Here is a 57,045-nt window from a genome sequence, read left to right as displayed (position 1 = left end):
AATGGTTTCGATCATTTCCGTTTCGACAGCATCTTCCTTGACCAGCTTCGGCGTATGCCCCATCTCTTCGACGACGACTGCGGCCGTCTCCTGATCGATGGTCTGGTTGATCGTTACCGCAGCCCCCATGGTGAACATGGTCTTGATGACTTCGTTGGCCTTGATGGCCATCTTGTCAGCAAGCTCGGCGACGCTGATCGACTCAGGGATCGCAACTTCACGCACGATGGTCTGAGTCGGCCGCTGGAAACCGTGTTGGTTATCACCGCCACGGCGAGAGCCACGACGCTCGGCGCGCTTGACCTTCTTGCCACCACGACGGCGCTCCTGACGGTCACCCTTGTCGTCGTCTTCCTTGTCGGGTCGACCACGACGGCCGCTGCTTTTACGCGCAGCATTGTCCGGACGCTTGCGACGGTCGGTGCGGCCTTCCTTCGGCGGTGCGTCTGAGCCACTGTTGGCGTCAGGCGCCTCATCGCTTGCCTCACTACCGCTAAGTGCGGCTTCGACATCGATGTTAGCCGCGTCATCGGCTGCCGCTTTGCCTACTTCAGGCTCGGACGGCGCTGCAGAAGCTTCACCGGTTTTCGGCTCTGAAGACGCATTTTCCTGCGGCGTCGACTCGGACACGGCTGCTGCGGCCTGAACCGAGGTCTCAGGCGTTTGCGCCTGGGCACCCTGGGTCTCGTCCGCGGGCTGTTCTTCCTCGCCGTCGCGCTTCACATAAGTACGTTTTTTGCGTACCTGGACTTCGATGGTCTTGTTACGACCATCGCCGGTGCGAATCTTGCTCTTGGTTTTTCGAGTCAAAGTAATACGATTCTTGCCGCGACCCGGGCTACCGCCGTGATTTTGAGTCAGATGATCCAGCAGGCGCTGCTTGTCCGTTTCGGAGACCACATCACTTTCAGACTTGTGAGGAAGCCCGGCTTCACTCATCTGTTCCAGCAGACGGCTGACTTCTCGGCCAACCTTGCCTGCAAATTCCTTAACTGTTGTTTCTGCCATTGCGACCCTCCTGAGCCCGTGACCTGATTACTCTTCACCTGCGAACCAGGGCGCGCGGGCCGTCATGATCAATGCTGCTGCGCGCTCTTCATCGACACCTTCGATGTCTTTCAAATCATCGATGGACTGTTCTGCCAGATCTTCCATGCACACGATGCCAATGCTTGCCAGCTTGAACGCGAGATGACGGTCCATACCGTCCATGTTCAAGAGGTCTTCAGCAGGCTCGGTGCCGTCCAACGCTTCTTCAGAGGCGATGGCGAGGTTAAGCAGTTCGTCCTTGGCGCGAGCACGCAGTTCCTCGACCAGTTCCTGATCGAAGTCTTCTATTTCAAGCATTTCGTCCAGCGGCACGTACGCAACTTCTTCAAGCGACGTGAAGCCTTCATCTACCAGTACGCGTGCCATTTCTTCATCCACACCCAGGTGTGAGATGAAGTATTCAACGTAGCTATCGACCTCCTGGTCACGCTTGCCTTGCGCTTCTTCTTCGGTCATCACGTTAAGCGACCAGCCGGTAAGCTCTGAGGCCAGTCGTACGTTCTGACCGCTACGACCAATCGCCTGAGCCAGGTTGTCTTCGCTGACCGCGACATCCATGGCGTGCGAGTCTTCATCAACGACAATAGAGGCGACATCCGCCGGCGCCATGGCATTGATGACAAGCTGAGCGGGGTTATCGTCCCAAAGCACGATGTCGACCCGCTCGTTACGCAGCTCGTTCGAAACCGCCTGAACGCGAGACCCACGCATGCCGACGCAAGCGCCAACCGGATCGATGCGGCGGTCGTTGGTCTTGACGGCAATCTTCGCGCGCGAACCGGGATCCCGAGCCGCGCCCTTGATCTCGATCAACTGCTCGGCGATTTCCGGCACCTCGATCTTGAAAAGCTCGGTCAGGAACTCAGGACGCGTGCGCGATAGGATCAGCTGGGCACCGCGCGCTTCCGGGTCGACTCGCCACAAAAGCGAGCGAACACGCTCGTTCATGCGATAGCGCTCGCCAGGGATCATCTCGTTACGCGGGAGAAATGCTTCCGCATTCTCGCCCAGGTCGATGATCAAGCCATCGCGTGTCGTTTTCTTTACCGTACCGCTCAGCAATTCGCCTTCGCGCTCGGCGTAGTGCCCAACAATTTCAGCACGCTCGGCTTCACGCACTTTCTGTACGATGACCTGCTTGGCCGTTTGGGCAGCAATACGACCGAAGGCGACGGATTCGATTTCGGCTTCGACGTATTCGTTTAGATCCAGCGGCGGCTCGCGCTCCTGGCCGGCAGACCATGGGATTTGGCGCGCCGACGTTACGTAGTCTTCGTCAGGAACGACCGTCCAGCGCTGAAAGGTTTCATAATCCCCGCTTTGGCGATCGATTCGAACACGGATATCGACATCCTGTCCTTCGAAACGCTTACGAGTAGCGCTGGCCAGTGCGGCTTCTACCGCTTCGAAAATGACGCTACGAGCCACCCCTTTTTCATTGGAGATCGCATCGACGACCAGCAAAATCTCTTTGCTCATAAATATGCCTCGCCAGAAAAGCGGTTCTTAGTTATCAAACTGTGGTACGACCTGGGCGCGCTCGATTGTCTCGATCGGGAAGCCATACTCTTCCCCTTCAAACTGAAGCAGAACCTCATCACCATCGATACCCGCCAGAACGCCCTTGAATTTCCGACGGCCTTCAAAAGGCGCACGCAGCCTGAGAGAGACAATGTTCCCTGTATAGGCTTCGAAATGGGCGGGGGTAAATAGGGGACGATCCATGCCGGGCGAGGAAACTTCCAGCGTGTAATGACCCGAGATGGGATCTTCGACGTCCAGGATCGCACTGACTTGTCGACTGACATCAGCGCAATGTTCCACGGTCACGCCATTGGCTTGATCAATATAGATCACGAGCCTTGAGTGCTTGCCCTGAGCCATATAGTCGATGCCCCAAAGCTCGAACCCCATGTCGGTAATGGTGGGCTCGATCAAGGAATGGAGCGTAGATTCTTTTGTCGCCAAGGTATTACTCCTACGCAGCAGTTGCTTAAGCAGGCACCTGACCAGGAGACGTATGAGCAAAAGGTGAGGTGACTGATTGGCACTGGTGCTAACAAAAAGCCCCTTCATTTGAAGGGGCCTTTCAAAAAACTTTCCACGATTTAATCGTGGTAGCGGGGGCCGGATTTGAACCGACGACCTTCGGGTTATGAGCCCGACGAGCTACCAGGCTGCTCCACCCCGCAACATTGCGCGACGAGTATAGATGTTCGATATATAAAAATCAAATGAACATCTTCGCGCTTGCCAATCACATCCAGATGGTGCCGAAGGCGGGACTTGAACCCGCACGACCATAAGGTCACTACCCCCTCAAGATAGCGTGTCTACCAATTCCACCACTTCGGCATCAGGGGGCTGGGCAATCAATTACTTACCCAGTTACTGCTTTACTGACCGGAAGACCCTGTTTCTTTGTCTCCCGATGCTGGCGCTGAATTATCCAGACTTGAGCCACCCTCGTCAAGGGCTGGCGCCGAATTATTTTGATCCGACGCCGACGGGGCCGTAAGACCGCTGCCTTCAGACGCATCACCACGCTCTTGAGCACGCTTAGAGCCCGCCGCGGAGTCACCGTCATCAAGGGTCGGTGAAAGCGATTTCTGCTGTTCGATCACGGCTGCATCCGGAATACCACTTTCATCACTGGAATCGTGACTTACGAACCAAGCCAGGGCCAGCGACGTTACAAAGAACAATGCAGCGAGGAGCCCTGTAAATTTCGCAAGAAAGCTGGTGCTGCCCTGGGACCCGAACACCGTCTGAGACGCACCGCCGCCAAAGGCAGCGCCGGCCTCAGCACCTTTTCCTTGCTGAATGAGAACCAGCGCAATCAATGCGATGGCCAGTACTACATGTACCAATAAAATGGCGACTTGCATGAGTTCAACCTGCAGCGTGACAAATGGCTATGAAATCATCCGGCTTCAATGACGCACCGCCAATCAAACCACCATCGATGTCGGCCTGGGACAGAAGCTCCTGCGCATTCGCAGGTTTCATACTACCTCCATAAAGAAGGCGCATGTTGTCGGCCAGATTCTCATCGTAGTGGCGAAGGCGCGCGCGTAAGGATGCATGTACTTCCTGAGCCTGTTCAGGCGTGGCCGTACGACCGGTACCGATCGCCCAGACAGGCTCGTACGCGACGACCAATTGACGACGCTGCTCTTCGCTCAAGCCGTTCATGACGGCATCTAATTGACCGAGAACCACGTCATCGAAGCGATTTTCATCGCGTTCTTCCAGAGTTTCGCCGACGCAGAGAATCGGAACGATCCCCTCATCGATGGCCGCTCTTGCCTGAGCAAGAATGGCAGCGTCATCTTCCTTAAACAGAGTTCGGCGCTCAGAGTGCCCGACCAATACATAATGCACGCCAAACTCCTTCAGCATGCTGGCCGAAACCGCCCCCGTGAATGCACCGGAGGCCTCTCCATAAAGCGTTTGAGCGCCAATCTGAACAGGGGTCCCCTCGAACGCTTCATCGGCGTTTGCCAGATAGGGAAACGGCGGAATAACGGCTATATCGATCGCGCTGGACAAAAACGACGTTCTTGAAAACGCGTTCCCGAAATCTTCGATCAATGCCAGAGATCCGTTCATTTTCCAATTGCCCGCTATTAGCGGAATACGCATGGCGCCCCCCTCAGGTGGTGATGGATGGTAATAGAGCGATTATCGGAATACAACTCGCAACTACACGGCCAGCGCCTCTTCCAGCGCATCAGCAATGCGTTGAGCCAGCTTATTGACGTCAAAATGCGGACGACCTTCGACCATAACACGGATCAACGGCTCGGTCCCCGAGGGACGTAACAATACCCGACCTTGCTCGCCAAGCTCTTGCTCGACGCTTTCGACGGCCTGAGCCACCGTGTCGTTTCGCATCAACGCGTCCTTATCGGACCCAGGCGTTAGCCGAACGTTGATCAGAGCCTGAGGTGCCTTTTCAAGCCCCATCAGAAGTGACTGAAGCGTCTTGCCGGTACGCTGCATGACAGCTAGCACCTGCAACGCGGAAACAATCCCGTCACCTGTGGTCTGAACGTGACCGCAGACAAGGTGCCCGGATGATTCGCCTCCGAGCTTCCAGCCCTTCTCTTCCATGCGCTCGAGCACATAGCGGTCGCCGACCTTGGCGCGCTCAAACGGCACACCCAGCTTCTGAAATGCGGCCGCGAGCCCAAAGTTCGACATCAGTGTACCGACGACACCGCCGCCAAGAACTTCACGGTCAAACCGGTCACGCGCAATGATATAGAGGATGTCATCGCCATCAACCAACTGACCTCGCTCATCAACCATGATTACACGGTCGCCGTCCCCATCGAAGGCCACCCCAAGATCAGCACCGGTCTCCAGTACCTTGGCCTGCAGTGAGCGCGGGTGAGTGGAACCTACATCCTTATTGATGTTGACTCCATCAGGGGATGCGCCGATGACTGTGACATTCGCACCCAGCTCACGAAGAACGTTCGGCGCAATGTGGTAGGTGGCGCCATGAGCACAGTCGACCACGATATTCATGCCGTGAAGGCCTGCTCGGCTTGGCATACTGGATTTACAAAATTCGATATAGCGACCGGCAGCATCATTGATACGCGCGACCTTGCCGAGACGGTCGGGGCCGACCGTCTCGATTGGAAGCTCGAGCGCGGCCTCGATGTCGGCCTCCAGAGCATCAGGAAGCTTAGTGCCTTCACTTGAGAAGAACTTGATGCCGTTGTCTTGAAACGAATTGTGAGACGCACTGATTACAACGCCCGCCTCAGCATGAAACGTGCGGGTCAGGTACGCGATGCCAGGTGTGGGCATTGGCCCCAGTAGAGACACATCGACCCCTGCCGCCGAGAAACCAGCTTCAAGCGCGGACTCAAACATGTACCCGGAGATGCGGGTATCCTTGCCAATAATGACCCGAGAGCGCCCTTTTTTTGCAAATACGCGACCTGCCGCCCATCCAAGCTTAAGCATGAAATCTGGCGTGATCGGCGACTCACCGACGGTACCGCGAATACCATCCGTTCCAAAATACTGTCTTGCCATTAGTTAGTGCCTTCCTTTAGCACGGCCCAAGCCATGTTGACGGCATCAACGGTCGGGCCAACATCATGTGTTCGTAAGATGGCGGCTCCCTGCTGCACAGCCAGTGCAGCCAGCGCCAACCCGCCCGGCAAACGATCCTCGACCTCGCGGCCAAGTGCCTTGCCAATCATGCTTTTACGAGAAACGCCTACTAAAAGCGGGCGCTCAAGCGATTGAAGCGAGTGTAAACGATTCATTAACCGCAGATTATGCTCAATCGTCTTGGCAAAACCAAATCCGGGATCAACGATCATCCTATCCTTTGAAATTCCGGCAGCCTGACAGACCCGGACGCGATCCTCCAGAAACCGAAATACCTCTTCTTCGATCGGCGCACCGTAGTCCACTTGCTGCTGCATGGTGGCGGGCTCTCCACGCATGTGCATCACGCATACGGCTAACTCGCTCGCCGCCGCCGCCTCAAGCGCGCCCTCGCGCGTCAGAGAGCGGACATCATTGATAATTCCGGCCCCGGCTTTCGCGCCCTCGCGCATGACCTCAGGACAACTGGTATCCAGCGAAACAAGGCATCCGAATTCCTCGACCAATCGCGCCACCACCGGCACAACCCGCTCAAGCTCTTCTTCGGAAGACACTACCTCAGCACCCGGTCGCGTGGACTCGCCGCCGATATCGATGATCCGAGCTCCATCACGCAACATGTTTTCAGCCTGACGAACGGCCGCGTCCATCGTTGTGTAGTGACCACCGTCAGAAAAGGAATCAGGGGTTACATTCAATACCCCCATCACCACAGGCCGAGAAAGATCGAGTGTATGCGTGCCGCAGGCCAGCGTGCTCGGTAATGCCATTACGTACCCTTAATTGATTAAGCGAGATGCATATAAAAAAGGCCGCTCGAAGCGGCCTTTTCGTCAGTGCCCTGCAGGCCCACCAAGGGGATCTGAAGGCCTGCGTTTTACATCGTCATCATCTTGCGAAGATTCATCCGGCTCGGATTCATCAGATGCCGCAGGTGTGCCGCCGGTCGGACCGTTATCGTTCCAGTCTTTGGGTGGCTGCGGGTAGCGGCCTTCCATAATGTCCTTGATCTGGTCCGTATCGATCGTTTCGTACTGAACCAACGCCTCAGCCATCATATCGAGTTTATCTCGATTATCTTCAAGCAACTGGGCTGCCTGCTTGTAGCACTCATCGATGATTCGACGCACTTCCTTATCGAGACGCGACGTGGTTTCAGGCGAGTTGAACTTGCCGCCCCCGCTGCCCGGACCACCAAGGAACTGATGAGACTCATCCTCGTCGTACATCAGCGGGCCCATTTCGGAAGAAAGTCCCCATTTTGCAACCATGCTGTGAGCAAGTTCGGTCGCGCGCTTGATGTCGTTCGAGGCGCCGGTAGTAACCCCGTTAGGGCCAAGCGTCATCTCCTCAGCGATGCGCCCACCGAACAGGGAACAGATCTGACTGAGAATCTGCTGCCGGCTGAAGCTGTAACGGTCTTCGCTGGGCAGGAACATGGTTACACCCAAGGCCCGACCACGCGGAATAATGGTCACCTTGTAGACTGGATCATGCTCGGGCATCAATAGACCGATGATCGCGTGCCCAGCCTCGTGATAGGCAGTATTTCGCTTCTCTTTCTCGGACATCACCATGGAACGACGTTCAGCGCCCATCATGATCTTGTCCTTGGCAGATTCAAGCTCTTCCATTGACACCAAACGGCGATTGCGACGCGCAGCAAAAAGCGCAGCCTCATTGACGACATTGGAAAGATCGGCCCCTGAAAAGCCGGGTGTACCGCGCGCAATAAGCTCGGGCTTGACGTCGTCGGCAAGCGGCACCTTGCGAAGGTGTACGTTCAGGATATGTTCACGGCCACGAATGTCAGGCAGCCCGACCGTAACCTGGCGGTCAAAACGACCTGGACGCAAAAGCGCGGGGTCGAGCACGTCAGGCCGGTTGGTCGCAGCAATCACGATAACGCCATCGTTCGGATCGAAACCGTCCATCTCGACCAGAAGCTGGTTCAACGTCTGCTCACGCTCGTCGTGGCCACCGCCCATACCGGAGCCACGCGAACGACCCACGGCATCGATCTCATCGATAAAGATAATGCAGGGCGACTGCTTCTTGGCCTGCTCGAACATGTCACGAACACGCGATGCACCGACACCTACGAACATCTCAACGAAATCGGAACCGGAGATCGTAAAGAACGGCACCTTTGCTTCGCCCGCGATCGCCTTGGCAAGAAGCGTCTTACCTGTACCCGGCGGCCCCGCCATCAGGACACCGCGCGGTATCTGACCACCGAGCCGCTGAAACTTGGAAGGGTCTTTCAGATAGTCGACCAGCTCTTCGACTTCTTCCTTGGCTTCATCGCAGCCCGCCACATCCTTGAACGTGGTTTTGATCTGGTCCTGAGACAGGAGCTTGGCCTTGGATTTACCAAAGCTCATGGGCCCGCCCTTACCGGCGCCCCCACCCTGCATCTGACGCATGAAGAACAAAAAGATCGCCAGGATAATAAGTATCGGGAAACTTGCGATCAAAAGCCTGGACCAGATGCTCTGCTCTTCAGGTTTCTTGCCCTGAATGACCACGCTATGGCTAAGCAGATCATCGATCAGCTTGGGATCCTGAACCGCAGGTCGGATGGTCTGGAAGGACGAGCCATCCTGACGATCACCACTGATGGTATACCCGTCGATTGTTACCTGGCGGATCTGATCATTTTGGACCTGCTCCACGAACTGTGAGTAATTCATCGCCTGCGGTGAATTATCCACATTAAAATTATTGAACACCGTCAGCAAAACTGCTGCGATGATCAACCATAAAATCAGATTCTTAGCCATATCGTTCAAGGGATCACCCTCATTACGTCATTCCAGCGGCTCGACCCACTCAAGCACCTTTATCCTAGAGAAAGTGAGGGCTTTGAGGCGGTCTTGCAAGCCTAGGTACGAAATTCTCTTCCAAGCAAGTAGACCTCACGCGAGCGAGCGCGGGATGCCTTGGGCTTGCGCGTCATAACCTTCTTGAAATGCGACCGCATCTGTTGAAGGTAGTCATCGAACCCTTCTCCCTGAAACACCTTGACCAGAAAATTGCCTCCGGGAGAGAGCACTTGTGTTGCCATATCGAGCGCAAGCTCGACCAGATACATGGCTTGAGGCTGGTCGATGGCCGCCTGGCCGCTCATGTTCGGCGCCATATCCGAAAGCACCAGATTCACGGGACGCCCATCTATCTCTGTCATGATAGCATCCAGGACATCGTTTTCCGTGAAATCCCCCTTAATGAAACTCACATCGGCCAGCGCGTCCATTTCTAGAATATCGGTCGCGATGACCACACCGGACGTTCCGACGCGCTCGGCCGCGATCTGGCTCCAGCCACCAGGCGCAGCGCCAAGATCGACCACCGTCATTCCGGCACCCAATAACTGGTCCTTTTCATCGATCTCGAGCAGCTTATAACTCGCACGACTTCGATAACCATCATCACGGGAGCGCTGAACGTAGGCGTCGTCGAAGTGCTCCTTCAACCAATTGGCACTTGATTTGGATCGTTTCACGAGGACATTTCCTGATCACACCCTTTATTATACCGCGTAAGGCATGCAGGGTTGGCGATGGCTTGGGTGACTAGCGTAGAATGGACGCCAGCACACGAATTACCGACGTTTATACGAGCAAAGAAGATACCATGAGCCTTACAGCGGCACAAAAGAAAAGCTTTCGCAGCATCGGGCATCACCTGAACCCGGTCGTTCTGGTTTCCGAAAACGGCCTGTCCGATGGCGCCATGGCTGAAATCGATCGAGCGCTGTTCGATCATGAATTGATCAAGGTCAAGATTGCCATACCCGATCGCGATGCGCGCAAGGCCTTGCTGTCCGAGATCAGTATGGGGACACGTTCAGAGGTTGTGCAAACTATCGGCAAGATGGTTTTGCTTTATCGAAAGAACCCCAAGGCGAAACCGAAGCTGTCCAACGTGGCACGTCACACCTCCTGAAGGTTCCGCTTTGGCCCTTGTGAAAACACCAACGCCCGCATTTGCGGGCGTTGGTGTTTCAGTCAGGCTCGAGCACTCAGCGGTGCTCGACCTCACTGATTTCGTACTCGACTTCGCCACCGGGCGTCTTGACGTTGACCACGTCGCCCTCTTCCTTGCCGATCAGCGCACGCGCGATCGGAGAAGTGACTGAAATCTTGCCCTGCTTGATGTCGGCCTCATCTTCACCAACGATGCGATAGCAGACTTCTTCATCGGTATCGAGGTTGGTCAGACTGACCGTCACACCGAAGATCACCTTGCCATTGGCCGGCATCTTGGTGACATCGATTACCTGGCACGCCGATAGCTTGGATTCGATCTCCTGAATACGCCCCTCGATGAACCCCTGCTGCTCCCGCGCAGCGTGATACTCGGCGTTTTCCTTCAGGTCGCCATGCTCACGGGCTTCCGAGATTGCGGCAATCACGGTAGGGCGCTCGACACCCTTTAAATGCTCCAACTCTTCCCGAAGGGCACGCTCGCCCTCCACGGTCATGGGAAATTTATTCATAAACTACTCCTGCGTGCAGCTCCTGCAGCCGACGCACTTTAATATCGTTGCCATATTCAAGCGCCATACAGACCGCCTTAGCGCCTGCGATCGTGGTCGCATAAGGCACTTTATGAGCAAGTGCAGTACGGCGGATGACGGAGGAATCGCTGATCGCCTGACGGCCTTCGGTGGTATTTACGATGTAGGCCACTTCGTCGTTTTTGAGCATATCGACAATATGCGGACGGCCTTCGTACACCTTATTGACCACGCTGACCTCGATGCCCGCCTCGGTAAGCGCCTCGGCCGTGCCTCGAGTTGCGATCAAGGAAAAGCCCAATGTTAGCAGAGAGCGTGCCACATCGATAACCTCGGCCTTATCCGGATCCCGAACCGACAGAAACGCCGTGCGGTCGCCGGTTAACGGCGGCATCGCCTCACTCGCGCCGATCTGGGCTTTATAGAAGGCCTCGGCGAAGGTCTCGCCACTGCCCATCACCTCACCGGTGGATTTCATTTCCGGCGTCAGGATTGGGTCAACGCCTGGGAACTTGTTGAACGGGAACACCGCTTCCTTGACGCTATAAAAACTCGGGATGCGCTCAAGGGTGAAATTCTGCTCGGCAAGCGTCTGACCGGCCATGCAGCGCGCCGCTACCTGGGCAAGCGAACGCCCGATGCACTTGGACACGAACGGCACGGTGCGTGACGCTCTCGGGTTGACCTCGATCACATAGATCTCGCCATCCTGCCACGCCAGCTGCACGTTCATTAAGCCCACCACATTCAGCTCCAGCGCCATACGCTTGACCTGATCGCGCATCTCGTCCTGAACATCGGCGGGCAGCGAATACGGCGGCAGCGAGCAGGCGGAATCGCCGGAGTGCACGCCGGCCTGTTCGATGTGCTGCATGATGCCGCCAATCACGACCTGCTTACCGTCGCTGACAGCGTCGATGTCGACTTCCACCGCGTGATTCAGGAAGTGATCGAGCAGCACCGGTGAGTCGTTGGAGACCTTGACCGCATACGTCATATAACGCTCGAGTTCGTCGGCGGTGTAAACGATCTCCATCGCCCGGCCACCCAGCACGTAACTCGGGCGCACCACCAGCGGATAACCGATGGTTTCGGCCTTGGTGAACGCCTCCTCGAAACTCCGCGCCGTCGCGTTGGGCGGCTGCTTCAGGCCAAGCTTTTCGATCATGTGCTGGAATCGCTCACGGTCTTCGGCCCGGTCGATCGCATCAGGCGTGGTACCGATGATCGGCACGCCCGCCGCCTCGAGATCACGCGCAAGCTTCAACGGTGTCTGGCCACCGAACTGCACGATCACACCGACCGGCTTTTCCTTGGCGACGATCTCGAGCACATCCTCAAGCGTTACCGGCTCGAAATAGAGGCGGTCACTGGTGTCATAATCGGTCGAAACGGTTTCAGGGTTGCAGTTGACCATGATGGTTTCATAGCCGTCCTCGCGCATGGCGAGTGCGGCGTGAACGCAGCAGTAGTCGAACTCGATGCCCTGACCGATCCGGTTCGGACCGCCACCGAGCACCATGATTTTTTTACGGTCGCTTGGCTCGGCTTCGCACTCTTCCTCGTAGGTCGAGTACATGTACGCCGTGGACGTGGCAAACTCGGCCGCGCAGGTATCGACGCGCTTGTAGGCCGGGTGCAGGCCGAGCGTGTGACGAAACGCCCGGAACTCATTTTCGGACACGCCCATCAGGTGTGCGATGCGCTCATCGCTGAAGCCCTTGCGCTTCCAGCCAAAGACCTCGCGGTAATCGAGGTCGGCAAAGCCCTTCGTGCCGATGACCGCCTCAAGCTCGATCAGCTCCTGAATCTGAACCAGGAACCAGCGATCGATCTTGGTGTAATTGAACACCTGATCAAGCGAGAGACCGGCTCTGAAGGCGTCCGCAACATAGAACATGCGGTCGGCGCCTGGACGCTGAAGCTCGCCCTGAAGCAGGGTCATCGATTCATCGTCGAAGCGGGTCAGTTTCGGTGCGAACCCGTCCACACCGATCTCGAGGCCGCGCAGCGCTTTCTGCATCGACTCCTGATAGGTACGACCGATCGCCATGACCTCGCCCACTGATTTCATCTGGGTGGTCAGACGGTCGTTGGCCTGCGGGAATTTTTCAAACGTGAACCGGGGAATCTTGGTCACGACGTAGTCGATCGCCGGCTCGAACGACGCAGGCGTCGCCCCACCGGTGATGTCGTTTTGAAGCTCGTCGAGGGTGTAACCTATCGCAAGCTTTGCCGCGATCTTGGCAATCGGGAAGCCAGTGGCTTTCGAGGCCAGCGCCGAAGAGCGCGACACGCGCGGATTCATCTCGATGACGACCATCCGACCGGTGTTCGGATCCACGCCGAACTGCACGTTGGACCCGCCGGTCTCGACACCGATCTCGCGCAGCACCGCAAGGGATGCGTTACGCATCAACTGATATTCCTTGTCGGTCAGCGTCTGCGCTGGCGCAACCGTAATGGAGTCGCCGGTGTGCACGCCCATCGGGTCAAAGTTCTCGATCGCACATACGATGATGCAGTTGTCGTTCTTGTCCCGAACGACCTCCATCTCGTACTCCTTCCAGCCCAAAAGCGATTCGTCGATCAAAAGCTCATGGTTGGAGGACAGCTCGAATCCGCGGTGGCAGATCTCTTCGAACTCTTCCTTGTTGTACGCCACGCCGCCGCCGGAGCCACCCATGGTGTAGGACGGACGAATGATGCAGGGGAAGCCGAGTTCGCTCTGAATCTCCCACGCCTCATCCATCTCATGCGCGATCTTGGCTTTCGGGCACTCGAGGCCGATGTTCTTCATCGCCTGGTCGAACAGGTCGCGGTCTTCGGCTTTCTCGATGGTCTGAGCGTTGGCGCCGACCATCTCGACCCCGAACTTCTCCAGCACGCCCTGGCGCTCGAGTTCGAGCGCACAGTTGAGCGCCGTCTGGCCGCCCATGGTCGGCAGCAGCACATCGGGGCGCTCTTTTTCGATGATGCGCGCGACCGTTTCCCACGTGATGGGCTCGATGTAGGTCGCGTCCGCCATGACCGGGTCGGTCATGATGGTGGCCGGGTTGGAGTTGACCAGAATGACCCGGTACCCCTCTTCACGCAGCGCCTTGCACGCCTGAGCGCCGGAATAGTCGAACTCGCAGGCCTGGCCGATAACGATCGGGCCAGCGCCAATGATCAGAATGCTTTGGATGTCGGTACGTTTGGGCATGACAGTGTCCGCGTAAACCTGGTGATGTAATACAAAAAGCGTGTTCGGCGACTTAACTGCGGCGCTCGGCCATCATCGCGACAAACCGGTCGAACAGCGGCGCCACATCGTGCGGCCCCGGGCTCGCTTCCGGATGACCCTGAAAGCTGAAGGCCGGGCAATCGGTGCGCTCGATGCCTTGAAGCGTCTGGTCGAACAGCGAGCGATGCGTCGCTTTGAGGTTGGCCGGAAGCGTCGTTTCATCAACCGCGAACCCGTGGTTCTGGCTGGTGATCATGACCACGCCGGACTCAAGGTCCTGCACCGGATGGTTCGCACCATGGTGGCCATGCCCCATCTTGACGGTCTTGGCGCCACTGGCCAGCGCCAGAAGCTGATGCCCGAGGCATATCCCGAAGACCGGCACGCCACGCTCGAGAATGCCCGAAATTGCGGTAATGGCGTAATCGCACGGCTCGGGATCACCCGGGCCATTGGAAAGGAAAACGCCATCCGGGTTCATGGCCAGCACGTCCTCGGCCGGCGTTTGCGCCGGAACCACTGTCACTCGACAGCCACGGCTTGTCAGCATGCGGAAGATGTTGTACTTGGTGCCATAATCAAAGGCCACGACGTGGTACGGACGGCTCTGACCGGCCGCGTCCAGATACCCCTTGCCCAGCACCCACTCGCCTTCGTGCCACTCGAACGTTTTCTCGACGCTCGATTCCTTCGCCAGATCCATCCCCTTGAGCCCCGGAAACCCGCGCGCCGCCTCGAGCGCCCGCTCGGCGGCGTCATCGCCTTCGGCAGCACTGCCTGCAAGGATCGCGCCGTTCTGAGCACCCTTGTCCCGCAAGATGCGCGTCAGCTTGCGGGTATCGATGTCTGCAATGCCCTGAATGTTCTGGGCAGCCAGATACTCATCGAGGCCGCGAACGCTTCGAAAGTTACTGACCAGACGGGGCAGATCACGAATGATCAGGCCAGCGGCGCAGATGCGCTGTGACTCGATGTCTTCTTCGTTGATGCCGGTACTGCCGATGTGGGGGTATGTGAGGGTAACGATCTGGCGGGAGTAGGAGGGGTCGGTCAGTATTTCCTGATAGCCGGTCATCGCCGTATTGAAGACGACTTCGCCGCTGCTTTCGCCTTCTGCACCAATGGAAATACCGTGAAATACAGTGCCATCTTCCAATGCAAGTATTGCCGGTTTCAACGCAACATCCTCCCAAGACTATCGATCTCTCGGGCCTGACGTTTCCTTGTTGCCGTGATGATACCGGCTCAGGGGCAGTCAGGGCCGAGCCTGCAGGTCGCAAAAAAGCGGGACGAAAGCCTTGTGAGGTTCCATCCCGCTTTTTGTGTACGGTGGCTTCGACGCGCCCTCTGTCGGCGGCCAAATTGGATCGATGATACCCGATTCAGCCTGCCGACACCAGCGACTTACTTGATTCCGAGCACATCCTGCATGTCGAACCGGCCAGCGGGCTGTGTTGCGACCCACGCAGCCGCCCGCACCGCGCCCTTGCCGAACGTCATCCGGCTCGAGGCCTTGTGGGTAAGCTCAATGCGCTCGCCTTCGGTCGCGAACAGCACCGTGTGCTCGCCGACGATGTCGCCGGCCCGGACCGTCGCAAAGCCGATCTCATCATCACGCCGTGGGCCGCACTGGCCTTCACGGGCAAACACGCCATGCTCCTTGAGAGTACGCCCGAGCGGCTCGGCCACCGCGTCACCGAGCATCAATGCCGTGCCGGAGGGCGCATCGACCTTGTGGCGATGGTGCGCCTCGATCACCTCGATGTCATAGCCGGCCTCGCCGAGCGCCTTCGACGCCGTCTTCAAAAGGTTTACCAACAGATTAACCCCGGTGCTCATGTTGGCGGCAAAGACCATCGGTACGCGGGCCTTGTAGCTGTCGAGCGTTTCGAGTTCCCCATCGGTAAAGCCGGTGGTGCCAATCACGATCGCCTTACCGTGCTCGGCACAAAAGGCCAGATTCTCAAGCGTCAGCTGCGGGGTAGTGAAATCGATCAACACATCAATATCGTCGGCCACGGCGCGCACATCACCCGTTGTGGCGACATCAATCCGGCCAAGCCCGGCAAGCTCACCAGCATCGACGCCAACCAGCGAGCTGCCCGGTCGAATCACGGCAGCGCCGAGCGTTGCGTTATCGGCCTGATGCGCCGCGGTTAGAAGTACACGGCCCATGCGTCCGGCGGCCCCCATAATGGCAATACGTGTCATGTAGTCCCTCTTGATGGCTTGTAGTACGCTTTTGCGCACTATAACGCAATCGAGTCGCCAACCGGATGCCCAAGCACCCCCGAATTCTTCTAGCCACATATGCTCTTGGCCTGGCCCTGAGTGGCTGTTCGATGGCAGGCCCTGTCAGCATGGGCCAGGCAGGCGAAGGCCCATCGGAGAACGTTCACTGGTGCGGAACCCTGAACCTGCCCGGCGAAACCCCACAAGGCGACACGCTTGGCGGCATCTCGGATCTGGCCTTCGATGCGCAGACGAAAACGCTCTATCTGCTCTCTGATCGCGCCCGCCTCTACTGGGGCACGCTCACCTTTGAAGGCGATACCCTGCGCGACCTGACGATCCAGGGCAGCACCCGGCTGACCGACCCCAGAGGCCGGATTCTCAAAAGCAGCGCCGGCGACTCCGAAGGCATGACGCTCACCCACGACACACAGGGGCGCAAGCGTCTGTTGATCGGGCTGGAACTCGACGACCGCTTGCAATACTTCACGCTGACCGGCCGCGCCGTCGGCGCCCCGCTTCGGCCCGAGGCGCTTGAAGGCGTTCGCTACAACGGTGGGCTCGAGGCGGTCGGCACCCTCGAGGACGGCACCATTATTGCCGGGCTCGAACGACCGCCCAGGGGCGCACCGGCCAAGACAACGCGGCTTTTTGATTTACACGGCCATACGTGGCACTACGAACTGGCCGAGCCGTCTCAAAGCAGCCTGACCGCGCTTGCGCCTCTCGGTGAAGGCATTTTGACGCTCGAGCGCGCCTTCGACCCGCCAAGACCGCTTGCCATTTCACTTCGCTACGCAAGGCTCGGCTCATCGAATCACGCAGACGTCTCGACACTTGCCACCCTGTACTCGAGCGACGGCTGGCTTTTGGATAACTTCGAGGGCCTGACGCGCTTAAGGCCCGGCCGCTACCTCATGGTCAGCGACGACAATTTCAATCTGATTCAACACACTCTATTGAGCTGCATGGACATCACGCTTCCCCATAAAAAAACGCCGCAGTAAGCGGCGTTTTCCAAAGGCATCGAGCGCACGATCAGGTCGGCATTTGAATCCCGGCCATCTGCACCAGATCGATCAACGGCTGCGGATAGACACCGATCAGGAACACCAGCGCGGCCAAAAGCAGCACCATCAGGCCACCAACCTGCTGCGCCCAGTCGTTCGGCGCGTCGCGCTCGGGCTCATCGGCGGATTTCAGGTACAGCGTAACCATGACCCTCAGGTAATAATAAAGCCCCAGAGCGCTTCCAAGTACCACACCCCCGACCAGCCACCAGAGTTCGGATTCGACCCCGACGGTGAAGATGTAGAACTTGCCGATGAAGCCAGCGGTCATTGGAATGCCGGCAAGGGACAGCATCATCACGGTCAGCACCGCCGTCAGGTACGGCCGGCGCCAGAACAGACCGCGGTAATGGTACAAAAGCCCTGCATCCGAGCCCTTGTAGGGGCTCGAGACCAGCGTAATCACGCCGAACGCGCCGAGCGTCGTGGCCACATACGTTGCCAGATAAATCGCCGCCGCCTCGAGCGCCAGACCGTCGCTCGCCACCAGCGCCGTCAATAGATACCCCAGATGCGCGATCGACGAATACCCGATGATGCGTTTCAGGTTTTTCTGCATCAGTGCCAACAGATTACCCACCACCATCGACAACAGCGCCATCAACGCGATCACGGTATGAAGCCAGCCGTCCCCCGTCGCCGGTGCCAGGCTGAACAACCGCATCAGCACCGCAAACACCGCAATCTTGCTGACGGTGGCCAGAAACGCAGATACCGGTGCCGGCGCCCCTTCGTAGACGTCCGGCGTCCACAGATGAAATGGCGCGACGGAGACCTTGAACCCGAGCCCGACGACCATCAGGCCAACGCCTGCCACGACCCAGTTGCTGTGAAGCGCGTCATTGGCAAGACTCGCCCCGAGGCCAGTGAACGAGAGCGTGCCGCTTTCGGCGTACAATAGCGCCATTCCGAACAACAGGAACGCGCTCGCCATGGCCGAGAGCACCATGTACTTGATGCCCGCCTCAAGCGACAGCCGCTCCTTGAAGGCGTAGGCCGCCATGCCATAGAGCGGCAGCGACATCAGCTCGAGCCCGATGAACAACGACGTCAGATGCTGGCTCGACACCAGCAAAAGCCCGCCGGCCACCGAGCAGCCGAGCAGCATATAGAACTCATCGCGCTGATCCGGCAGCGTTTCCAGATAGGCGTAGGCAAGCGTTGAACACGCAAGCGCCGCGATCAGGATCATCGCCATGTACAGGATGCTGTAGTGGTCGATCATCACCAGCGGCGTGACCTGAATCGGGGCGACCTGCCCGACCAGAATCAGGGAGGCAAGCGCAGCGTTAAGGCCGATGACCGTAAGCGTTGCGCTCACGAAATGGCTGCGCCGCCACGCCACCGTCAGCATGACGATCACCACGGTCACACAGACCAGCATCAGCGGCAAAAGCGCAATTAGATGTGAAAATGTCAGATTCATGGCGGCCCTACAGTGTCGAAGAGTTCGTGGCGGCGGAGACCCAGGTAACCACCTCGGTCATGGCATGCTCGGAAACATCCAGCACCAGCTGCGGGAAGAACCCGAGCGCGATGGTGAGCACGAACAGCGTCAAAAGCATCAGGAATTCACGGGTATCGAGGCCTGAGTAGGCACGATCGATCTTGGCCGGACCAAAATAGATCCGCTGCATCAGGATCAGGGAATAGACCGCGGCCAGTACCAACCCGATGCTTGCGACCACCACCACCCAGGGCACCACTTCAAACGCCCCGAAGAGAATCAGGAATTCCCCGATGAAATTGGCGGTCCCCGGCATGCCGAGCGAGGCCATCACGAACACCATCGCAAAGCCCGGAAGCGCTCCGACCTTGCCAAAAAGCCCGCCCATCTCACGCATGTCTCGCGTGCCGAGCCGCTCATAGAGCTGGCCACTCACGATAAAGAGCCCTGCCGAGGAAAACGCGTGCGCAACCATCAACGCGACCACGCCCTGCAGCGAGATCAACGTATTGGAGAAAATGCCGATCAGTACGAAGCCCATGTGGGAAATGCTCGAGCAGGCAATCAAGCGTTTGACGTCGGTCTGGGAAAACGCCATGACGGCGCCGTAGAAAATCCCGATCAATCCAAGCGCCATCGCAACCGGCGCGAACTGCATTGCCGCCTCGGGGAACATCGGCATCATGAAGCGGAGCATGCCGTAGGCGGCGGTTTTCAGAAGAATCCCGGCCAGATCGACACTGCCTGCCGTTGGCGCCTGAGCGTGGGCATCCGGCAGCCAGCCATGCAGCGGCACCACCGGAAGCTTCACCGCAAAGGCGATAAAGAACCCGAGCATCAGAAGCATCGCCACCGGCTCGGACAATGTGGTCGTTCGAAGTACCGAATAGTCGAACGTGAACACGCCCGCCTGCAGGAAATGCGCGAACACCAGCCCCAGAATCGCCACCAGCATCAAGAGCCCGGAGGCCTGGGTGTAGATGAAGAACTTCATCGCCGCGCCGACCCGCGAGTTCCCCTTTGACCCGCTGTGACCCCACAGCGCGATCAGGAAGTACATCGGGACCAGCATCATTTCCCAGAAAAAGAAGAACAGGAACAGGTCGATCGCGAGGAAGATGCCGACCACCGCCCCGATGATCCACAGAAGGTTCAAGTGGAAGAATCCAACGCGCCGGTCGATCTCTGCCCACGAACAGGTTACGGCCAGAACGCCCAGGAACCCGGTCAGCAGGATCATGATCAACGACAGGCCATCAAGCCCCAGATGGAAGCTGATGCCGAAGCGCTCGATCCACGGCAGTTGATATTCGAGCACCCAGTTCGGCGTATCGCCGATGGTGTCCGCGAGTCCGTAGTCCCCGTGCCACCAGAGCCCGATCGCAATCGCAAGCTCCAAAAGCATCGTGACCAGCGCGATTACACGCGGCGGCTTGATGCCGAACCGCTCGGTTTGCCAGCACAGCAGGCCGCCGATAAACGGAATGAGTATGAGCCAAAGCAGGATCATGACGTTAACAGTTCCTTGTGTCGTTATCCGAGAACCAGCAGCACCAGCATCAGGGTTGCTCCTGCCGTGATCGAGCCTGCGTACCAGCGAATGCGCCCGGTCTGGGTCACGCTAAGGCCCCGGTGGGCTTGCTTGGCAAGCCAGGGCCAGATGTTGACCAGCGCGTTGATCCAATCCACCCGATGGAGCCAGGCGATGGCCAGAAACGGCTTGACGATCAGCCAGTCATAAAGCCAGTCAAAGGCAAATGCGCTGTTGAAAAAGCGCCAGCCGTTGCGACCCAGATCGGTCTTGACCAGTGCCTTGACCAACCGCCTGCGGCCGAGAAAGAGCGCCGCCGCGATGCCAAGCCCAACGATTGCGACCACCGAGGACAGCACCTCGAAAATCAGCTTGAGGCTTTCGCTGTCGCCCTCGGGCGAGGCCGGAAGAACGCCTTCCAGTGGCGGGTGGATCAGCGCACCGACAAAGGTCGACAGCACCAGAAGCGTCACCAGCGGCACATGATGCGCAAGCCCCTTCGGCGCATGCGCTTCAGTGTTGGCCTCACCATGGAAGGTAATAAAGATCATTCGGAAGGTGTACAGCGAGGTCAAAAAGGCCCCGATCAACCCAAAGAACCAAAGCACTTCATGGCCCGAGGCGAACGACAGCCACAGAATCTCGTCTTTCGAATAGAAGCCCGCGGTCACGATCGGCAGCGCCGCAAGCGCTGCGCCCCCAACCCAGAAACAGGCGTAAGCGAGTTTCAGCGGCTTTCGAAGCCCGCCCATCTTGAACATGTCCTGCTCGTGATGACAGGCAATGATCACCGAGCCCGACGTCAGGAACAACAGCGCCTTGAAAAACGCATGGATCATCAGGTGGAAGATCGCAGCGTCCCAGGCCTGAACGCCAAGCGCCAGGAACATGTAGCCGATCTGGCTCATGGTCGAATAGGCCAGCACACGCTTGATGTCGGTTTGGGCAAGCGCCGAGAACCCGGCAATCAGGAGCGTGGCCGCGCCGATGATGCCAACCAGTTCGAGCGTCATTGGCGCCAGCTCGAAGATGACGTGCGTTCGCGCGATCAGATAGACCCCGGCGGTAACCATGGTCGCGGCGTGAATCAGCGCAGAGACCGGCGTCGGGCCTGCCATCGCATCGGCAAGCCAGGTCTGAAGCGGCAGCTGTGCCGATTTACCGACCGCGCCCCCAAGCAGCATCAGCGCCGCGACTTCCGCCATCAGATCGCCCTGCGCCCACGCCTTTGGCGCCTGCTGAAGCAGCGTCTGAATGTCGAGGGTCTGGAACTTGGCAAACAGGATGAACATGCCGATGGCCAGAAACACATCGCCCACACGGGTAACGATAAAGGCCTTGAAGGCCGCCTTGGCGTTATCAAGGCCCCGGTAGTAGTAGCCGATCAGCAGATAACTGCAGAGCCCCACCCCTTCCCAGCCCAGATACAGGAGCATCAGGTTATCGGCCAGCACCAGCAGCAGCATGCTGAACACGAACAGGTTCATGTAGGCGAAGAAGCGGGTATAGAGATAGCCGCTCGTGTCTTTCAGATCCTCGGTCATGTACCACGACGCGAACAGGTGGATCAGAAAGCCCACGCCGGTGATCACGCTCATCATGGTGAGCGTCAGCCCATCGACGTAGAGCGAGAAGCGCGGGGTGAAGTCACCGACCGAGATCCACTGCCAGAGCGTCACCGTGACCGGCTGCGCTCCATTTGAGAAAAAGTCGAGGCCGACGACCAGCGCACTGAGCGCCGCAAGCCCGATCGAGCCGACCCCGACCGTTGCGGCAAGAGGCCTTGGCATCTGGCGAATGAAGGCCAGGAGCACGGCGCCCAGCAACGGAAAGACGAAAACCAGAGGCAGTAGGGTCATCCTTTCATCTCACTTACCTGGTCAATGTCCAGGGTCCTGAAGCGGCGATAGAGCTGAATGAGCAGCGCAAGGCCGATGCTTGCCTCGGCCGCGGCAAGCGTAATCACCATGATGAACATGATCTGACCGTCGGGCTGGGCCCAACGGGTGCCGCCCACGATGAACGCAAGCGCCGCCGCGTTCATCATGATCTCAAGACACATCAGAACGAAGAGCATGTTGCGTCGAACCATCAGTCCCGCAAGGCCGATGGCAAACAGAATCGAGGCCAGAAGCAGCCCGTGTTCGACTGGAATACCGGTCATTGGCGTGTCCCCCGGTGATCGCGCGTCAGATGTTGGCGCCTTTCGTTCATGTCCCGGGCCGGGCGCAACGTGTCGTCGCGGCCAAGGTGATACGCCGTGACCAGCGCCCCAAGAAGCAGCATCGAGGCAAGCTCGACCATCAAAACATACGGTCCGAACAGCGCCACGCCCACGCCCTTGGCGTCAATCAGTTCACCGGTAATGGTGCCCTCGACCGGGCTTGCAAAGAGCGCAACGATCATCATCACAAGCATGATGCCCACTAAAATGGACGGCCCGATCCACATCTTCGGATTCAGCCAGCTGCTTTCCTGCTCGACGGCGGCCTGGCCCAGGTTAAGCATCATGACGACGAACACGAACAGCACCATGATGGCGCCAGCGTAGACAATGATTTCGAGTACGCCTGCAAAGGGGGCGCCGAGAGCGAAGAACACCATCGCCACTGCGATCAGCGAGACGATCAGATACAAGAGCGCGTGCACCGGATTGATGCTGGTCACGACTCTAAGCGTCGATACCACCGCCACGGCCGCTGCCAGATAAAATGCAAATTCCACGAGCAGATCCTTAGGCTGTTACGGCAACAGCGTCTTGACGTCGATCGGTTCGGCCTCGTTCTGCGCGGCCCCCTTGCTCTTACCGGCAATCTCGAGCCCCGAGACGCGGTAAAAGTTGTAGTTATGATCCTTGCCCGGCCCCGAGATCAGCAGGTCTTCCTTCTCGTACACCAGCTCCTGGCGGTCGTACTCACCAAGCTCGAAGTCCGGTGTCAGCTGGATGGCCGACGTTGGGCAGGCCTCTTCACACAGCCCACAGAAGATGCAGCGCGAGAAGTTGATGCGAAAGAACTCCGGGTACCAGCGGCCGTCGTCCTTCTCGCCCTTTTGAAGCGAAATACAGCCGACCGGGCAGGCCACGGCGCACAGGTTGCACGCCACACAGCGCTCTTCGCCGTCGGGGTCGCGCGTCAGAACAATGCGCCCACGATACCGCGGGGGCAGATAGACCTTTTCTTCCGGATACTGAAGCGTTTCGCGTTTTCGAAACGCATGCATAAAGACCATGCCGAGCGTGCGCAGCTGCGACCAGGTCCCGGCAAGTATGCTTTTGATCATGCCGTCCCCCTTACGACGTCGCGGGCGAGGTGATGAGAATCACCGCGCCGGTAACAAGTAGATTGATAAGCGTCAGCGGCAGGCAGAACTTCCAGCCAAACCCCATTACGCGGTCATAGCGCGGGCGCGGGAGCGCGGCGCGCAGCAGCACGAAAAACGCAACGAAAAAGCCGGTCTTGAGCAAGAACCACACGATGGGCGGAAGCAACGGCCCGGTCCAGCCGCCGAAGAACAGCGTGGCGATCAGTGCCGAAATCAGCACCACGCCCACGTATTCGCCGACGAAGAACATGCCCCACTTCATGCCGGAATACTCGATGTGGTAGCCATCGGAGAGCTCCTGCTCGGCCTCCGGCTGGTCAAACGGCGCACGGTGCGTAACCGCAATGCCTGCCACCAGGAAGGTACAGAAGCCGAAGAACTGCGGGATGATGTTCCACATGTCGGCCTGAGCCGTGACGATGTCGCGCATGTTGAAGGTGCCGGCCATGGCGACCACGCCCATCAGCGACAGCCCCATGAACACCTCGTACGAAAGCGTCTGGGCCGAGGCGCGAAGTGCCCCCAGGAGCGCGTACTTGTTGGCGCTGGCGTAGCCTGCGAACAAGACGGCGTAGACGTTGATCCCCGCCATGGCGAAAAAGAACAGAAGACCCACGTTCATGTCGGCCACGCCCCAGTTCGGCGTGATCGGGATGATCATGAACGACAGAAGGAGCGAGGCCATCGCGATGGCCGGTGCCAGAGTAAAGATCTTCTTGTCGGCAAAGACCGGAATCCAGTCCTCCTTGAAGAACATCTTCAGCATGTCGGCCACCAGCTGAAGCGAGCCGAACGGCCCGACCCGGTTGGGGCCGTAGCGGTCCTGCCAGATCGCGAGCACCCGACGCTCGACGAAGCTCAAAAGTGCGCCCGCAATCACCGCACCCAAAAGAATCACGATCGCCTGGGCCACGGCGATCAACGTCTCGACAACGGTCGGGGTCAGCCAGCTCATGAGCGCACCTCCTCGGCGACGTCGAACGTCACGGCCTGATCGAAATCAAGACCAACCGGCATGCCGGGCAGCCCGACCGGCACGCCGATCACGCCGCTCGGAAGGCCCGAGCTTGCACGAACCGGAAGCGTAACCGTCCAGTCACCCTGGGCAAGCGTCACCGGCGTCCCGTCGGCAAGCGATTTTTCGATCAGGGTATCCCGGTGAAGCGCGAGGTACGGCTCGGACATGCGCTCCTGAATCGGCGCGGCTCGGGCTGACATTGGCTCGCTGCCAAAGAGGTGATACAGCGGGGCCAGCTGCCAGGTCGCGTTTGAGCGGCCCGGCACCTCGGTGAAGTACGAAAGCGCCGAGGCACCCTCATCGCACTCGATCAGCCGGACACCGGGGTCGCCTGCGGTCAGGTGGCCGCCGACTTCATCCTGGAACTTATTCCAGGCCTGCGGCGAGTTCCAGCCCGGCGCCCAGGCAAACGGCACTTCGGCCCGTGGTTCGGCGTAACCGTTATAGCCTTCCATCGAAAACGAAAGCGGGGTATCGACGTCCTGCGGGGTACGCGGCTCATGCACACTGATGTTGGCGCGCATGGCCGTTCGGCCACTGGAGCGGTGCGGCATTCGGGCGATCTTCTGCCCGCGAATGCGAAACGAGGCGCTGGGCGCGGCGTTTTCGATGCCAGCAAGCGTTGGAATCGCCTTGGCACAGTGGGCAGTGACCTGATCAAGCTGGGTCCAGTCTACTTCGCGCTGCTCGAGCGTTGAGTGAAGCGCGTGCAGCCAGCGCCAGCTCTCATGGGTCAGGTCGTCCGGACGGTAATAGCTCGGGTCGTAGACCTGGAAGAACCGCTGGGCGCGGCCTTCGTGGTTAACAAGCGTCCCGTCGCTTTCGGCGAACGTGCCGGCCGGCAGCACGATCTCGGCGCGCTCGACCGTTGGCGTTCGCTGATGATCAATGGCAACCGTGAACGCTGCGCGTTCGAAAGCACGCTCGGCCTCGGCACTTGGCAGCCGGTGATACAGATCGTTTTCAAGCACCACCAGCGCCGTGGTGTCATCCAGCGCCTCAAGCGCGTTCTCAAGCGCCATGCCGCCCATCAGCGCAAGCCCGGTGCTGTTGGCCTCGCCGCTGATCAGGCGCAGGGAGCCGTTCTTGCCCGCCGCCTTGAACGCCCGCGCCAGGTTGGCACTGGCCTCGATCACGGCCTTGGACTTGAGTGAACCGCCGGAGACAATCAATGGCCGCTCGGCGCCCTTGATTACCTCAACCAGTGCGTCGATCAGCGTGCGATCATCTTCGTCGAGCTCGACGCTTGGTGCGGCGGCGTCGAGGGCGTGCGCGAGCGCATGGCCAAGGCGCGCGATGTCGGAGACCGAGCCGCGGTAGACGTGAGAGGCGATGTCGTCGAGCTTGGTCTCGGCAGGCGTTGCCACGACCACCGGGAGCTTGCGCCCCTGAGCGAGCGTTTCGGCCGCGTTGAAGTTCCACTCGGGCACGTCGTTGGCGCGGGCAAGCTCGTTGCGCTTGGCGTTGGCCACCTGACGCACCGCCAGCGCTTCGCGCGCGGCGGTCTGAGTCAAATCTTCGCCCAGGATGATTACGGCGTCGTGGTGTTCGATGTCGCGCATCGACGGCGTGGGCAGTGCGCCCTCCTCCAGGATGCGGCGCATCAAGGTAACGCGCTCCCATTCGGCGCGGTCGATGCCGACCGAGAAGTTCGCCTCGCCGACCAACTCGCGCAGGGCGTAGTTGCTTTCAAGGCTTGCTCGAGGCGAGCCGATACCGACCATCTTCGAGGTCTGTCTGAGCTGGTCGGCCAGGTGGTCCAGCGCCGGGCCGACGTCTGCTGTGCGCATGACACCGTCTTCCCGGATTTCCGGATAACGCGGTCGGTCATCGCGGTTGACGTAACCGTAGCCGAACCGCCCTCGGTCGCAGAGGAAGTAGTGATTGACGCTGCCGTTGTAGCGGTTCTCGATCCGACGCACTTCGCCGTAGCGCTCGCCGGGGCTCGTATTGCAGCCGCTGGAGCACTGATGACAGATGCTTGGTGCGAACTGCATGTCCCACTTGCGGGTGTAGTGGTCGGAGTGGGTCTGGTCGGTGAAGACGCCGGTCGGGCAGACTTCGGTCAGATTTCCGGAAAACTCGCTTTCAAGCGTGCCCTCGGTGGTCCGGCCAAAATAGATGTTGCTGTGGGCACCGAACGCGCCCAGATCTTCGCCGCCAGCGTAGTCCTTATAGAAGCGGACACAGCGGTAGCAAGTGATGCAGCGGTTCATTTCATGGGCAATGAATGGGCCAAGGTACTGATTGCGGTGGGTACGCTTGGTAAAGCGGTAGCGACGGTCGTCATGGCCGGTCATCACTGTCATGTCCTGCAGATGGCAGTGGCCGCCCTCCTCGCACACCGGGCAGTCGTGCGGGTGGTTGGCCATCAGCCACTCGATCACGCTTTCACGGAATTCGGCCGCCTCACCGTCCTCGATCGAGATGTAGGCGTCATCCTTCACCGGCGCCATGCAGGACATCACCAGCGTCCCGCGGTCGTCGTCCTTATCCTTGTACTGCTTGACCGCGCACTGGCGGCAAGCCCCAACGCTCCCAAGCGCCGGATGCCAGCAGAAATAGGGTATGTCGAGCCCGAGCGAAAGACAGGCGTGCAGCAGATTGTCGCTGCCATCGACCTCGTAGTCCTTGCCGTCGACATGAATGGTTGCCATGGCGTTATCCCATCCTCATGCCCGGTCCATGCCGGGCAGCGTTTAGTCAAAATCGGTCGGCCCTTGCGGGCGTGCATTAGCGCTAGATGGAGCCCACGGGAATCGGTTCAGCGTGGGCGGCGCGTCTTGGGTGGCTAATGCCTTGTTCGAATTCATCACGGAAGTACTGGATCGCGCTGGCCAGCGGCTCGACGGCGCCGGGGGCGTGGGCACAGAACGTCTTGCCGGGCCCGAGCTTGCCGGTCAGCTCCTCGAGAATCTCGATGTCGCCCTGCTCACCCTCGCCGCGCTCAAGCGAGCGCAGGAGTTTGACCGTCCACGGCAGGCCGTCGCGGCATGGCGTGCACCAGCCGCAGGATTCGCGGGCGAAGAACTCTTCCATGTTTCTTAAAAGCGAGACCATGTTGACGGTGTGGTCGACGGCAAGCGACAACCCAGTCCCCATGCGCGTGCCCACATCGGCGATGCCGTTGGAGCACATCTGCGCCGAGAGGTGCTCGGGCAACAAAAATCCGGTGCCGGCGCCGCCGGGCTGCCAGGCCTTGAGCCGGTAGCCATCCTTCATGCCTTGGGCGTAGTCCTCGAAGATCTCCCGGGCGGTCGTGCCAAGTGGCAGCTCCCAAAGACCCGGGTTCTTGATCTGACCGGTAAAACCGAAAAGCTTGGTGCCGCCATCGTCGCTGCCCTCAAGCGCAAGCCCCAGATACCACGCCTTGCCGTGGTAGAGAATCGGCGGTGCGTTGCAAAGCGTTTCGACGTTATTGACCACCGTCGGCTTGCCCCAAGCGCCGCTTTGGCCCGGAAACGGCGGCTTGGAGCGCGGGTTGGCGCGCCGGCCTTCCAGCGAGTTGATCAGCGCGGTCTCTTCACCGCAGATGTAGCGGCCGGCACCGGTGTGCAGGAAGATGTCGAAATCGAACTCGCTGCCCAACACGCTCGTACCCAAAATGCCGGCCTCGCGGGCCTCGGCAAGCGCACGCTCGATGCTCGCGGCGGCGTCGTGGTATTCCCCGCGCAGGAAGATGTAGCCCCGGAACGCATTGTTGGCGAGCGCCGAGATGATCATGCCTTCGATCAGCAGATGCGGCATCTGCTCCATCAGCATGCGGTCCTTGTAGGTATTGGGCTCCATCTCGTCGGCGTTGCAGACCACATACCCGCGGGGCATTTCCTCGCCCTTGGCGGTTAGGCTCCACTTGACGCCGGCGGGGAACCCCGCGCCGCCGCGACCCTTGAGCCCGGCGTCCTTGACCAGCTCCGAGATGTCGTCACCCTTCATGTCGAGCGCGTTCTTGGCGCCCTCGTAGCCGTGCTTGTCGCGGTATTCGTCGAGGGCGACCATTGCGCCATCATCTCGCAGCCGCCAGGTCAGCGGGTGCGTTTCCTCGGCACGCGGCATGGCGTTGATGGTGCCGAACGAGGCAAAGGGACGTGTGCTCATGAATAGGTCTCCAGAAGCTGCATGACGTTGTCCGGCGTGACCGGGCCATGGATGTCTTCGTCCACCATCATGGCGGGGCCCTTGTCACAGTTGCCGAGGCAGCACACCGGCAACAGCGTGAACCGGCCGTCCTCGGTGGTCTGGCCCATCTGAATGCCGAGCTGGCGCGCAAGCGCCTCTTTCACGGCCTCATAGCCGTCGATGTAGCAGGTCATGCTGTCGCAGAGCAAAATGACGTGCCGGCCGACGGGCTGGCGGAAAATCAGGCTGTAGAACGTCGCCACGCCTTCCACGTCGCTCGAGGGAATCCCGAGAATGTCGCTGATGGCGTAGATCGCCCCATCCGGCACCCAGCCGTGGCGTTTCTGGACGATCTTGAGTGCGCCGATCGAGGCGGCGCGGGGATTTTCGTAATGCGACATCTCGTGCTCGATGGCGTGACGGTCCTCGTCATGCATATCGAACTCGGGCCGGGCACGGTCGCTTGCGATCAAGCTGGTCGGTTGTGTCATGTCGTTATCCTCACCGGTCCACGTCGGCCATTACGAAGTCGATACTGCCCAAGTGCGCGATCAAATCCGGCACAAAGCCGCCACGCATTACCGCCGGAATCTGCTGAAGGTGCGGGTAGCTCGGGGTTCTTATGCGCGTGCGGTAGCTCATGGTGCTGCCGTCGCTGGTCAGGTAGTAGCTGTTGATGCCCTTGGTGGCCTCGATCATCTGCATCGATTCGTTGGCCTTGAGCACCGGCCCCCAGGAAACCTGCAGGAAGTGCGTGATCAGCGTCTCGATGTGCTGAAGCATCTTCTCCCTGGGCGGCGGCGTGGTCAGCGGGTGATCGGCCTTGTAATCGCCGGCCGGCATGTGGTCCACGCACTGGCGGATGATGCGAAGGCTCTGGCGCATTTCCTCGATTCTGAGCATGCCGCGGTCGAACACGTCGCCGCCGGAGGCCAGCGGCACATCGAACTCGAACTTGTCGTAGCCGCTGTAGGGCCGCTTCTTGCGAAGATCGAAGTCGACGCCAGTGGCTCGAAGGTTCGGCCCGGTTACGCCCCATTCGAAGGCCTCGCTCTGAGTGAACGCCGCCACACCGCGGGTACGCTCACGCACGATGGCGTTGTCCATCATCGCGCGCTCGTACTCATCGAGCCGGGCCGGCATCCAGTCGAGGAAGCCACGCACCAGCTTTTCCCAGCCCCGCGGCAGGTCGTGCGCGACACCACCGATGCGGAACCATGCCGGGTGCATGCGAAATCCGGTGATGGCCTCGATCACTTCATAGGCTTTCTGACGGTCGGTGAACGAGAAGAACACCGGCGACATGGCGCCCAGATCCTGTAGATACGTACCCAGAAACAATAGATGCGAGTTGATCCGGAACATTTCCGCCATCATTACGCGAATGAACTCGGCGCGGTCGGTCACGGTAATGCCAGCGAGCTTTTCCGCCGCCAGCACATACGGCAGGTTGTTCATGACCCCGCCGGTGTAGTCGATCCGGTCGGTGTAGGGAATGTAGCTGTGCCAGGACTGACGCTCGGCCATCTTTTCGGCGCCGCGATGGTGGTAGCCGATGTCCGGGACGCAGTCGAGAATCTCTTCGCCATCGAGCTGCAACACGATACGAAACGCACCGTGGGCCGACGGGTGGTTCGGCCCCAGGTTCAGAAACATGAAATCGGCATCGTCGGTGTGACGCTTCATGCCCCACGCTTCCGGGTCGAACTTGAGCGCTTCCTGCTCCCGGTCCTGGCCTTCCATCGTGAGCGTATAGGGGTCGAACTCGGTCGCACGCGCCGGGTAATCCTTTCGAAGCGGGTGGCCGTTCCAGGTCGGCGGCATCAAAACGCGGGTCAGATGCGGATGGTTGGTGAAGTCGATGCCGAACATGTCGAACACTTCCCGCTCGTACCAGTTGGCATTGGGGTAGTGCGTCACCACGCTCGGAAGGACGAGGTCCTTTTCCGACAGCGCCACCTTGATCATGATGTCGCTGTTACGCTCGATCGACATCAGCTGATAAAACACCGTGAAGTCGGCCTCGGGCAGACCACGGCGATAGGTTCGAAGCCGCTCGTCGACGCCGTGCAGGTCATAGAGCATCACGTAGGGCTTGGGGCAGTGTTTCAGAAAGTGCAGCACATGCTCGAGCTGGTCGCGTCCGACCCAAACCACCGGCATGGCGGTCAGCGTTTCCTGGACGGTCAGTGCCTCGGCACCGAACTCGCGTATCAATTCGTTGATGACCTCGGAAGAGGCCGCTGCAGCCGGCTGTGCGTTATCCACGGTCATGGGCAATCCGTTTGCTCAAAGGCGGTTGTTAAATCTGGTCAGGGGTGCGCAACTCTTTGACGGCAATGCGTTCCGAGCGGTTCTTTTCGCGCTGCGAGGGCATTTCGGCGCGATAGACGCCCTGGTCGCCCACGACCCATGACAAAGGACGTCGCTCTTCCTGAATCGAGTCCTGAAGCAGCTGCAGGCCCTGAAGGAACGCTTCGGGCCGGGGCGGGCAGCCTGGAATGTACACATCCACCGGCAGGAACTTATCGACCCCCTGCACGACGGAATAGATGTCGTACATGCCGCCCGAATTGGCACATGAGCCCATTGAGATGACCCACTTGGGCTCCAGCATCTGGTCGTAAAGCTGCTGGATGACCGGAGCCATCTTGATGAAGCAGGTGCCGGCAATGACCATGAAATCCGCCTGACGCGGGGAAGCACGAATGACCTCGGCGCCGAAACGGGCCACGTCATGAGGCGCGGTAAACGCCGTGGTCATTTCCACATAGCAGCAGGACAGGCCGAAATTGTAGGGCCAGAGCGAGTTCTTGCGCCCCCAGTTCACGGCATTGTTCATGACGTCTTCGAGCTTGCCCATGAACACGTTCTTGTGCACCTGCTGCTTCATGGGATCGTCGACGGTGCGGCGCTCGCCGGCGGGGTACTGGCTTGTCTCGGGCGCATTGGGGTCAATGCGCGTGAGCTTATATTGCATGGAGAAACCTCAGGATGAGGTCTTGATCTCCTTGGAACGTTTGATGGGTGCCCAATCGAGCGCGCCCACACGAGTCAGGTAGATCAGACCGGCCAATAACACAACGATGAAAATGAATGCCTCGACAAAGCCGACCCATCCGCTCTCACGAATGGAAACCGCCCAGGCGAAGAGAAAAAGGGCTTCGACGTCAAAGATCACGAACAGCATCGCGACCATGTAGAATTTGACGGAAAAGCGCTGATGCGCGCTTCCCACCGGCACGATGCCGGATTCAAACGGTGTGTTTTTCTGATGCCCCCAGGCGCGTCCGCCCAGGAGGCTGGCTACCCCAATCATGAACGCGCAGAGCCCAAAGACGGCCATTACGAAAATGGCGACGGACCAATGCTGTGCGATTTGCTCCATGCTATATCTCGCTCATCGATAAGTAGTATCTAGGCTCAAAAAGATGAGCCGATCGGGCTAGTCAAGGTATTCGAAGCGCTCTTTATAGGATGGTCATGACGTGAGTGAGCGCTTTTGTGCCTCTCAGGGTAGACGACGAATGGCACGTCTCGCCAAACTCTTTTCAGTCGTCCTGAAGGCTTACTTAGATCTTAAAATATAGTGTAGCTACATCATGTTAAACGACAGTAGTCTTGATTTCTATAAGGTTTTACGGATAGGCAATTTTTTCACTTCGCCTGTGTTTGACTGAGCGTATCTTTTAGCCCATCGCCGACCCACGGTTCACTATTCATCGACGTCACAGAAGGAATTTCCCTTGCCGATTCCCCGCCTTCTCTCCATTGCCGGCACCGACCCGAGCGGTGGCGCTGGCATGCACGCTGACCTCAAGACCTTTTCGGCGCTCGGCGGCTACGGCACCAGCGCCATCACCGCGGTGCTCTCGCAAAACACCTGCGGCGTTCGAAGCATCTATCCGCTGCCGCTTGAGGTGCTCGAGTCCCAGTTAAAGGCCATCTTTGACGACGTGGCCATCGACGCAGTCAAGATCGGCATGGTCGCTGATCGCGCCACGGCCGAACTGATCAAGCACCAGATCGAAACTTACGCCCCGAAATGGGTCGTGCTCGACCCGGTGATGGTTGCGAAAAGTGGGGACAGACTGGTCGATGACGCCGCCGTCGACGCGGTCAAGACGCTTTTAATGCCGCTTGCCGATGTCGCGACGCCAAACCTGCCCGAGGCGGCCGAGCTGCTTGGCATCGACACGTCCCAAAGCGAGTCCGACATGCTGGACATGGCATCGGCACTGAGAGATCTGGGTGCCAGGCAGGTGCTGCTCAAGGGAGGCTTTCTCGAAGGGCCTGAGTGCAATGACCTTCTGATCGGCGAAGAGCATACGCGCTGGCTCGAGGCACCGCGCATCGAGACACGTCATCTCCACGGCACCGGCTGCACCCTTTCTTCAGCCATCGCGACCTTGCTGCCGCAACGCGACTCGATGGAAGACGCCATCCTTGATGCCAAGGCCTATATGACCGGCGCGCTTGAGCAGGCCGACCGGCTCGGCGTCGGCCACGGGCAAGGCCCGGTGCATCATTTTCATCGTTGGTGGTGAATGCAACGTAGACAAGGACAGACACGGGCGCCGACATTGAATATTCATCTCGACAAGCCATACTGTTGGCATCCGCTCACTCGCTGACGTCACGGAGGCGCGTCATGACCCAGACACTGCTGTTGGCAACGGACCTTTCAAGCGAGTGCCGTGCCGCCATGGCGCGGGCGGTGTTGCTTGCCAATGAGCACAATGCTCGGCTTGATATCCTGCACGTGCTTGACCCCTATCTGCCCTCGAGCGCGCTCAGGGAGCTTGAAAAGGCCGTCACGCGCACCATCGAGTCCGACATCATGGACACCTGTGAATCGCTTGGCGTTACGCGCCCGAACACGCTCATCCAGGTCGTTACCGGCACGCCCTACGCCGAGATCATTCGCGAGGTCTATGAACAGAAGGCCGATCTCGCCATTCTCGGCGCGCACCGCAAGCACCATCAACAGGACCTTGTCACCGGCACGACCGTGTCTCGCGTGATGCGCCGTGCGCCGTGCCCGGTAATGTCGATCTCCCACAGCACCAAGCGTACCTGGCAGGACGTGCTGGTCCCGATCGACTTCTCGCTGGCCTCCCGCCATACGCTCAAGGAAGTGCTGATGCGCTTTCCAGACATTCGCCTGACGCTTTTGCACGTGTGGGACATGCCGGCCTCGAGAGAGCTTGCAAGCGATCCCGGCTATACAAAATGGCGCAGCGCCGAGCGCACCAAGCTTCGCCATCAGCTCGACATCGAAACCGAGCGTTTCATGGCAGAAATTGACGATGTGCCGGATCTGGAACTGGTGCTCGAACAGGGCGACCCAACCGACATCCTGATTCAGCGAGTCCGGGAGCAGCCACCCGATCTACTTGCGCTCGGAAGCCATGGCCGCATCGGCATCGGCCGCCGGACGGCCGGGAGCCTGCTCGAGCGACTCTTGTCGGAGACCAAGTGCGATATCATGCTGTGTCGAACCTGGTAATCCCGAACCCCGTGCGAGCCCAACCATGAAAGCCTTGATCCAGCGCGTCAGCGAAGCCTCCGTTCGCATCGACGGCACCTGTATTGCAAACATTGATGCCGGGCTTCTTGCCCTGATCGGCGTCGAGCGTGATGACACCCCGGCCGACGCCGACAAGCTTCTTTCCAGATTATTGACCTACCGAATTTTCGCCGACGAGGCCGGCAAGATGAACCTGGGCCTTGCCGATCACGGCGGCGGCCTTCTGCTGGTCTCTCAGTTCACCCTGGTCGCCGACACCCACAAGGGTCGCCGTCCTGGGTTTTCTGCTGCGGCCTCCCCCGAGCACGGCAAGTACTGCTTTGATTATCTCGTAGAGCAAGCCCGACAGCAGCACGACCCGGTCGCCACCGGCCAGTTCGGGGCCGACATGAAGGTTGCCCTGATCAACGATGGCCCGGTCACCTTCTGGCTCAGCTCCTGAACTTAATTCAAACTTTACGTTGCACTGCACCATTACGCCGCCTACGTTAAAGACATCGACGCAACCGTAGCGTGCCGGACACCGAGCCGGTCGAGGGGAGTAGCGCATGTCACGGCCCATGAATATTCTGGTGCTGCAGGGTGGAGGGGCGCTTGGCGCCTATCAGGTGGGGGTGTTCGAGGCGCTTCAAGAGCGCGGCATCACGATTGACTGGGTCGTCGGCACCTCGGTCGGCGCCATCAACGGCGCCTTGATCGCAGGCGGCGCGCCAGATCAAAGCCTTGAGCGTCTGGATACGTTCTGGCGCCGCGTTGCTCAACCCCACTGCCACATCGGTGCGCCGTTCGAGCACCTTGAAAGCAGCGCCGCCCGCTACCTAGCCTTGTCAAAAGGCGTTCCTGGCTTTTTCAAGCCGCGCCCCTTCTGGAACATCCCCCTGTTCACGCCAACCGGCAGCCCCGTCGGTTTCTACGACACCACGCCACTCGAAGCCACACTGAATGAGCTCATCGAATTCGACCGGCTCGGCACCCGGGACATCGCCGATGGCACGCGCCTGAGCGTCGGCGCCGTCAGCGTGACCCGCGGCGACATCACCTACTTTGACAGCCACCATCATGCGATGGGTGCTCAGCACATCATGGCAAGCGGCGCGCTCCCACCCGGCTTTCCACCGGTTGAGGTCGACGGCGAGCTTTACTGGGATGGCGGGCTTTTTTCCAACACGCCGCTCAACTACGTGCTCGAAGAGGAACAGCCCGGGCAGGAACGCGCCGTGAACTGCTACGTGATCGATCTCTGGAATGCCGAAGGCCCGGCGCCTCAGACCATCATGGACGCCATGAACCGTGAAAAGGACATTCAGTACTCGACGCGCGCCGGCGAGGACTTCCACTTTCTGCGCGAGATTCACCGCTTGAAAAACGCCATCCGAACGCTTGGCCATCATCTGCCAGACGATGTGCGGCGGTCTTCGCAGTTAAGTCAGCTCGTCGAGCTCGGCCATCAGTACCCGATCAACCTGGTTCGGCTGCTCGCGCCCTCGCGTGAGCGCGAAACCGCGCAGAAGGACATCGACTTTTCCTGGTCGACCATCATGGCGCGCCGACGGGCAGGTTATGACGACATGCGCCAGGCGCTTGTGACCTGCCCAACCCAGCGCGACCCAATCAGCGACGAAATCGGTGCCAACGTCTATAGCTTTCGAAGCGGACTGGACGGCCAACTGACCCGCGAACTCTAACGTCTTCAATGAACTCTAACACCTCAACGGAGCCTTTCATGACGCATTCGACGCTGCCGGCACACAGCCATGCCATGCCCTGGGATTGCCCGTCCTACCCGCCCGGCCCCTACCATTTCAAGGACCGGGAATTTTTGAACATCGTCTACCGAACCGACCCGGAGGCCCTTAGACGCGTGCTGCCGGAGCCGCTCGAGTTCGATGAGCCACTGGTCAAGTTCGAGTTCATCAACATGCCGGATTCCACCGGCTTTGGTAAGTACGTCGAATCCGGCCAGGTCATTCCCTGCACGCTGAACAACAAGGCCTATGGCTATCAACGGGCCATGTATCTCGACGATCACGCCCCGATTGCCGGCGGGCGTGAGCTCTGGGGGTTTCCCAAGAAGCTCGGCCAGCCCCGGCTCGAGGTGCACCATGAAACGCTGGTCGGCACCCTTCACTACAGCGGCCTGCCCATCGCCCACGCCACCATGGGCTACAAGCACGAAACACTCGATTCCGAGCGTGTTCGCACGGCCATGCTCGAGACCCCGACGCTTCTGTACAAGCTGATCCCAGACGTCGACGGCTCACCCCGCATCGCGGAGCTGGTCGAGGTTGGGCTCGACAACCTGGTCGTCAAGGGCGCCTGGCAGGGGCCCGGCCGACTCCAGCTCTTTGAGCATGTGTTCGCGCCCGTGGCTGACCTGCCCGTGCGGGACATCGTCAGTACCCAGCACATCCTGACCGACCTCACGCTGCCGCTCGGGCGCGTAGTTCACGATTATCTAACCTAGACTGAAGGGCTCGATGGCCCGTCGTGGGCCAGTGCGTCACTCACTCGCTACGTCACATGCAATCTACGTCACATGCAATGGAGGCAGTTTATGGCAACTCATCCCGCGCAGGATCGTCTCAACGGCAAGGTCGCCGTGATCACGGGCGCCGCCAGCGGCATCGGCAAACAGATCGCGCTGCTCTTTGCCGAACAGGGCGCCAAGGTGGTGATTCTGGATATGAATCAGGACGCCGCAACCCAGGTCGCCGAAGAGATCGAGCGTAAGGGAGGCAGCGCCATGGGCGTAGCCGCCAACGTGACCGATGAAGAGCAGGTCGACAGCGCCTTTGCCGAAACGGTGGCCACGTTCGGGCGGATCGACGTCATGATCGCCAACGCCGGCTCACAGCACGTCGAGCCGATCCACAAGCTTTCGTTCGAGAACTGGAAAAAGGTCACCGATATTCAGCTCGACGGCAGTTTCCTCTGCACCCGCGCCGCGTTCCGCCAGATGATGAAACAGGGTGATGGCGGCTGCCTCATTTACATGGGCTCGGCCCACTCACATGAGGCCTCGGCCATGAAATCGCCCTACGTGACCGCCAAGCACGGTCTGCTCGGACTATGCCGCACCATGGCCAAGGAAGGCGCCCAGTACGGCATTCGCTCGAACGTGATCTGTCCGGGCTATGTAAAGACGCCGCTGGTGGAAAAGCAGATTCCGGATCAAGCCCGGGAGCACAACATGACCGAGGAGGAAGTGGTCGAGAAGGTCTTTTTGAAAGAGACCGTCGACCAGACCTTTACCACCGTGGAAGACGTGGCCGAAACCGCGCTGCATTTGGTGACTTTCCCATCGACTGCGCTGACAGGCCAGTCGATCATGGTCAGTCACGGCTGGTATATGCAGTAAAGGCGACGCGACGCCTTGCATGCCTGAGGCGCCTCACGGCGCCTCGGGTAAGCCTCACTGGCAAAAGCGGCCCCATGACAAGAGGGCCACTTATCGTCGCCGCCTCTTTTCACTGCCTTGCGTCACTGCCACTCATGCCGGCGGTAGGCGAACGCCTCACGGACCCTGCCTATTCGAGCCCCTGATACTGATACGACACGGCGTGACCGCCGACAAACTGCGCCTGAATGAAGCGCCGATCATCGCCCCAGCGGCAGTTGGCCACCCCGACCGCCCCGCTGCACTCACTGGCCTTGCCGAGCACGGCCTCGACGTCGCCTCGGCTCATGCCGGTCTTGAGCTGGTCGTAGTTGGTCATGCTGAGCTGGCTTTCCATGCAACCGCTGACGCCGACAAGCGTCAATGCCGCCAGCGCGATGACGGCAAGGGAACTGCGGCAGTGTCGTTTCATGAGTCTATCCTCGTAATCACTGGGCGCTATCGAGCGCCTGTTCAAACGCTTCGAGCGCCTCTTCGACCTCGAGCCACGCCTGTTCGGCGTCATCGAGCTGCTGCTTGAGCTCACCCTGACGTCGAAGCAGCGTGTTCAGCTCGTCCTTGCGCGCCGTACCGGCATAAAGCGTGTCATCCCCCAGCGCGGTTTCCACTTCGGTCAGCGCGTCCTGATGTTTTGTCATCGCCTTTTCGGCCGCATCCCGGCGATTTTTGAGCGGACGCATCTGCTCACGGCGCTCGGCGGCGGCCTTGCGGGTCGCTTTTTTGTCCTGAGGGGCACTGGTGCCTTCCGAGGCGGCCGGCGCGTTTGCGGCCTGCTCGCGGGACTTGAGCCACTGGCGATAGTCGTCAAGATCACCATCGAAGGCGCTTACGCGGCCATCGGCCACGCACCAGAACGTATCGACAGTCGCGTTCAGCAGGTGTCGATCGTGCGAGACCACCAGCACCGCGCCCTCGAACGCCATCAGGGCTTCAGTCAGCGCCTCGCGCATGTCGAGATCCAGGTGGTTGGTCGGCTCATCGAGCAGCAAGAGGTTCGGCTTTTCCCACGCGATCAGCGCGAGGGCCAGCCGGGCCTTTTCCCCGCCGGAAAAGCGCTCGATGGTCTCGAAGACCGCATCGCCCTGGAACCCGAAGCCGCCGAGGAAGTTTCGAATCTCCTGCTCGCTGGCCTTCGGTGAGCGGCGTTGAATGTGCATGAAGCCGCTGGCCTTGGTATCAAGCGCCTCGAGCTGATGCTGGGCGAAATAACCGACCGCCAGGTGCTCGCCTTCGACCCGCTCCCCCGCAAGCAACGGCAGATCGCCGGTCATCGACTTGATCAGCGTCGACTTACCCGCCCCGTTGGGACCGAGCAGGCCGATGCGCTGGCCCGGCGCGATGGTCAGACGCACCTCGCTCAGAAGCGGCGTCTGATAGCCAAGCGCGGCGTGGTCGATCGACAGCAGCGGATGGGAAGTCTTGTCAGCGCAGGGCATCACGAACTGGAACGGCGAATCGACCCGGGTGGCGGCGATGTCTTCCATTCGCTCGAGCATCTTGAGCCGACTCTGCGCCTGACGCGCCTTGCTGGCCTTGGCGCGAAAGCGGCGCACGAAGTCCTCGATTTCGGCCTTGCGCGCCTGCTGCTTGGCAAGCTCGGCCTCGCGCTGGGCAATCTTCTCGGCCCGGGTGCGCTCGAACTGGCTGAACCCGCCCTTGTAGAGCACCAGCGCACCATGATCGAAATGCAGAATGTGGTTGCACACCGCGTCCAGAAAATCGCGGTCGTGGGAAATCAGAAGCAGCGTACCGGGGTAGCGAATCAGCCACTGCTCGAGCCAGAGGAGCGCGTCGAGATCCAGGTGGTTGGTCGGCTCATCGAGCAGCAGAAGATCGGACGGCGTGAACAGGGTCTTGGCCAGATTGACGCGCATGCGCCAGCCGCCCGAGAACGCGCTCAGCGGTGAGGTCAGCTGATCCGAGCGAAAGCCAAGCCCGGTCAGAAGCTGCTCGGCGCGCGCCCGCGCCGTATAGCCATCAAGCGTATCCCACTGCCCGTGAAGCTCCGCCTCGCGCTGATGGTTCTCGGCGGCGCGCGCCTCGGCAAGTTCCGCCTCCACTCGGCGAAGGCCTGCGTCACCATCCATGACCACCTCGACGATCGGCCGATCGAGCGCATCAAGCTCCTGGGCCATGTGCGCCATGCGCATGCCCGCGGTGACATCGATGCCGCCCTGATCCGGCGTCAGCTCCCCCAGAAGCAGCTTGAACAGGCTCGACTTGCCCGCGCCGTTGGGTCCAACGATGCCGACCCGATTGCCGTCGTTGATGCGCACATCCGAGGGCGTGATCAGCGGTGTGCCCCCGCGTTGCAGCGCGAGCTGGCGAAATGCAATCATGAAAACTCCGCGGTTTTTCCGTGAACTCACTGGGCCGGTACACGCCGGCGCCGAGGGATAAATGACCGACCATTCTACGCACTTGTGGCCGTTTGCGCTGCGTCTTTACGCCTGTGATGGCGTCCAGCCTGCATGCCTGGATCTGCAAGATCGACTGGCACTCGATGTGTGCGAGCTGCTGTGGCTGTGCTGGCTCGATACGCGCGGGCTCACACTCGATGACACCGCCGATCACGCCCTTGCCGAGATTCGCCGCTGGCAGCGCGAGGTGACTCAGCCGCTGCGCCAATGCCGTCGCGCCCTCAAGGCACCCGCGGCGCACTCGGAGTGGGTCACGCAAACCCGGGATGAGCTCAAGCGCGCGGAGCTCGACAGCGAGCGCAACGCCCTGACTCGACTCGAAGCACTGGCAACGACCCGACAGGGCGTACGCGACAAGCGCCCGGATGAAGATCTGGAGACCACGCTTTGTCGATGGAGCGCCCGCCTGAGCCGGGAGGACTGCCGGCCGCTGCTCGAGGCCTGCCGGGTTTTGCTTCGTGCGGAACCCGGAAAGCCCTGATACAGTCAAACATCGACGATCCCGGTCACAGCCACCGGATTCACTACTGCATGCAGGAGACCTCATGAAAAAGCTGGTAGGCGCCGTTGTACTCGGCACCCTGGTATCTTCCCCCGTATTTGCGGCCGATACCGCCCTCGACAATGACCAGGCCAAGCTCAGCTACAGCGTGGGCGTGACTCTGTCTCGAAGCCTCAAGCAGGACATGGACAAGATCGACATCGATGCGCTGACCCAGGGCATCCGAGACGTCTACGCCGACAAGGATCTGAAGATGGACGACGAGACCATCACCCAGACCCTGACGGACTATCAGAAGGCGCAGATCGCCGAGCAGCAGGCCGAAGCTAAGCAGGAAGCGGCGGCCAACAAGAAAGCCGGCGACGCCTTTCTTGCTGAAAACGCCAAGAAAGATGGCGTGAAGACCCTGGATTCCGGCCTTCAGTACAAGATTCTTGAGAAAGGCGATGGCCCGCAGCCTGGCCCCAATGACACGGTAAGCGTTGATTATGAAGGCAAGCTGATCGACGGCACCGTCTTCGACAGCTCCTACAAGCGCGGCGAGCCGGTCAGCTTCCAGGTCAAGCAGGTCATCAAGGGCTGGCAGGAAGCGCTTCAGAAGATGCACGAAGGCGGCACGTGGATGGTTTATGTGCCGGCAGACCTCGCCTATGGCACAGCGGGCACTGGCGGTGCGATCGGCCCGAATCAGACGCTGATCTTCAAAGTCGAATTGCATAAGGTCAATCCGACCGATCAAGACAATACCGGCAGCGACAGCTAAAATAGTTCGGCCCGATGTGACTCATTCACACCGGGCCGACGCTGTTTTTATCTGTGGATAACTTTGTGAGTTATCCGAAATAATGGCCGAAAGACAAATCTGTTAGCACATTTCCTCTTCGATAAAACAGATCTCTCTTGACATATCCCGCCAGAAACGTTCTCTAACGCACTGTTCCCGTTCGCTTTTTTGTAAAGCTCAGATTTTTTGAGTCTTTATCGCCCAATGCCACCGACCTGTGCCAAGTTTTATCCCTGTCAAGCCCTCTTGTGGACAGTTTGGTGAATTATTTTTATTGACAGCGTATTCAACCCGTCACATCCGCCAGCGGAGACCCGACGTAGTTTTCGGCAAGCGCGGTCCGTCCGGCCACCGACTCGAGCGTGTATTTAAGCTCCGCAGCCTTGATGCGGCGAGTAAAGCCGTCTTCCTCGGGGAAGGAGTGCAGTAGGTGCGTCATCCACCAGGAAAAACGCACCGATTTCCACACACGCTCAAGACACGTCGGGGTATAAGCCTGAAGAAGCTCCTGACGGCCCTGGTGATAAAGCCCTGCCAGTACCCGAGCCAGAACCGAGACATCGCCGGCCGCCAGACTGAGCCCTTTCGCCCCGGTCGGCGGCACGATATGGGCCGCATCCCCGACCAGAAAAAGCCGGCCATACTGCATCGGCTCGGTCACACTGCTTCGAAGCGGGGCCAGGCTTTTCTCAAGCGACGGGTCGGTTGTCAGTGCGCGCACGGCGCTTTCCGGCAGACGTGCACTGAGGGCGGACCAGAACCGATCGTCTGACCAGTCTTCCGGGTTCTCATCACGCGGAGCTTGAATGTAATAGCGACTGAGAGTCATTGATCGCATGCTGCACAACGCAAACCCCTGCTCGTGGCGGGCATAGATCAGCTCGTCATCGATGGGCGGGGTCTCGGACAGCACCCCGAGCCAGCCAAACGGGTAGGTATGCTCGAACACTGACAACCGCTCGGCGGGGATCGAGCGCCGACTGACACCGTGGGCACCATCGCAGCCGGCCACGTAATCACAGTCGATGCGCACCTCGCCGCCCTCGTGCACGAAGGTCACGTAGGGCGAGGTCGAGTCCGGCTCATGAATGGCAACGTCTGAGGCGTCATAAAAGCTCACACCGCCCCAGGCCGTTCGCGCCTCCATCAAATCGCGGGTCACCTCGGTCTGACCGTACACGGTCACGTGCCGCCCCTGACTGTAATGGGTGAGATCGATCCGATGCAGCGCATTCTGATCCCCGATCTTTATGCCGTGATGCACCAGCCCTTTTCGAGCCAGACGTTCACCAACGCCGGCCTCGTGCAATAACGCCACCGTCCCGGACTCCAGCACCCCCGCTCGTATCCGAGACAGCACGTGCTCGGCCGAACGGTGCTCGATGATGACCGCGTCGATGCCATGGCGGTACAACAACTGCCCCAACAACAATCCCGAAGGCCCTGCCCCGATAATCGCGACACTGGTACGCATGCGTGCTCTCCTCCGCTCTTGAACCGATCAACGTGTGGTGCGAGGGGCCGGACTAGAAATCGAAAAAGACGGTCTCGCCCTCTCCCTGAAGCACGATGTCGAAGCGATATCGGATGCGCCCGCTGTCTCCAGGCTCAGGCGTCGCGATCAGGGTACGTCGACGCGCCGGTGATTCGACCGCGTTCAGTACCGGGCAACTCTCGTTGGCGCGCGTTTCGTCGCCGAAATAGAGCCGAGTGTGAAGCGCGATATTGATGCCCCGGGCAAAAACACTAAGGGCGACGTGCGGCGCCATCAGCTGCCCACGGGCGTCCAGGCAGGCTCCCGGCTTGATGGTATGAAAACGCCACTGGCCTTCGCCAAACGCATCCGGAGCGGCCCGGCCGAAGCTATTGAAGACGTTGTCGTGCTGCCAGGCACTCTGGTAGGTCCCGTCGGCATCGGCCTGCCACGCCTCGATGAACACATCCCGCACGATGTCGCCGTTGCCATCGAACACCGTGCCGACCAGCTCGATCGGCGTGCCGTCGGCCTGGTCGGTGGCCATCGTATTGCCGATTTCGACCTCACGCAGGGGGAGACCCGCTACCTCAAGGGCAAGGCCGATGTGCACGTAGGGCCCGGCGGTCTGGGATGGCGACTCACGATAGATCAGATCACCCGGCGTCGCGGCCGGGTCCAACGGAATCAATTGGCTCATGGCTTACCCCTGATTTTCGAAATAGGTCTGGAACTGGCCACGCGTGACGATATCGAACCGATACGCCAGCGCATCCATCGGGCGGCTTCTGGCCAGATCGAGCTTGGCCGTCAGGGTTCGCACCGCATCCGGATCATTGAGTGTATGTACGATCGGGCAGTGCGGAATCAACGGATCGCCTTCGAAATAGAGCTGGGTAATCAACCGCGAGGACAGCGCCGGCCCCATGACCGACATGTGAATATGGGCCGGGCGCCAGCTGTTGACGTCGTTCGGCCACGGATACGGCCCGGGCCGAACGGTTCGAAACCGATACCAGCCCTGCTCGTCGGTGATGGTGCGGCCGACGCCGCCGAAGTTGGGGTCCAGCGGAGCCAGGTACTGATCCTTCTTGTGGCGATAGCGGCCACCGGCATTGGCCTGCCACATTTCCACCAGCGTCTGGGGCACGGGCTTGCCGAACTGATCGAGCACCCGCCCGAACACCATGATCCGCTCTCCGACCGGCAGGCCGTCATGCTCGGTGCCCTGTCGAAAGTTCATCAGAAGATCGTTGTCGTGCGGGCCAAGCGTCATGCGCTCGAATGAGGGGCCGGTCAGCTCGGTAGCGGTCGGGTTCTGAAGGCTGACCAGGGCCTGGCGCGGCGAGCGCGGCACCGATGTCTTGTACCCCGGTGCGTAGGCCGGCGGGTGCCAGCGCCGATCGCGCTGTAGGTACCTGGGGTGTGTGGGTCGAGTCATGCAAGCCTCCTGAGCCAACGGTCGACGGAGCAGTCGCTCCTTGATCACTCCATTGTGGCGCGGCGGGCCCGCCTGCCAATTGAAATGATCGGGAGGGCCTATAACTCCGGGGCTATATTCTTCAAAGGTCGATTGACCGAACGTCGAAGGGGGCTTGCGGAAGCGATGACCGCCCTACTGAAGCAGAGGGTCGGGGCGTGGGTGGGCGGCGGCTTCCTGCCGGAACAGCTCGCAAAGCTGCTCTCCGCCGCGCTCAAGCGCCTGTGCCGGGTTGGTACAGAGCCCTACCGAACCGCCTCGGGCCTCGAGGGACACCAGCAATCGAAGCGACGAATGGGCGTCGGCCAAATCATGGCGAATCGCGTCGAGCGGCGCCACCCACAGCGCGTCAGAGAGGCCGACGTAGCGCCGCGAGAGCGGCAGCGATAACGTTTCCAACGCAATACGTGACGGCGAGCCGCCCGCCTCGACCCAGAACTGCTCGATGCGATCGCGAAGCGTCGTGCCTGGCGGCGGCACCACCCAGGCAAACCGGGCAAGCACCTCCATCGACAGCGCCTCACGGGCCACGCCTGCCAGCGGATGACCGTCTCGTGCCACCAGCACCAACGGCTCGTGAAACAGATGCTCGAAATGCAGATCGCGAATTGCGCCAGCCTCGCTCATTCGCCCCACCACCAGATCCAGCTTGCCAAGGCGAAGTTCTGACAGCAGATACCGGCTGGAGCCGGTGGTCACCTGCGCCTGAAGCCGCGGCAGCACTTCATGGGTTCGGGCAAGCACCCGAGGCAGCAGGCCATCCTCGACCGAGGAGAGCGCGCCGATGCGCACCACCGCCTGTTCGTTGATGCGTGCAACCGAGGCCATGCCCTGCTCAAGCCCCTGAAGCGCGGGGCCTGCGTAACGTAAAAACGCACGCCCGGAGGCAGTCAGCGCCATGCCCTTCGGGCTTCGAGCGAAGAGCTCCGCATCAAGCAGCGTCTCGAGCTCACGAATCGTCTTCGAAAGCCCGGGCTGGCTGATCGATAGATTGGCCGATGAGCGCACCAGGCTTCGCGTGGCAGCGACGTCCAGAAAGGCCGTCAGATGACGAAGTTTGATTCGAGCGTTCAGCATTCACGGCTCCCGACAAAACGGTGGGTCTGAACGCGGGCTTTCCCAGCGCTCATCCCTTGATGCTGTCTATAAGGCCGCCGCACAAACGCAACCGGTGTCACAGCGCGGTCAGCGTCTCGCCCCACCCCTGTTCCTTGGCGAGCTTGAACGCATGATTTGCCGCCGGAACACCGGCGTAGATCGCCACATGCGTCAGCGCCTGGCGAAGCTCGGCTTCCTCGAGGCCAATGCGTTTGGCGGTGTTTAAATGAAGGACCAGTTCACCGTCACGCCCGAGCGCGGCCAGCACCGCGATCGTGATCATACTGCGCTCGCGGTGGGCAAGGTCCGGGTTGCCCCAAAGCTCACCCCAGGCCAGCCGGGTAATCATCTGCTGAAACGGCTGATCGAGGGTGGTCGCGCCCTGGCGTGCGCGAGCGACGTGCGCCTCCCCCAGCACCGAGCTGCGGGTATCGAGGCCATGTTCATAGCTTACGCCGTGCGCGTCGACCTGCGACCGAGCTGACGACAGGCACGAGCGCACCCAGGAGGTCATGCGCTCTGACGCCTCGACTGATGGCACATGGGCGACGCCATCAAGTACGGCAAGCGGCGCACCGCCAAGAAGCCCCGCCAGCGCCTCGAGCGTGGCAGGTGGTGTCGAAATATCGGCCTCACCGGCCAACAGAAAGACCGGCGAGTCCGTGGGAGCCGTGCAGCCCGTAAAATCCGTCGCGCCGAGCAACTCACAAAGCCGGGCGTAGCTTTCAGTGTCGGTGCGGGAAAGCTGGGTCTGCCAGCCGGCAAGTGCCGCCGGACGCGCCTTGACGAAGCCATCAGCGAACCAGCGCCCGCTCAGTTCCTCCGCCATGACCGCAAGGCCTTCGCGTCGCACACGCTCGGCGCGGGTCTGCCAGGCCTCGGGGGAGCCGATGACAGCGCCGGTGTTGGTCAACATCAACGCCGTCAACCGATCCGGAACGGCCCGTCGCAGCGCCTGACCGATGACACCGCCCACCGACGTGCCAAGGTAGGTGAACCGCTCGATCTCGAGCGCATCGAGCAGCGCCACGGCCTCCTCGGCCAGATCGTCCGCCGTGATCGCACACTCAAGCGGGCTGCTAGCACCATGGCCCGGCAGGTCCCAGCTGATCACGCGGTAGCGACCGGCAAGCGCGGCGGCAAGCTCATCCCAGACCGCTTGGCTCATCCCGAGTGGATGGCCCAGCAACAGCGCCTTGAGCGTGGCACCGCCGGTGTCCCGGTAGGCGATGCACCGCCCGTTGAACTCGAAGAACTTCATCGACATCCCCTCTCGAAAAACTGCGCTCGACACACCACGTTCGAAAAAAACACGTTCGAAACACCATGGCCCACTGACCCGGCCGCTCGCTTATACGCGCTCGATAACCATCGCGATGCCCTGACCGACCCCGATGCACATGGTACAAAGCCCATAACGCCCACCGATCCGCGCCAGCTCATAGGCCGCAGCCGATACGATTCGAGCCCCCGACATGCCAAGCGGATGCCCAAGCGCGATGGCGCCGCCGTTCGGATTGACCCGCGCATCGTCATCGGCAAGCCCAAGCTCACGCATGCAGGCAAGCGCCTGAGCCGCGAAGGCCTCATTCAACTCGATCACATCCATCTGCTCAAGCGTAAGTCCCAGCCGCTTGAGCACGGCTCGGGTCGCCGGCACCGGCCCCATGCCCATGATGTCCGGATCGACGCCGGCCGTAGCCATACCCAATACGCGCACCAGGGGCGTCAGCGAAAACCGCGATAGCGCGGCCTCGTTGGCCATGACCATCGCGGCGGCGCCATCATTGACGCCGGAGGCATTCCCCGCCGTGACGGTTCCACCTGCCCGAAAGGGAGTCGGCAATGCGCCAAGCTTTTCAAGCGTGGTGTCGGCACGGGGGTGCTCGTCCTGGTCGACAATCAGCGGCGCCTGCTTGCGTCGCGGTACCTCGATCGGAACGACGCCCTCGCCCAGCCGCCCCGACTGCTGGGCGGCGGCGGTTTTCTGCTGTGAGCGGTAGGCGAACAGATCCTGATCCTCGCGCGACACGCCAAAGCGCTCGGCCACGTTTTCAGCGGTTTCCGGCATCGAGTGCGTGCCGTACATTTTCTCCATGACCGGGTTGATGAACCGCCAGCCGATGGTGGTGTCCTCGAGCTGCTGACCCCGACCGAACGCCGACGACGCCTTGCCCATGACGTAGGGGGCGCGCGACATCGATTCGACACCGCCGGCAAGCATCAGCTCAGCCTCCCCGGCCCGAATTGCACGCGCCGCGGTGCCGATGGCGTCCATTCCCGAACCACACAGCCGATTGACGGTACCGCCCGGCACAGCGGTCGGAAGCCCCGCCAGCAGCAGCGCCATACGGGCCACGCTTCGATTGTCCTCGCCCGCCTGATTGGCACAGCCAAGAATTACGTCGTCGATCGCCGCCGGATCGAGTTCCGGATGCTGGCCAAGTACCGCCTCGATCAGCCGGGCGGCGAGGTCATCGGGGCGTATCGATGACAGCGCCCCGCCGAACCGGCCCACCGGGGAACGCAGCGGCGCACACAGATACACGTCGGTCATGACGCACCCTCCTGCTCGGTAGCCTCACCGGCGTGGTGGCGTTCGGTGCGCTCTTTCAGTGCGCGCAGCACCTCGATCTCTTTAGCACTCGGCGCAGGCGTCGTTCCGACCGAGTCGGCAAACCGCACCGGCCAGCCGGTCGCCTCGACCACGGCCTCGCGAGTAACGCCTGGGTGCAGCTCAGTGACGATCAGTTCCTTGGTCTCCGGGTCCGGTCGCATCACGCAGAGATCGGTGATGACCCGCGTCGGCCCCTTGCCAAGGTGGCGGGCGGTCTCCGGGTGCACGTTGTCTCGCGCCGTGCCGTCGCGGCCGAACCCGAGTGTGGTCACGAAATCGACCGCCTCCACGAAGGTACGCCTGGAGTGCTTGACCATCACGAAGACTTCCTTCGAGTTGGTCGCGATCTCAGGCGCCCCGCCGCCGCCCGGCAGACGTACCTTGGGCGCGCGGTAATCCCCGATCAATGTGGTATTGAGGTTGGCGTACTTGTCGATCTGGGCGGTGCCGAGAAACCCGACATCGACTCGGCCACCCTGCAGCCAATAGCGAAACATCTCCGGCACCGCCACCGTGGTCAGTGCGGTTTCACAGAGCTCGCCATCGCCAATGGACAGCGGCAGCACGACCGGCCGGGTCTGAAGCGTGCCGGACTCATAGATCAAAACGGTCTCGGGGGCGTGCGTCAGGCGGGCCAGGTTGGCCGCCTCACTGGGCAGACCGATGCCGACAAAGCAGGTGGTGCGGTTATTCAGTGCCCGCGAGGCGGTCACGGTCATCATTTCCGAAGGGGTCACATCCAGCGCGGTGCTCATTGGCTCGCTCCCTGTGCGTCGGTATTCAGAACGTGTTGGGTCATCCAGTCCGCGAAGGTGTCGCGGTCTCGGGCTATGGCGTCCCAGCGCTTGTAGAACGTGTTGTCACGCGGGTAATAGCCGTGGGTGTAGGACGGCGCCGCGCCCATGGGCACAACGGAGATAGTCGAAATGGCCCATTCCGGCAGCACACAGGCGTTGGGGCCGGCGTCGAGTTCATCGACCACTTCCTCGACCGTGACAATGCTGTGGGTCGCTGCGAGTACTGCCTCCTTCTGGACGCCAACGATACCCTCGATCAAAACGTTGCCGTGGCGGTCGGCCTTTTGGGCATGAACGATCGAAACGTCCGGGCGAATCGAGGGCACGGCCGCCAGTTCTTCGCCGGTAAACGGGCAGGTGATCGACTTGATCTGATCGTTGACCTTGGGCAGGTCGCTCCCGATGAAACCGCGCAATACCGCGAACGGAAGCCCTGCGGCCCCGGCCTCATAGGCACAGGCCATGGCCGCGTGGCTGTGCTCGACGATGGTCAACGGCACCGGATAGTGCTTTTCAACGGCGTCACGCAGACGATGCAGTGACCCTACGCCCGGGTTACCGCCCCAGGAAAAGATCAGTTTCGACGCACACCCCATCCCGATCAGCTGGTCATAGATTAGATCCGGTGTCATTCGAATCAGCGTCAGATCGCGCTTTTGCTGACGGATAACTTCATGCCCGGCCGCAAAGGGGATCAGGTGTGTGAACCCCTCCATCGCGACCGTGGCACCATCATTTACGAAGCGGGAGACCGCTTCCTTGAGGCTCAAGAACTCTGCCATGGTGACTCACCCCGTTTAAAGCGGCCGGAGATGCGGCCTATGTTCGCATAAAGAACATTTATTTGTATAACGAACAAAGTATGCGGAACATCCTGCCCCGTCAACCGCATGCAAAAGGGCGCCCGGAGGCGCCCTTTTGCATAGTTTGTGACTTTAATGCCTGGATAATCATTGGCTTAGCCAGGGCGTAAGCCAGTCATGAGTGCGATCGACCTGAGCAAGACTACTACCAAGGTATAAAGAAGGATCCGTGGCGCGCGCGAGCGCCTCCCGCGTCAGCGCCGAATGGACACGCGCGTCCTCAAACAGCACCTCCGCGTAATCGCGGCGTGTTCGCTGCGCCTTAAGCGCCGCATCGCGGGCAAGCTGACTGGCCTCACTGCTTTCCATGCAGGTGCCAAGAAGCCGCGTTACCGGCTCGGCCATGACCGCACCACCGGTCAGCGAAAGGTTTTCCGCCATGCGCGTCGGATGAACCTCGAGCCCCCTCATAAGATGCGCCACGCTCTCCATCAGCCCCTCGAGCAGGGCCACCGACTCAAGCAGCGGCGCCCACTCGGCGTGCCATTCACCCAAGCCTCGCTCCAGCGGCTGCGCACCGGCCTGATACAGCGTGGCCGCATGGCCGTGTATCTGGCGCGCCGCCCTTTTTATTCGGGCGCACGCGACCGGATTTCGCTTGTGCGGCATCGAGGACGACCCGCCAACACCGTCCTCCGCCGGCTCACTGACCTCGCCAAGCTCGGTCTGGGTCAGAAGCGCCACATCGGTTGCGATCTTCTCGCCCGCGACCGCAACGCGGTCAAGCGCGGACACCAGCGCAAGGATCGGCTGGCGCTGGGTATGCCAGGGCAGCAGCGGCACGGAAAGACCGAGCCGTCTTGCCATGTCGTCCATGAGCTCGAGCCCGGTATCCTCAAGCCCCGAATGCACGCCGACGGCGCCCCCGAACTGCACGAAAAGCCCGGACCGCTGGATCTCGGAGAGCGCCGCCCCCGCCTGCCCGAGACCATGAAGCCAATGCGCCACGCTTACGCCGAACGTGACCGGCAACGCCTGCTGCATCAGCGTGCGCCCGACCATCGGCGTTGAGCGGTGCTTGCGCATCAACGCGTCACCGTCGGTCAGCGCCTGTCGCATCAATGTGTCGATGCGCAAAAGCCTTGGCGACAGCACCAGCATCAATGCGGTGTCGACCAGATCCTGACTCGTCGCCCCACGATGAATGTGTTCGCGCAGCGCCTCAGGTAGCGCACGCTTGGCCTGCTTGACGAAGGGAATGGCCATGTTGCCCCCCTCGACGACGCCTTGTGCCAGCGCCTCGATATCCCAGTCGACGTGTGATAGCGCCTGTTCGAGCGCTCGAGCGGTGCCTTCCGGCAAAAGCGACCGGGCTTCCTCGGCTTCGGCAAGGACCACTTCGACCCTGACCATGGCCTCGACCAACGCCTCGGCCGAAAGCGCCTGCACTGCGGTCTTGCTCATGAAGGGATGGTGAACGAGTTGCTGGTACATGCGGTATGCTCCTGATAAACCGTCATCTCGATGCAAACTTTAATTCGCACAGCGAACATATGCGTTACCATAGCACGCCCGATGCCCCGTGACGCCCAGACTCAAGGAGAAACCATGACGCCTAACGACACCGACGAGACCATTGGCCCGGACGACCGCGATTTCGTGACGGCGCTGGCCAGCGGCCTGGAGGTGATGCTGGCCTTCGATGCCGACCACCCGCGCATGACGCTGAGCGAAGTCGCCGCGCGCACCGGCATGAATCGGGCCCGGGCACGGCGCTTTCTTCTGACACTGCATGCACTTGGGTATGTACGAAAGCAGCAGCGTCATTTCGAACTGGCACCGAAAACCTTACAGCTTGGCTATTCCTTTCTCTCCGCCAACGGCTACCGGGGCGTAATTCAGCAGCACCTCGAAGACATCACCCAGGCAACCGGCGAGTCGTCCTCGCTGGGCGTGCTCGAGGGCAACAGCGTGACCTACGTTGCGCGCTCCTCGGCCCGCCATCGCCTGATGGCAATCACGCTGTCGATCGGCACCCGCCTGCCGGCGCTCTACACCTCGATGGGCCGCGTACTGCTTGCCCGACTGGACGATGAGGCGCTCAGCGAGCGGTTGGCAACGATTGAATTCACGGCCCATACCGAACACAGCCTGACCACCCGCGAGGCCGTGATGAGCGAACTCGAGCGCGTTCGGGCCGACGGCTATTGCATCGTGGATCAGGAGCTTGATTCAGGCCTTCGATCGCTTGCCGTGCCGGCATTCGACACCCACGGCCATCTGATCGGTGCCTTGAACATCAGCACCAATGCGGCCCGCGTGGACATGGCCACGCTGACCGAACGGTTTCTGCCGCTGCTTCAGGAGAAGGCGACGCTGATTGCCCGCCAGGTCAGCTAGGGGGCCTCAGTCGGTTATCAACGCTGAAAGCGCCAGCCGATAGCCCTGGCTCCCAAGGCCCATGACGATGCCATCGGCGCGGCTTGAGACATAGGAATGGTGGCGAAATGGCTCTCGGGTGTGAATGTTGGAGAGATGCACCTCGATCACCTTGCCATCAAACGCCTTCAGCGCATCGAGGATGGCAACGGAGGTGTGCGAGTAGGCGGCCGGATTGATGATGATGGCGTCCACGCCATCGGTGCGCGCCTGTTGGATTGCATCCACCAGGGCGCCTTCATGGTTACTTTGAAATGACGAGAGCGTGATGTTGGCGGCGTCCGCCTGACGACTCAGCGCCGCGTTGATGTCATCAAGGGTTTCATGCCCGTAGATGTCGGGCTCTCGAGTCCCCAGTAGATTCAGATTGGGGCCGTGCACTACCAGTACGTTCATGGTGTCGGTGTCATTTTGTCGGCGGTGAGGTGAAATGCACCGTGACATGAAGGTGCATCGAGGGTGGGCAAACCAGGAAACGGCCTGCGCCTTGCTGTGCGTCCTATCTTCACAAAAAACGCAGAGCGTAGCGACCCCGGACTACCGGGCGCTTGATTCGAGCGCGGAGACCGCCTGGCCGTTCTTGCAGGTGGTGTCGAAATCGAACCAGCCGCCCAGGTTCTGCTGGCCGCTGTGAACGACCACCTTCAGCCGCCAGCGCATGTGGGGCACGTTGCACCAGTCAAGCGGCAGCCGGCCAACAAACCGGTGGGGGGCGATTTTATCAAGCGTCATGGTTTCGACGACGCGCCCTCGATCACGCGCCTCAAGCAGGACATCGACTCGGGACGGCTTAAGCGAGCTGACCGAGGCCTGAATCAGGGCGTCGTGCACGGTCTCGCGTTTATCAAGCGACAGCGAGATTTCGCCGCGCTGACCAAGCGATGCGGTGCAGCGCCGCTCGGCCACATTGCAAAACGGATTGGTGGGGTACCAGGTAATCTGGTGGGAGCTGCCCACGCCCAGGTAGTAATTGCCCAGATACCCAAGCGCCACGATGACCGTGACCAGCGTCACCAGAATCAACGCGTTGAGCGTTTTCGAACGGCGCATGTCCTCGCGCGGCGGTCTATCCGGCATGGGCTCTCCCGAAAGCAGTTCTATACGTGCACTCCGTCGGCATCGACCAGAGCGTTCGGACTCGTGTGCCCGTGCATGAAGGCCTGAATATTACCGAAGGTGACCTCAGCAATTTCCGTGAGCGCTTCCTGAGTAAAAAAGCCCTGATGCCCGGTCACCAGTACGTTCGGAAAGGTCATCAGCCGCTGAAAGATATCGTCTTCGATAATGTCGTCAGAGTGATCATTGAAGAAGATCCCCCCTTCCTGCTCGTAGACATCGATAGCCAACGCGCCAAGATGGCGCATCTTGAGCGCGGAGATGACCGCAGGCGTATCGATCAACCCGCCGCGGGAGGTATTGATCAGCATCGCACCGGGTTTCATCGAGGCCAGCGCCTCGGCATCGATCAAATGGTGCGTGGCCGGAAGCAAGGGGCAGTGAAGGCTAACCACATCCGATTCTGACAGCAAGGTCTCGAGCGGCACCAGCGTGCCGATGTCCTTGAAGGCCTCGGCGGGGTACGGGTCATGACCAAGCACCCGGCAGCCGAAGCCTTTCATGATGCGGGCAAGCGCCAATCCGATCTTTCCAGTGCCGACAATACCGACCGTCTTGCCGTGAAGCGTCATGCCAAGCAGACCATCAAGCTGAAAATTGCCCTCGCGCACTCGGTTGAATGCCCGATGAATGCGCCGATTGAGCGTCTGGATCAATGCCACGGCATGCTCGGCCACGGCTTCGGGGGAATAGGCCGGTACGCGGGCAACATGCATTCCAAGCGCGTGCGCCTTCTCGAGATCCACGTTGTTGAAACCGGCACAGCGCAAAACGATCAGCGTCACGCCCTGGCGGGCGAGAATCGTAAGAACCTCGGCATCGAGTACGTCATTGACGAAGACACAGACACCGTCGCTGTCGTCGGCAAGCGCGGCGGTCTCCTGCGTCAGCGCCGCCGACTGATAGGTAAAGGACACAAGCGATTCAGTGCCGGTGTGGTCGGTGCACAGGTCGAAAAACCGACGATCATAGGGTTGAGCACTAAACACGGTAACCTTCATCGCAATCCCTTCTTGATAATCCCGGATGAGGCGCAGCGGATCACCGCGCCGAATAATCACACGATGACCGTCAGGTACGATCGGCCACCGTATTTCGCGCAAGGATACGTCGCGTATTCACAATGAAACGCTTAATAAATAAGGTCGTAAAGGGGTGGGATGTCGCAGAAGAAAGTTAGCGATTTTTTATATGAAAAAGATTATCAAATGACTTGAATAATCAACCGCACTTCTTTATCGTGGATTCCGGGTTGAGATTCAACCCACGCTCTAACGGCCTCGCCGTCAGGGCACCTCCTCATCAAGCTAGTCACGGTCCTTATCAGCGCCACAGTTCATGTGGCGTTTTTTTATGCCTGGTTTTCTGCGGTATCGCCCAGCGGATGTCTGACGCTACTCGAGGCAGGAACGACAGAGCCGCCCGTCGTTCCGTGCCGTTACCGATCAGCCGTTCGAAGCCGAACCCCATACGCTCGAAAGCGCGCCGGTCAGCATCGAGGAGACGCCCTCGGACTTGAAGTAGCTCAACATCACAGGCGCGAACTGACGAATCATGGATGCGTCCATGCCAAGAGACTGGAAGGTCGAACCCAGCATGTTTGTGCCAGAGGCGCCGCCCGAGTCATTGCCTGAAAGTGCTTCGAGCGCTGAGCTCATGGCCGAGCTGGTGCGCGCGCTCGACATCAGGCCGGTGACACTCGGCGCCTGGTTGGAAAGCTGGTTGAACTGATCGCTGCTGAGGCTCGACTTGGCCATTGCAAGCATCGATGCCGCGCCGCCAACGGCCTGCGTCGGGCTGACACCAAGCTCACTGGAGAGCTTTTTGGTCAGATCCGCCGCCTTTGACAGATTGCTTTCAGTGGTATTGGCCGCAAAGGCCGCCTGACGCTCTTGCGAGGCCTGTCCAAGCGTCGAGATGACGTGTTTGCCGCTGTCACTGTTCATTGCGTCATTGGCCGCCTGTTGCAGATCAAACGCCATGGCGGGTGCGGCTGCCATGCCAATGCAGAGCGCGACACCGGGCATCAGGTATTTTTTCATCGTTCCTCCGTGATTCATGATAAGTGCAACCGTAAGACACGATTGCCTGCCAAGCATTCCCTTTAGGATAGAAAACAATTGCCCAAAGGCCAGCGGCCGCACGTATCGGCTGGTAACATAGCGCCTTGCTCCATTTTGATATCCGAGGTTGTTCTTGCCGGCCGATCGACGAAGCCCCTTGCTTGAAGGGCCTATTCTTGCCTCACTGCTCAAGCTGGCCGTTCCCATCGTTTTCGCCAATATCCTGCAATCGGCCTATCAGCTGATCGACGCCTTCTGGGTCGGGCGGCTCGGCGGTCAGGCGGTGGCGGCGGTGTCTGTCTGCACACCGGTCATCTTCTTTCTATTCGCACTCGGCTCCGGCTTCAGCGTGGCAGGCTCGACGCTGATCGCCCAGTACATCGGCGCCAATCGCCAACGCGAGGCCGATCACGTGACCGCCCAGACACTACTGATGGTCGTGATTGCCTCCGTGATTCTTGCAGCGCTTGGTCACCTCCTTGCGCCCCTGCTGCTTGATGGCCTGGGTATCACCGACGCCGTACGACAGGACGCCCTGGCGTTTTTACGCATCGCCCTGACCGGCACAGTCTTCACGTTCGGGTTTTCAATGTGTCAGGCGCTTTTACGAGGGGCCGGTGAAGTGCGGCTGCCGCTGTACATCGTCGCGGGCACCGTGGGGCTTAACGTGGTACTGGACCCACTGTTCATCTTTGGCTGGGGCGCATTCCCGGCACTTGGCGTGGCCGGCGCCGCGCTTGCCACGCTGGTCACACAGGGGCTTGCCTTTGCATGCGCCGTGGCGCTACTGGCACGGGGAAAGCTCGGCATCCGGTTGAGCTGGCGCAATATGCGCCCGGACACCGCCGTCATACGCCGCGCCTTTTCAATCGGCACGCCAGCCTCGATCGAGCTGTCGGCGCGGGCGCTTGCCATGAATTTCATGGTGGTTCTGGTCACAGGCTTCGGCACCGCCATCACTGCCGCCTACGGGGTGGGCATGAACATCCTCGGGTTCATCGTCATCCCTGCCCTCGGGCTTTCGATGTCGACCGCTGCGGTCGTCGGTCAGAACATCGGCGCCGGGCTTTTGGAGCGCGCGCGCCACATTGCGCGCCTGAGTAGCGTGATTGCCTTTCTCACACTAAGCATCATTGGTGTGGTAATTTTCTTGAGCGCGCCGCAGCTTGTGGCCGTGTTCGTGCCGGAAGACCCGGAAGTAATCGAACACGGCGCCGAGTTCCTTCGTGTCGTCGCCCTGACCTTCGGGTTCATGGGGTTTCAGATGGTGCTGACGGGGGCGTTCAGGGCCGCGGGCAAAACATTGATTCCCATGACCCTGACGCTGATTTCCCAATGGGGTGTCCAGTTTCCACTGGCGTTCGTGCTTTCAAGCGCCACGCCGCTCGGGGGCGCAGGCATCTGGTGGGCCTTTCCGATTACCAATGTGGCCACCGCGCTGATCACCTGGCTGTGGTTTGCCAAGGGTCACTGGCTCACCGCTACGCTTGCGCATGAGGCGCCGACGTCAAAACAGGCCACCTCCGACCGGCCTGCATGACGCCATCGCCCAAAGCGGCCCTAGAAGCGCTCGGCGGAAGCCGCTTGCCAATGCGCCTGCCAGGGGTCGGCCAATGCCTCGCCACGGATCAGCTCGCCCTCGGAAAGGGTTGGCCCGATCATGTGATCGTAGGAGGTGGCCGGCGCGTAGCGCGAGCGGTGCTGGATCATGTGCGGCGTCAGTTGAGCGGGTGAATCCAGTCCCATGGCGCCGACCATGTTGAAAAACGAGGTAATGGTGGCCGAATGAAACGTCGCCACGCGCTGATACTTCTCTTCGACGTCCAGCGCCTGAGAGCGGCGTGGATCCT

At 60.3% G+C, this 57,045-nt stretch carries 54 protein-coding genes and 2 tRNA genes (2 of these 56 running past the window's edge); 12 read left to right on the top strand and 44 right to left on the bottom strand.

The annotated features are described in order from the left end of the window. The 11 genes from infB to rlmE form a co-directional block, all read right to left on the bottom strand. Positions 1–1,008, bottom strand: the 5' end (the start) of a protein-coding gene (gene infB / locus NAT23_RS11845; protein WP_251928589.1) for a translation initiation factor IF-2. The gene continues 1,527 nt to the left of window position 1, outside the view; the window shows 1,008 of its 2,535 coding nt (coding positions 1–1,008); it begins with the start codon at positions 1,006–1,008; the stop codon falls past the left edge of the window. Positions 1,009–1,035: 27 nt separating this feature from the next. After that, a complete protein-coding gene (gene nusA, locus NAT23_RS11840; RefSeq protein ID WP_251928586.1) occupies positions 1,036–2,529 on the bottom strand; it encodes a transcription termination factor NusA in 1,494 nt (497 codons plus the stop codon). Between the two features lie 27 nt (positions 2,530–2,556). Further along, entirely contained in the window at positions 2,557–3,018 is a 462-nt protein-coding gene (rimP, locus tag NAT23_RS11835) for a ribosome maturation factor RimP (RefSeq protein WP_251928584.1), read from the bottom strand. 147 nt (positions 3,019–3,165) lie between these two features. Then, positions 3,166–3,242 (bottom strand) — tRNA-Met (locus tag NAT23_RS11830). Positions 3,243–3,318: 76 nt separating this feature from the next. Further along, a tRNA-Leu gene (locus NAT23_RS11825) sits at positions 3,319–3,405 on the bottom strand. A gap of 41 nt (positions 3,406–3,446) precedes the next feature. After that, entirely contained in the window at positions 3,447–3,938 is a 492-nt protein-coding gene (secG, locus tag NAT23_RS11820; RefSeq protein ID WP_251928581.1) for a preprotein translocase subunit SecG, read from the bottom strand. A 4-nt stretch (positions 3,939–3,942) separates the two neighbouring features. Then, a complete protein-coding gene (tpiA, locus tag NAT23_RS11815) occupies positions 3,943–4,695 on the bottom strand; it encodes a triose-phosphate isomerase (protein ID WP_251928578.1) in 753 nt (250 codons plus the stop codon). Between the two features lie 60 nt (positions 4,696–4,755). Continuing rightward, positions 4,756–6,105, bottom strand: coding sequence for a phosphoglucosamine mutase (gene glmM / locus NAT23_RS11810; protein ID WP_251928575.1), 1,350 nt, complete (start codon positions 6,103–6,105; stop codon positions 4,756–4,758). Further along, the gene (gene folP / locus NAT23_RS11805; protein ID WP_491015947.1) at positions 6,105–6,956 is read right to left on the bottom strand and encodes a dihydropteroate synthase; all 852 of its coding nucleotides are present in this window, start codon (positions 6,954–6,956) and stop codon (positions 6,105–6,107) included. The genes glmM and folP overlap by 1 nt, the downstream gene beginning before the upstream one ends. Positions 6,957–7,019: 63 nt before the next feature. Further along, the gene (gene ftsH / locus NAT23_RS11800) at positions 7,020–8,978 is read right to left on the bottom strand and encodes an ATP-dependent zinc metalloprotease FtsH (protein WP_251928572.1); all 1,959 of its coding nucleotides are present in this window, start codon (positions 8,976–8,978) and stop codon (positions 7,020–7,022) included. Between the two features lie 92 nt (positions 8,979–9,070). Further along, positions 9,071–9,691: a 23S rRNA (uridine(2552)-2'-O)-methyltransferase RlmE gene (gene rlmE / locus NAT23_RS11795; protein WP_251928569.1), complete on the bottom strand. Its 621-nt coding sequence runs from the start codon at positions 9,689–9,691 to the stop codon at positions 9,071–9,073. A 131-nt stretch (positions 9,692–9,822) separates the two neighbouring features. Here rlmE and yhbY point away from each other — a divergent pair, with 131 nt between their 5' ends. Next, positions 9,823–10,134 carry a ribosome assembly RNA-binding protein YhbY gene (gene yhbY / locus NAT23_RS11790; RefSeq protein ID WP_251928657.1) on the top strand — a complete coding sequence of 104 codons (312 nt, stop codon included), beginning with the start codon at positions 9,823–9,825 and terminating at the stop codon, positions 10,132–10,134. A gap of 76 nt (positions 10,135–10,210) precedes the next feature. On the opposite strand, the gene greA is transcribed toward yhbY, so the two are convergent. The 4 genes from greA to dapB form a co-directional block, all read right to left on the bottom strand. Beyond that, positions 10,211–10,687, bottom strand: coding sequence for a transcription elongation factor GreA (gene greA, locus NAT23_RS11785; protein WP_251595182.1), 477 nt, complete (start codon positions 10,685–10,687; stop codon positions 10,211–10,213). Beyond that, on the bottom strand, positions 10,680–13,913 hold the full coding sequence (carB, locus tag NAT23_RS11780) for a carbamoyl-phosphate synthase large subunit (RefSeq protein WP_251928567.1): 3,234 nt from the start codon (positions 13,911–13,913) through the stop codon (positions 10,680–10,682). The genes greA and carB overlap by 8 nt, the downstream gene beginning before the upstream one ends. Positions 13,914–13,965: 52 nt before the next feature. Further along, positions 13,966–15,111, bottom strand: coding sequence for a glutamine-hydrolyzing carbamoyl-phosphate synthase small subunit (gene carA / locus NAT23_RS11775; RefSeq protein ID WP_251928565.1), 1,146 nt, complete (start codon positions 15,109–15,111; stop codon positions 13,966–13,968). A 227-nt stretch (positions 15,112–15,338) separates the two neighbouring features. After that, on the bottom strand, positions 15,339–16,145 hold the full coding sequence (gene dapB / locus NAT23_RS11770; protein ID WP_251928562.1) for a 4-hydroxy-tetrahydrodipicolinate reductase: 807 nt from the start codon (positions 16,143–16,145) through the stop codon (positions 15,339–15,341). A 131-nt stretch (positions 16,146–16,276) separates the two neighbouring features. On the opposite strand from dapB, the gene NAT23_RS11765 reads away from it, so the two are divergent. Further along, on the top strand, positions 16,277–17,173 hold the full coding sequence (locus NAT23_RS11765) for an esterase-like activity of phytase family protein (protein WP_251928559.1): 897 nt from the start codon (positions 16,277–16,279) through the stop codon (positions 17,171–17,173). Positions 17,174–17,204: 31 nt separating this feature from the next. On the opposite strand, the gene nuoN is transcribed toward NAT23_RS11765, so the two are convergent. The 13 genes from nuoN to NAT23_RS11700 form a co-directional block, all read right to left on the bottom strand. After that, the gene (gene nuoN / locus NAT23_RS11760; RefSeq protein ID WP_251928556.1) at positions 17,205–18,662 is read right to left on the bottom strand and encodes an NADH-quinone oxidoreductase subunit NuoN; all 1,458 of its coding nucleotides are present in this window, start codon (positions 18,660–18,662) and stop codon (positions 17,205–17,207) included. 7 nt (positions 18,663–18,669) lie between these two features. After that, entirely contained in the window at positions 18,670–20,193 is a 1,524-nt protein-coding gene (gene nuoM, locus NAT23_RS11755; RefSeq protein ID WP_251928553.1) for an NADH-quinone oxidoreductase subunit M, read from the bottom strand. Between the two features lie 23 nt (positions 20,194–20,216). Further along, the gene (gene nuoL / locus NAT23_RS11750) at positions 20,217–22,073 is read right to left on the bottom strand and encodes an NADH-quinone oxidoreductase subunit L (protein WP_251928550.1); all 1,857 of its coding nucleotides are present in this window, start codon (positions 22,071–22,073) and stop codon (positions 20,217–20,219) included. After that, positions 22,070–22,378, bottom strand: a complete 309-nt coding sequence (gene nuoK, locus NAT23_RS11745; protein WP_251595166.1) for an NADH-quinone oxidoreductase subunit NuoK — start codon at positions 22,376–22,378, stop codon at positions 22,070–22,072. Before nuoK ends, nuoL begins: the two co-directional genes overlap by 4 nt. After that, positions 22,375–22,938: an NADH-quinone oxidoreductase subunit J gene (gene nuoJ, locus NAT23_RS11740; protein ID WP_251928549.1), complete on the bottom strand. Its 564-nt coding sequence runs from the start codon at positions 22,936–22,938 to the stop codon at positions 22,375–22,377. Before nuoJ ends, nuoK begins: the two co-directional genes overlap by 4 nt. Positions 22,939–22,956: 18 nt before the next feature. Further along, entirely contained in the window at positions 22,957–23,496 is a 540-nt protein-coding gene (gene nuoI, locus NAT23_RS11735) for an NADH-quinone oxidoreductase subunit NuoI (protein ID WP_251595162.1), read from the bottom strand. Between the two features lie 10 nt (positions 23,497–23,506). Further along, on the bottom strand, positions 23,507–24,493 hold the full coding sequence (gene nuoH / locus NAT23_RS11730; protein ID WP_251595161.1) for an NADH-quinone oxidoreductase subunit NuoH: 987 nt from the start codon (positions 24,491–24,493) through the stop codon (positions 23,507–23,509). After that, complete coding sequence (gene nuoG / locus NAT23_RS11725; RefSeq protein WP_251928546.1) at positions 24,490–27,213, bottom strand: NADH-quinone oxidoreductase subunit NuoG; 2,724 nt, start codon at positions 27,211–27,213, stop codon at positions 24,490–24,492. Before nuoG ends, nuoH begins: the two co-directional genes overlap by 4 nt. Before the next feature lie 82 nt (positions 27,214–27,295). Then, positions 27,296–28,654 carry an NADH-quinone oxidoreductase subunit NuoF gene (gene nuoF, locus NAT23_RS11720; RefSeq protein WP_251928543.1) on the bottom strand — a complete coding sequence of 453 codons (1,359 nt, stop codon included), beginning with the start codon at positions 28,652–28,654 and terminating at the stop codon, positions 27,296–27,298. Continuing rightward, a complete protein-coding gene (gene nuoE / locus NAT23_RS11715; RefSeq protein ID WP_285836148.1) occupies positions 28,651–29,166 on the bottom strand; it encodes an NADH-quinone oxidoreductase subunit NuoE in 516 nt (171 codons plus the stop codon). The genes nuoF and nuoE overlap by 4 nt, the downstream gene beginning before the upstream one ends. A 10-nt stretch (positions 29,167–29,176) precedes the next feature. Next, positions 29,177–30,949 (bottom strand): NADH-quinone oxidoreductase subunit C/D, encoded by a 1,773-nt coding sequence (nuoC, locus tag NAT23_RS11710; RefSeq protein ID WP_251928539.1) that lies wholly within the window; start codon positions 30,947–30,949, stop codon positions 29,177–29,179. A 28-nt stretch (positions 30,950–30,977) separates the two neighbouring features. Next, complete coding sequence (locus tag NAT23_RS11705) at positions 30,978–31,655, bottom strand: NuoB/complex I 20 kDa subunit family protein (protein WP_251595153.1); 678 nt, start codon at positions 31,653–31,655, stop codon at positions 30,978–30,980. 9 nt (positions 31,656–31,664) lie between these two features. After that, the gene (locus NAT23_RS11700) at positions 31,665–32,063 is read right to left on the bottom strand and encodes an NADH-quinone oxidoreductase subunit A (RefSeq protein ID WP_251595152.1); all 399 of its coding nucleotides are present in this window, start codon (positions 32,061–32,063) and stop codon (positions 31,665–31,667) included. A 358-nt stretch (positions 32,064–32,421) separates the two neighbouring features. Here NAT23_RS11700 and thiD point away from each other — a divergent pair, with 358 nt between their 5' ends. The 6 genes from thiD to NAT23_RS11670 all read left to right on the top strand — a co-directional run bounded on the left by thiD (position 32,422) and on the right by NAT23_RS11670 (position 37,563). Continuing rightward, on the top strand, positions 32,422–33,222 hold the full coding sequence (gene thiD / locus NAT23_RS11695) for a bifunctional hydroxymethylpyrimidine kinase/phosphomethylpyrimidine kinase (RefSeq protein ID WP_286010027.1): 801 nt from the start codon (positions 32,422–32,424) through the stop codon (positions 33,220–33,222). A 104-nt stretch (positions 33,223–33,326) separates the two neighbouring features. After that, positions 33,327–34,184: a universal stress protein gene (locus NAT23_RS11690; protein WP_251928528.1), complete on the top strand. Its 858-nt coding sequence runs from the start codon at positions 33,327–33,329 to the stop codon at positions 34,182–34,184. A gap of 25 nt (positions 34,185–34,209) precedes the next feature. Beyond that, the gene (gene dtd / locus NAT23_RS11685) at positions 34,210–34,647 is read left to right on the top strand and encodes a D-aminoacyl-tRNA deacylase (protein WP_251928527.1); all 438 of its coding nucleotides are present in this window, start codon (positions 34,210–34,212) and stop codon (positions 34,645–34,647) included. Between the two features lie 106 nt (positions 34,648–34,753). After that, positions 34,754–35,890, top strand: coding sequence for a patatin-like phospholipase family protein (locus tag NAT23_RS11680; protein ID WP_251928526.1), 1,137 nt, complete (start codon positions 34,754–34,756; stop codon positions 35,888–35,890). Positions 35,891–35,928: 38 nt separating this feature from the next. After that, positions 35,929–36,669 carry an acetoacetate decarboxylase gene (locus NAT23_RS11675; RefSeq protein ID WP_251928523.1) on the top strand — a complete coding sequence of 247 codons (741 nt, stop codon included), beginning with the start codon at positions 35,929–35,931 and terminating at the stop codon, positions 36,667–36,669. Positions 36,670–36,759: 90 nt separating this feature from the next. Beyond that, positions 36,760–37,563 carry a 3-hydroxybutyrate dehydrogenase gene (locus NAT23_RS11670; RefSeq protein WP_251928522.1) on the top strand — a complete coding sequence of 268 codons (804 nt, stop codon included), beginning with the start codon at positions 36,760–36,762 and terminating at the stop codon, positions 37,561–37,563. A gap of 169 nt (positions 37,564–37,732) precedes the next feature. On the opposite strand, the gene NAT23_RS11665 is transcribed toward NAT23_RS11670, so the two are convergent. After that, positions 37,733–38,014, bottom strand: a complete 282-nt coding sequence (locus NAT23_RS11665; protein WP_251595140.1) for a hypothetical protein — start codon at positions 38,012–38,014, stop codon at positions 37,733–37,735. Between the two features lie 16 nt (positions 38,015–38,030). Continuing rightward, positions 38,031–39,941 carry an ABC-F family ATP-binding cassette domain-containing protein gene (locus tag NAT23_RS11660; protein WP_251928521.1) on the bottom strand — a complete coding sequence of 637 codons (1,911 nt, stop codon included), beginning with the start codon at positions 39,939–39,941 and terminating at the stop codon, positions 38,031–38,033. 61 nt (positions 39,942–40,002) lie between these two features. On the opposite strand from NAT23_RS11660, the gene NAT23_RS11655 reads away from it, so the two are divergent. Both NAT23_RS11655 and bamJ read left to right on the top strand, forming a co-directional pair. Then, the gene (locus tag NAT23_RS11655) at positions 40,003–40,503 is read left to right on the top strand and encodes a TIGR02444 family protein (protein ID WP_251928520.1); all 501 of its coding nucleotides are present in this window, start codon (positions 40,003–40,005) and stop codon (positions 40,501–40,503) included. A gap of 64 nt (positions 40,504–40,567) precedes the next feature. Then, positions 40,568–41,287: a BamJ family beta-barrel-assembly machinery protein gene (bamJ, locus tag NAT23_RS11650; protein WP_251928518.1), complete on the top strand. Its 720-nt coding sequence runs from the start codon at positions 40,568–40,570 to the stop codon at positions 41,285–41,287. Positions 41,288–41,594: 307 nt separating this feature from the next. Here bamJ and pobA read toward each other — a convergent pair whose 3' ends face one another. The 9 genes from pobA to NAT23_RS11605 form a co-directional block, all read right to left on the bottom strand. Beyond that, a complete protein-coding gene (pobA, locus tag NAT23_RS11645) occupies positions 41,595–42,782 on the bottom strand; it encodes a 4-hydroxybenzoate 3-monooxygenase (RefSeq protein WP_251928515.1) in 1,188 nt (395 codons plus the stop codon). 52 nt (positions 42,783–42,834) lie between these two features. Then, positions 42,835–43,482: a protocatechuate 3,4-dioxygenase subunit alpha gene (gene pcaG / locus NAT23_RS11640; RefSeq protein WP_251928511.1), complete on the bottom strand. Its 648-nt coding sequence runs from the start codon at positions 43,480–43,482 to the stop codon at positions 42,835–42,837. A 3-nt stretch (positions 43,483–43,485) separates the two neighbouring features. Continuing rightward, the gene (gene pcaH / locus NAT23_RS11635; RefSeq protein ID WP_251928509.1) at positions 43,486–44,223 is read right to left on the bottom strand and encodes a protocatechuate 3,4-dioxygenase subunit beta; all 738 of its coding nucleotides are present in this window, start codon (positions 44,221–44,223) and stop codon (positions 43,486–43,488) included. Positions 44,224–44,397: 174 nt separating this feature from the next. Further along, complete coding sequence (locus NAT23_RS11630; RefSeq protein WP_251928507.1) at positions 44,398–45,339, bottom strand: LysR substrate-binding domain-containing protein; 942 nt, start codon at positions 45,337–45,339, stop codon at positions 44,398–44,400. 97 nt (positions 45,340–45,436) lie between these two features. After that, entirely contained in the window at positions 45,437–46,621 is a 1,185-nt protein-coding gene (gene pcaDC / locus NAT23_RS11625) for a bifunctional 3-oxoadipate enol-lactonase/4-carboxymuconolactone decarboxylase PcaDC (protein WP_251928505.1), read from the bottom strand. Positions 46,622–46,711: 90 nt separating this feature from the next. Continuing rightward, a complete protein-coding gene (gene pcaF, locus NAT23_RS11620; protein WP_251928503.1) occupies positions 46,712–47,917 on the bottom strand; it encodes a 3-oxoadipyl-CoA thiolase in 1,206 nt (401 codons plus the stop codon). After that, entirely contained in the window at positions 47,914–48,732 is an 819-nt protein-coding gene (locus NAT23_RS11615; protein WP_251928502.1) for a CoA-transferase subunit beta, read from the bottom strand. Before NAT23_RS11615 ends, pcaF begins: the two co-directional genes overlap by 4 nt. Beyond that, positions 48,729–49,556 carry a CoA transferase subunit A gene (locus NAT23_RS11610; RefSeq protein WP_251928500.1) on the bottom strand — a complete coding sequence of 276 codons (828 nt, stop codon included), beginning with the start codon at positions 49,554–49,556 and terminating at the stop codon, positions 48,729–48,731. Before NAT23_RS11610 ends, NAT23_RS11615 begins: the two co-directional genes overlap by 4 nt. A 168-nt stretch (positions 49,557–49,724) precedes the next feature. Then, the gene (locus NAT23_RS11605) at positions 49,725–51,071 is read right to left on the bottom strand and encodes a class-II fumarase/aspartase family protein (protein ID WP_251928498.1); all 1,347 of its coding nucleotides are present in this window, start codon (positions 51,069–51,071) and stop codon (positions 49,725–49,727) included. A 114-nt stretch (positions 51,072–51,185) separates the two neighbouring features. Here NAT23_RS11605 and NAT23_RS11600 point away from each other — a divergent pair, with 114 nt between their 5' ends. Then, positions 51,186–51,977, top strand: coding sequence for an IclR family transcriptional regulator domain-containing protein (locus tag NAT23_RS11600; RefSeq protein ID WP_251928497.1), 792 nt, complete (start codon positions 51,186–51,188; stop codon positions 51,975–51,977). Between the two features lie 6 nt (positions 51,978–51,983). On the opposite strand, the gene aroQ is transcribed toward NAT23_RS11600, so the two are convergent. The 4 genes from aroQ to NAT23_RS11580 all read right to left on the bottom strand — a co-directional run bounded on the left by aroQ (position 51,984) and on the right by NAT23_RS11580 (position 55,174). Next, positions 51,984–52,412, bottom strand: coding sequence for a type II 3-dehydroquinate dehydratase (gene aroQ, locus NAT23_RS11595; RefSeq protein ID WP_251928495.1), 429 nt, complete (start codon positions 52,410–52,412; stop codon positions 51,984–51,986). Positions 52,413–52,553: 141 nt separating this feature from the next. Continuing rightward, positions 52,554–53,093 (bottom strand): hypothetical protein, encoded by a 540-nt coding sequence (locus NAT23_RS11590; RefSeq protein ID WP_251928493.1) that lies wholly within the window; start codon positions 53,091–53,093, stop codon positions 52,554–52,556. A gap of 20 nt (positions 53,094–53,113) precedes the next feature. Continuing rightward, positions 53,114–54,133: a 2-hydroxyacid dehydrogenase gene (locus NAT23_RS11585; RefSeq protein WP_251928492.1), complete on the bottom strand. Its 1,020-nt coding sequence runs from the start codon at positions 54,131–54,133 to the stop codon at positions 53,114–53,116. Between the two features lie 444 nt (positions 54,134–54,577). Further along, positions 54,578–55,174, bottom strand: coding sequence for a DUF2780 domain-containing protein (locus NAT23_RS11580; RefSeq protein WP_251928491.1), 597 nt, complete (start codon positions 55,172–55,174; stop codon positions 54,578–54,580). Between the two features lie 178 nt (positions 55,175–55,352). Between NAT23_RS11580 and NAT23_RS11575 the strand changes: the two genes are divergently transcribed. Continuing rightward, entirely contained in the window at positions 55,353–56,735 is a 1,383-nt protein-coding gene (locus tag NAT23_RS11575; protein ID WP_251928490.1) for an MATE family efflux transporter, read from the top strand. A 20-nt stretch (positions 56,736–56,755) separates the two neighbouring features. Here NAT23_RS11575 and NAT23_RS11570 read toward each other — a convergent pair whose 3' ends face one another. After that, positions 56,756–57,045 carry the 3' portion of an FMN-binding glutamate synthase family protein gene (locus NAT23_RS11570; protein ID WP_251928489.1) on the bottom strand. It continues 1,294 nt past the right edge of the window, so only the last 290 of its 1,584 coding nucleotides appear in the window; its start codon lies beyond the right edge, outside the window; it ends in the stop codon at positions 56,756–56,758.

Origin of the sequence: Larsenimonas salina (genome assembly GCF_023736155.1) — a bacterium.
Lineage (GTDB): Bacteria > Pseudomonadota > Gammaproteobacteria > Pseudomonadales > Halomonadaceae > Larsenimonas > Larsenimonas salina.
Note: the sequence above shows the minus strand (reverse complement) of the source record. Positions and strands in the feature narration are given on the sequence as shown.

Excerpts from the sequence above, each read along its gene's own strand:
- nusA (WP_251928586.1), bottom strand. The coding sequence starts at position 2,529 with ATGAGCAAAGAGATTTTGCTGGTCGTCGATGCGATCTCCAATGAAAAA.
- secG (WP_251928581.1), bottom strand. The coding sequence starts at position 3,938 with ATGCAAGTCGCCATTTTATTGGTACATGTAGTACTGGCCATCGCATTG.
- tpiA (WP_251928578.1), bottom strand. The coding sequence starts at position 4,695 with ATGCGTATTCCGCTAATAGCGGGCAATTGGAAAATGAACGGATCTCTG.
- glmM (WP_251928575.1), bottom strand. The coding sequence starts at position 6,105 with ATGGCAAGACAGTATTTTGGAACGGATGGTATTCGCGGTACCGTCGGT.
- folP (WP_491015947.1), bottom strand. The coding sequence starts at position 6,956 with ATGGCATTACCGAGCACGCTGGCCTGCGGCACGCATACACTCGATCTT.
- yhbY (WP_251928657.1), top strand. The coding sequence starts at position 9,823 with ATGAGCCTTACAGCGGCACAAAAGAAAAGCTTTCGCAGCATCGGGCAT.
- greA (WP_251595182.1), bottom strand. The coding sequence starts at position 10,687 with ATGAATAAATTTCCCATGACCGTGGAGGGCGAGCGTGCCCTTCGGGAA.
- carB (WP_251928567.1), bottom strand. The coding sequence starts at position 13,913 with ATGCCCAAACGTACCGACATCCAAAGCATTCTGATCATTGGCGCTGGC.
- dapB (WP_251928562.1), bottom strand. The coding sequence starts at position 16,145 with ATGACACGTATTGCCATTATGGGGGCCGCCGGACGCATGGGCCGTGTA.
- NAT23_RS11765 (WP_251928559.1), top strand. The coding sequence starts at position 16,277 with ATGGCAGGCCCTGTCAGCATGGGCCAGGCAGGCGAAGGCCCATCGGAG.
- nuoN (WP_251928556.1), bottom strand. The coding sequence starts at position 18,662 with ATGAATCTGACATTTTCACATCTAATTGCGCTTTTGCCGCTGATGCTG.
- nuoM (WP_251928553.1), bottom strand. The coding sequence starts at position 20,193 with ATGATCCTGCTTTGGCTCATACTCATTCCGTTTATCGGCGGCCTGCTG.
- nuoL (WP_251928550.1), bottom strand. The coding sequence starts at position 22,073 with ATGACCCTACTGCCTCTGGTTTTCGTCTTTCCGTTGCTGGGCGCCGTG.
- nuoK (WP_251595166.1), bottom strand. The coding sequence starts at position 22,378 with ATGACCGGTATTCCAGTCGAACACGGGCTGCTTCTGGCCTCGATTCTG.
- nuoI (WP_251595162.1), bottom strand. The coding sequence starts at position 23,496 with ATGATCAAAAGCATACTTGCCGGGACCTGGTCGCAGCTGCGCACGCTC.
- nuoH (WP_251595161.1), bottom strand. The coding sequence starts at position 24,493 with ATGAGCTGGCTGACCCCGACCGTTGTCGAGACGTTGATCGCCGTGGCC.
- nuoG (WP_251928546.1), bottom strand. The coding sequence starts at position 27,213 with ATGGCAACCATTCATGTCGACGGCAAGGACTACGAGGTCGATGGCAGC.
- nuoF (WP_251928543.1), bottom strand. The coding sequence starts at position 28,654 with ATGAGCACACGTCCCTTTGCCTCGTTCGGCACCATCAACGCCATGCCG.
- nuoE (WP_285836148.1), bottom strand. The coding sequence starts at position 29,166 with ATGACACAACCGACCAGCTTGATCGCAAGCGACCGTGCCCGGCCCGAG.
- nuoC (WP_251928539.1), bottom strand. The coding sequence starts at position 30,949 with ATGACCGTGGATAACGCACAGCCGGCTGCAGCGGCCTCTTCCGAGGTC.
- NAT23_RS11705 (WP_251595153.1), bottom strand. The coding sequence starts at position 31,655 with ATGCAATATAAGCTCACGCGCATTGACCCCAATGCGCCCGAGACAAGC.
- NAT23_RS11700 (WP_251595152.1), bottom strand. The coding sequence starts at position 32,063 with ATGGAGCAAATCGCACAGCATTGGTCCGTCGCCATTTTCGTAATGGCC.
- NAT23_RS11690 (WP_251928528.1), top strand. The coding sequence starts at position 33,327 with ATGACCCAGACACTGCTGTTGGCAACGGACCTTTCAAGCGAGTGCCGT.
- dtd (WP_251928527.1), top strand. The coding sequence starts at position 34,210 with ATGAAAGCCTTGATCCAGCGCGTCAGCGAAGCCTCCGTTCGCATCGAC.
- NAT23_RS11680 (WP_251928526.1), top strand. The coding sequence starts at position 34,754 with ATGTCACGGCCCATGAATATTCTGGTGCTGCAGGGTGGAGGGGCGCTT.
- NAT23_RS11675 (WP_251928523.1), top strand. The coding sequence starts at position 35,929 with ATGACGCATTCGACGCTGCCGGCACACAGCCATGCCATGCCCTGGGAT.
- NAT23_RS11670 (WP_251928522.1), top strand. The coding sequence starts at position 36,760 with ATGGCAACTCATCCCGCGCAGGATCGTCTCAACGGCAAGGTCGCCGTG.
- NAT23_RS11665 (WP_251595140.1), bottom strand. The coding sequence starts at position 38,014 with ATGAAACGACACTGCCGCAGTTCCCTTGCCGTCATCGCGCTGGCGGCA.
- NAT23_RS11660 (WP_251928521.1), bottom strand. The coding sequence starts at position 39,941 with ATGATTGCATTTCGCCAGCTCGCGCTGCAACGCGGGGGCACACCGCTG.
- NAT23_RS11655 (WP_251928520.1), top strand. The coding sequence starts at position 40,003 with ATGACCGACCATTCTACGCACTTGTGGCCGTTTGCGCTGCGTCTTTAC.
- bamJ (WP_251928518.1), top strand. The coding sequence starts at position 40,568 with ATGAAAAAGCTGGTAGGCGCCGTTGTACTCGGCACCCTGGTATCTTCC.
- pobA (WP_251928515.1), bottom strand. The coding sequence starts at position 42,782 with ATGCGTACCAGTGTCGCGATTATCGGGGCAGGGCCTTCGGGATTGTTG.
- pcaG (WP_251928511.1), bottom strand. The coding sequence starts at position 43,482 with ATGAGCCAATTGATTCCGTTGGACCCGGCCGCGACGCCGGGTGATCTG.
- pcaH (WP_251928509.1), bottom strand. The coding sequence starts at position 44,223 with ATGACTCGACCCACACACCCCAGGTACCTACAGCGCGATCGGCGCTGG.
- NAT23_RS11630 (WP_251928507.1), bottom strand. The coding sequence starts at position 45,339 with ATGCTGAACGCTCGAATCAAACTTCGTCATCTGACGGCCTTTCTGGAC.
- pcaDC (WP_251928505.1), bottom strand. The coding sequence starts at position 46,621 with ATGAAGTTCTTCGAGTTCAACGGGCGGTGCATCGCCTACCGGGACACC.
- pcaF (WP_251928503.1), bottom strand. The coding sequence starts at position 47,917 with ATGACCGACGTGTATCTGTGTGCGCCGCTGCGTTCCCCGGTGGGCCGG.
- NAT23_RS11615 (WP_251928502.1), bottom strand. The coding sequence starts at position 48,732 with ATGAGCACCGCGCTGGATGTGACCCCTTCGGAAATGATGACCGTGACC.
- NAT23_RS11610 (WP_251928500.1), bottom strand. The coding sequence starts at position 49,556 with ATGGCAGAGTTCTTGAGCCTCAAGGAAGCGGTCTCCCGCTTCGTAAAT.
- NAT23_RS11605 (WP_251928498.1), bottom strand. The coding sequence starts at position 51,071 with ATGTACCAGCAACTCGTTCACCATCCCTTCATGAGCAAGACCGCAGTG.
- NAT23_RS11600 (WP_251928497.1), top strand. The coding sequence starts at position 51,186 with ATGACGCCTAACGACACCGACGAGACCATTGGCCCGGACGACCGCGAT.
- aroQ (WP_251928495.1), bottom strand. The coding sequence starts at position 52,412 with ATGAACGTACTGGTAGTGCACGGCCCCAATCTGAATCTACTGGGGACT.
- NAT23_RS11590 (WP_251928493.1), bottom strand. The coding sequence starts at position 53,093 with ATGCCGGATAGACCGCCGCGCGAGGACATGCGCCGTTCGAAAACGCTC.
- NAT23_RS11585 (WP_251928492.1), bottom strand. The coding sequence starts at position 54,133 with ATGAAGGTTACCGTGTTTAGTGCTCAACCCTATGATCGTCGGTTTTTC.
- NAT23_RS11580 (WP_251928491.1), bottom strand. The coding sequence starts at position 55,174 with ATGAAAAAATACCTGATGCCCGGTGTCGCGCTCTGCATTGGCATGGCA.